The 55,407-nt window shown below is 71.6% G+C and carries 55 protein-coding genes and 1 pseudogene (1 of these 56 only partly in view); 32 read left to right on the top strand and 24 right to left on the bottom strand.

From position 1 onward, the window contains the following. The 4 genes in view from ACYF6T_RS33580 to ACYF6T_RS33565 are tightly spaced (at most 18 nt apart) and all read left to right on the top strand, a layout consistent with a single transcriptional unit that may run on beyond the window. On the top strand, positions 1–270 hold the 3' end of the coding sequence (locus tag ACYF6T_RS33580) for an ABC transporter permease (protein ID WP_461701250.1). 573 nt of this gene lie to the left of the window's left edge; the window shows 270 of its 843 coding nt (coding positions 574–843); its start codon lies off the left edge, out of view; the stop codon is at positions 268–270. Between the two features lie 18 nt (positions 271–288). Further along, the gene (locus tag ACYF6T_RS33575) at positions 289–1,125 is read left to right on the top strand and encodes an ABC transporter permease (protein ID WP_461701249.1); all 837 of its coding nucleotides are present in this window, start codon (positions 289–291) and stop codon (positions 1,123–1,125) included. Continuing rightward, a complete protein-coding gene (locus tag ACYF6T_RS33570; RefSeq protein ID WP_461701248.1) occupies positions 1,110–1,973 on the top strand; it encodes an ABC transporter ATP-binding protein in 864 nt (287 codons plus the stop codon). Before ACYF6T_RS33575 ends, ACYF6T_RS33570 begins: the two co-directional genes overlap by 16 nt. 3 nt (positions 1,974–1,976) lie before the next feature. Next, positions 1,977–2,381 carry a VOC family protein gene (locus ACYF6T_RS33565; protein ID WP_461701246.1) on the top strand — a complete coding sequence of 135 codons (405 nt, stop codon included), beginning with the start codon at positions 1,977–1,979 and terminating at the stop codon, positions 2,379–2,381. A gap of 68 nt (positions 2,382–2,449) precedes the next feature. Here ACYF6T_RS33565 and ACYF6T_RS33560 read toward each other — a convergent pair whose 3' ends face one another. Both ACYF6T_RS33560 and ACYF6T_RS33555 read right to left on the bottom strand, forming a co-directional pair. Continuing rightward, positions 2,450–3,229: an SDR family NAD(P)-dependent oxidoreductase gene (locus ACYF6T_RS33560; protein WP_461701245.1), complete on the bottom strand. Its 780-nt coding sequence runs from the start codon at positions 3,227–3,229 to the stop codon at positions 2,450–2,452. 49 nt (positions 3,230–3,278) lie between these two features. Then, positions 3,279–4,040, bottom strand: a complete 762-nt coding sequence (locus tag ACYF6T_RS33555) for an SDR family NAD(P)-dependent oxidoreductase (RefSeq protein WP_461701244.1) — start codon at positions 4,038–4,040, stop codon at positions 3,279–3,281. A gap of 124 nt (positions 4,041–4,164) precedes the next feature. On the opposite strand from ACYF6T_RS33555, the gene ACYF6T_RS33550 reads away from it, so the two are divergent. The 6 genes from ACYF6T_RS33550 to ACYF6T_RS33525 are packed head-to-tail and all read left to right on the top strand — an operon-like array spanning position 4,165 to position 9,917. Further along, positions 4,165–5,055, top strand: a complete 891-nt coding sequence (locus tag ACYF6T_RS33550; protein ID WP_461701243.1) for a fumarylacetoacetate hydrolase family protein — start codon at positions 4,165–4,167, stop codon at positions 5,053–5,055. Between the two features lie 4 nt (positions 5,056–5,059). Further along, entirely contained in the window at positions 5,060–5,893 is an 834-nt protein-coding gene (locus tag ACYF6T_RS33545; protein WP_461701242.1) for a fumarylacetoacetate hydrolase family protein, read from the top strand. Continuing rightward, the gene (locus tag ACYF6T_RS33540; RefSeq protein ID WP_461701241.1) at positions 5,890–7,113 is read left to right on the top strand and encodes an amidohydrolase family protein; all 1,224 of its coding nucleotides are present in this window, start codon (positions 5,890–5,892) and stop codon (positions 7,111–7,113) included. Before ACYF6T_RS33545 ends, ACYF6T_RS33540 begins: the two co-directional genes overlap by 4 nt. After that, positions 7,110–8,522 carry a carboxylesterase/lipase family protein gene (locus ACYF6T_RS33535; RefSeq protein WP_461701240.1) on the top strand — a complete coding sequence of 471 codons (1,413 nt, stop codon included), beginning with the start codon at positions 7,110–7,112 and terminating at the stop codon, positions 8,520–8,522. The genes ACYF6T_RS33540 and ACYF6T_RS33535 overlap by 4 nt, the downstream gene beginning before the upstream one ends. 34 nt (positions 8,523–8,556) lie before the next feature. Next, on the top strand, positions 8,557–9,108 hold the full coding sequence (locus tag ACYF6T_RS33530) for a carboxymuconolactone decarboxylase family protein (protein WP_461701239.1): 552 nt from the start codon (positions 8,557–8,559) through the stop codon (positions 9,106–9,108). Next, the gene (locus tag ACYF6T_RS33525; RefSeq protein ID WP_461701238.1) at positions 9,105–9,917 is read left to right on the top strand and encodes an SDR family NAD(P)-dependent oxidoreductase; all 813 of its coding nucleotides are present in this window, start codon (positions 9,105–9,107) and stop codon (positions 9,915–9,917) included. The genes ACYF6T_RS33530 and ACYF6T_RS33525 overlap by 4 nt, the downstream gene beginning before the upstream one ends. An 18-nt stretch (positions 9,918–9,935) precedes the next feature. Here ACYF6T_RS33525 and ACYF6T_RS33520 read toward each other — a convergent pair whose 3' ends face one another. Beyond that, entirely contained in the window at positions 9,936–10,676 is a 741-nt protein-coding gene (locus ACYF6T_RS33520) for a GntR family transcriptional regulator (protein ID WP_461701237.1), read from the bottom strand. 348 nt (positions 10,677–11,024) lie between these two features. Here ACYF6T_RS33520 and ACYF6T_RS33515 point away from each other — a divergent pair, with 348 nt between their 5' ends. After that, positions 11,025–11,834, top strand: a complete 810-nt coding sequence (locus tag ACYF6T_RS33515) for an alpha/beta fold hydrolase (RefSeq protein WP_461701235.1) — start codon at positions 11,025–11,027, stop codon at positions 11,832–11,834. An 80-nt stretch (positions 11,835–11,914) separates the two neighbouring features. Here ACYF6T_RS33515 and ACYF6T_RS33510 read toward each other — a convergent pair whose 3' ends face one another. Then, on the bottom strand, positions 11,915–13,939 hold the full coding sequence (locus tag ACYF6T_RS33510) for a hypothetical protein (RefSeq protein WP_461701234.1): 2,025 nt from the start codon (positions 13,937–13,939) through the stop codon (positions 11,915–11,917). A 494-nt stretch (positions 13,940–14,433) separates the two neighbouring features. Here ACYF6T_RS33510 and ACYF6T_RS33505 point away from each other — a divergent pair, with 494 nt between their 5' ends. Further along, a complete protein-coding gene (locus tag ACYF6T_RS33505) occupies positions 14,434–15,378 on the top strand; it encodes a L,D-transpeptidase (protein WP_461701276.1) in 945 nt (314 codons plus the stop codon). On the opposite strand, the gene ACYF6T_RS33500 is transcribed toward ACYF6T_RS33505, so the two are convergent. The 5 genes from ACYF6T_RS33500 to ACYF6T_RS33480 form a co-directional block, all read right to left on the bottom strand. Beyond that, positions 15,343–15,936 (bottom strand): P-loop NTPase family protein, encoded by a 594-nt coding sequence (locus ACYF6T_RS33500; RefSeq protein WP_461701233.1) that lies wholly within the window; start codon positions 15,934–15,936, stop codon positions 15,343–15,345. The genes ACYF6T_RS33505 and ACYF6T_RS33500 overlap by 36 nt on opposite strands. Before the next feature lie 55 nt (positions 15,937–15,991). Further along, positions 15,992–16,312, bottom strand: a complete 321-nt coding sequence (locus ACYF6T_RS33495; protein WP_461701231.1) for an STAS domain-containing protein — start codon at positions 16,310–16,312, stop codon at positions 15,992–15,994. Next, positions 16,312–17,598 (bottom strand): PP2C family protein-serine/threonine phosphatase, encoded by a 1,287-nt coding sequence (locus ACYF6T_RS33490; RefSeq protein ID WP_461701275.1) that lies wholly within the window; start codon positions 17,596–17,598, stop codon positions 16,312–16,314. The genes ACYF6T_RS33495 and ACYF6T_RS33490 overlap by 1 nt, the downstream gene beginning before the upstream one ends. Continuing rightward, positions 17,598–18,401: an alpha/beta fold hydrolase gene (locus ACYF6T_RS33485; protein ID WP_461701230.1), complete on the bottom strand. Its 804-nt coding sequence runs from the start codon at positions 18,399–18,401 to the stop codon at positions 17,598–17,600. The genes ACYF6T_RS33490 and ACYF6T_RS33485 overlap by 1 nt, the downstream gene beginning before the upstream one ends. Positions 18,402–18,548: 147 nt before the next feature. After that, entirely contained in the window at positions 18,549–19,127 is a 579-nt protein-coding gene (locus ACYF6T_RS33480) for a TetR/AcrR family transcriptional regulator (RefSeq protein ID WP_461701229.1), read from the bottom strand. An 87-nt stretch (positions 19,128–19,214) separates the two neighbouring features. Between ACYF6T_RS33480 and ACYF6T_RS33475 the strand changes: the two genes are divergently transcribed. Then, on the top strand, positions 19,215–20,096 hold the full coding sequence (locus ACYF6T_RS33475) for an SDR family oxidoreductase (RefSeq protein WP_461701228.1): 882 nt from the start codon (positions 19,215–19,217) through the stop codon (positions 20,094–20,096). A 127-nt stretch (positions 20,097–20,223) separates the two neighbouring features. Here ACYF6T_RS33475 and ACYF6T_RS33470 read toward each other — a convergent pair whose 3' ends face one another. Continuing rightward, complete coding sequence (locus tag ACYF6T_RS33470; RefSeq protein WP_461701227.1) at positions 20,224–20,844, bottom strand: TetR/AcrR family transcriptional regulator; 621 nt, start codon at positions 20,842–20,844, stop codon at positions 20,224–20,226. 138 nt (positions 20,845–20,982) lie between these two features. Here ACYF6T_RS33470 and ACYF6T_RS33465 point away from each other — a divergent pair, with 138 nt between their 5' ends. Continuing rightward, positions 20,983–21,915, top strand: coding sequence for an alpha/beta hydrolase family protein (locus ACYF6T_RS33465; RefSeq protein ID WP_461701226.1), 933 nt, complete (start codon positions 20,983–20,985; stop codon positions 21,913–21,915). 79 nt (positions 21,916–21,994) lie between these two features. On the opposite strand, the gene ACYF6T_RS33460 is transcribed toward ACYF6T_RS33465, so the two are convergent. Further along, positions 21,995–23,053 (bottom strand): YihY/virulence factor BrkB family protein, encoded by a 1,059-nt coding sequence (locus tag ACYF6T_RS33460; RefSeq protein WP_461701225.1) that lies wholly within the window; start codon positions 23,051–23,053, stop codon positions 21,995–21,997. A 93-nt stretch (positions 23,054–23,146) separates the two neighbouring features. On the opposite strand from ACYF6T_RS33460, the gene ACYF6T_RS33455 reads away from it, so the two are divergent. The 3 genes from ACYF6T_RS33455 to ACYF6T_RS33445 all read left to right on the top strand — a co-directional run bounded on the left by ACYF6T_RS33455 (position 23,147) and on the right by ACYF6T_RS33445 (position 25,240). Then, positions 23,147–23,416 carry a hypothetical protein gene (locus tag ACYF6T_RS33455; RefSeq protein WP_461701224.1) on the top strand — a complete coding sequence of 90 codons (270 nt, stop codon included), beginning with the start codon at positions 23,147–23,149 and terminating at the stop codon, positions 23,414–23,416. Between the two features lie 371 nt (positions 23,417–23,787). Next, complete coding sequence (locus ACYF6T_RS33450; protein ID WP_461701222.1) at positions 23,788–24,327, top strand: TetR/AcrR family transcriptional regulator; 540 nt, start codon at positions 23,788–23,790, stop codon at positions 24,325–24,327. Between the two features lie 55 nt (positions 24,328–24,382). Further along, complete coding sequence (locus tag ACYF6T_RS33445) at positions 24,383–25,240, top strand: NmrA family NAD(P)-binding protein (protein WP_461701221.1); 858 nt, start codon at positions 24,383–24,385, stop codon at positions 25,238–25,240. 71 nt (positions 25,241–25,311) lie between these two features. Here the strand turns inward: ACYF6T_RS33445 and ACYF6T_RS33440 are convergent, their stop codons facing one another. Next, positions 25,312–25,857, bottom strand: coding sequence for a DUF4760 domain-containing protein (locus tag ACYF6T_RS33440; RefSeq protein ID WP_461701220.1), 546 nt, complete (start codon positions 25,855–25,857; stop codon positions 25,312–25,314). A gap of 164 nt (positions 25,858–26,021) precedes the next feature. Here ACYF6T_RS33440 and ACYF6T_RS33435 point away from each other — a divergent pair, with 164 nt between their 5' ends. Then, positions 26,022–27,206 carry a hypothetical protein gene (locus ACYF6T_RS33435; protein WP_461701219.1) on the top strand — a complete coding sequence of 395 codons (1,185 nt, stop codon included), beginning with the start codon at positions 26,022–26,024 and terminating at the stop codon, positions 27,204–27,206. Between the two features lie 309 nt (positions 27,207–27,515). Here the strand turns inward: ACYF6T_RS33435 and ACYF6T_RS33430 are convergent, their stop codons facing one another. From ACYF6T_RS33430 to ACYF6T_RS33405, 6 genes are all read right to left on the bottom strand, one after another. Further along, on the bottom strand, positions 27,516–27,926 hold the full coding sequence (locus ACYF6T_RS33430) for an STAS domain-containing protein (protein ID WP_461701218.1): 411 nt from the start codon (positions 27,924–27,926) through the stop codon (positions 27,516–27,518). 218 nt (positions 27,927–28,144) lie between these two features. After that, positions 28,145–28,894 (bottom strand): GAF and ANTAR domain-containing protein, encoded by a 750-nt coding sequence (locus ACYF6T_RS33425; protein ID WP_461701217.1) that lies wholly within the window; start codon positions 28,892–28,894, stop codon positions 28,145–28,147. Positions 28,895–28,945: 51 nt separating this feature from the next. Then, positions 28,946–29,623, bottom strand: coding sequence for an ANTAR domain-containing protein (locus tag ACYF6T_RS33420; protein ID WP_461701215.1), 678 nt, complete (start codon positions 29,621–29,623; stop codon positions 28,946–28,948). Positions 29,624–29,787: 164 nt separating this feature from the next. Continuing rightward, on the bottom strand, positions 29,788–30,228 hold the full coding sequence (locus ACYF6T_RS33415; RefSeq protein ID WP_461701214.1) for a VOC family protein: 441 nt from the start codon (positions 30,226–30,228) through the stop codon (positions 29,788–29,790). Positions 30,229–30,536: 308 nt separating this feature from the next. Next, the gene (katG, locus tag ACYF6T_RS33410; protein WP_461701212.1) at positions 30,537–32,729 is read right to left on the bottom strand and encodes a catalase/peroxidase HPI; all 2,193 of its coding nucleotides are present in this window, start codon (positions 32,727–32,729) and stop codon (positions 30,537–30,539) included. Between the two features lie 247 nt (positions 32,730–32,976). After that, positions 32,977–33,357, bottom strand: coding sequence for a winged helix-turn-helix transcriptional regulator (locus ACYF6T_RS33405; RefSeq protein WP_461701211.1), 381 nt, complete (start codon positions 33,355–33,357; stop codon positions 32,977–32,979). Positions 33,358–33,431: 74 nt separating this feature from the next. Here ACYF6T_RS33405 and ACYF6T_RS33400 point away from each other — a divergent pair, with 74 nt between their 5' ends. Then, positions 33,432–34,208: an NADPH-dependent F420 reductase gene (locus tag ACYF6T_RS33400; RefSeq protein ID WP_461701209.1), complete on the top strand. Its 777-nt coding sequence runs from the start codon at positions 33,432–33,434 to the stop codon at positions 34,206–34,208. A gap of 108 nt (positions 34,209–34,316) precedes the next feature. Here the strand turns inward: ACYF6T_RS33400 and ACYF6T_RS33395 are convergent, their stop codons facing one another. Then, complete coding sequence (locus ACYF6T_RS33395; RefSeq protein ID WP_461701208.1) at positions 34,317–35,171, bottom strand: LysR family transcriptional regulator; 855 nt, start codon at positions 35,169–35,171, stop codon at positions 34,317–34,319. 329 nt (positions 35,172–35,500) lie between these two features. Between ACYF6T_RS33395 and ACYF6T_RS33390 the strand changes: the two genes are divergently transcribed. The 9 genes from ACYF6T_RS33390 to ACYF6T_RS33350 are packed head-to-tail and all read left to right on the top strand — an operon-like array spanning position 35,501 to position 44,272. Further along, the gene (locus tag ACYF6T_RS33390) at positions 35,501–36,202 is read left to right on the top strand and encodes an alpha/beta hydrolase (RefSeq protein WP_461701207.1); all 702 of its coding nucleotides are present in this window, start codon (positions 35,501–35,503) and stop codon (positions 36,200–36,202) included. A gap of 1 nt (position 36,203) precedes the next feature. Then, positions 36,204–37,046, top strand: coding sequence for a sulfurtransferase (locus tag ACYF6T_RS33385; RefSeq protein WP_461701205.1), 843 nt, complete (start codon positions 36,204–36,206; stop codon positions 37,044–37,046). An 18-nt stretch (positions 37,047–37,064) separates the two neighbouring features. Further along, positions 37,065–37,943, top strand: a complete 879-nt coding sequence (locus tag ACYF6T_RS33380) for an ABC transporter permease (RefSeq protein WP_461701203.1) — start codon at positions 37,065–37,067, stop codon at positions 37,941–37,943. 2 nt (positions 37,944–37,945) lie between these two features. After that, positions 37,946–38,662, top strand: a complete 717-nt coding sequence (locus ACYF6T_RS33375) for an ABC transporter ATP-binding protein (RefSeq protein ID WP_461701202.1) — start codon at positions 37,946–37,948, stop codon at positions 38,660–38,662. After that, complete coding sequence (locus tag ACYF6T_RS33370; protein WP_461701200.1) at positions 38,659–39,627, top strand: ABC transporter substrate-binding protein; 969 nt, start codon at positions 38,659–38,661, stop codon at positions 39,625–39,627. The genes ACYF6T_RS33375 and ACYF6T_RS33370 overlap by 4 nt, the downstream gene beginning before the upstream one ends. A gap of 10 nt (positions 39,628–39,637) precedes the next feature. Continuing rightward, entirely contained in the window at positions 39,638–40,738 is a 1,101-nt protein-coding gene (locus ACYF6T_RS33365; protein WP_461701199.1) for an LLM class flavin-dependent oxidoreductase, read from the top strand. A gap of 41 nt (positions 40,739–40,779) precedes the next feature. Next, positions 40,780–41,781: an ABC transporter substrate-binding protein gene (locus ACYF6T_RS33360; protein WP_461701197.1), complete on the top strand. Its 1,002-nt coding sequence runs from the start codon at positions 40,780–40,782 to the stop codon at positions 41,779–41,781. Next, positions 41,778–42,899, top strand: a complete 1,122-nt coding sequence (locus ACYF6T_RS33355) for an acyl-CoA dehydrogenase family protein (protein ID WP_461701195.1) — start codon at positions 41,778–41,780, stop codon at positions 42,897–42,899. The genes ACYF6T_RS33360 and ACYF6T_RS33355 overlap by 4 nt, the downstream gene beginning before the upstream one ends. 20 nt (positions 42,900–42,919) lie before the next feature. After that, on the top strand, positions 42,920–44,272 hold the full coding sequence (locus ACYF6T_RS33350) for an FAD-binding oxidoreductase (protein WP_461701193.1): 1,353 nt from the start codon (positions 42,920–42,922) through the stop codon (positions 44,270–44,272). Positions 44,273–44,361: 89 nt separating this feature from the next. Here the strand turns inward: ACYF6T_RS33350 and ACYF6T_RS33345 are convergent, their stop codons facing one another. Continuing rightward, positions 44,362–44,589: a hypothetical protein gene (locus ACYF6T_RS33345; RefSeq protein WP_461701192.1), complete on the bottom strand. Its 228-nt coding sequence runs from the start codon at positions 44,587–44,589 to the stop codon at positions 44,362–44,364. A gap of 175 nt (positions 44,590–44,764) precedes the next feature. Next, positions 44,765–45,478 (bottom strand): GAF and ANTAR domain-containing protein, encoded by a 714-nt coding sequence (locus ACYF6T_RS33340; protein ID WP_461701191.1) that lies wholly within the window; start codon positions 45,476–45,478, stop codon positions 44,765–44,767. Positions 45,479–45,699: 221 nt separating this feature from the next. On the opposite strand from ACYF6T_RS33340, the gene ACYF6T_RS33335 reads away from it, so the two are divergent. The 3 genes from ACYF6T_RS33335 (at position 45,700) to ACYF6T_RS33325 (ending at position 50,913) form a co-directional block, all read left to right on the top strand. Then, positions 45,700–46,929, top strand: coding sequence for a carboxylate-amine ligase (locus tag ACYF6T_RS33335; RefSeq protein ID WP_461701190.1), 1,230 nt, complete (start codon positions 45,700–45,702; stop codon positions 46,927–46,929). Between the two features lie 148 nt (positions 46,930–47,077). Then, positions 47,078–48,862 carry an N-acetylglutaminylglutamine amidotransferase gene (locus tag ACYF6T_RS33330; RefSeq protein ID WP_461701188.1) on the top strand — a complete coding sequence of 595 codons (1,785 nt, stop codon included), beginning with the start codon at positions 47,078–47,080 and terminating at the stop codon, positions 48,860–48,862. Beyond that, positions 48,835–50,913: a S9 family peptidase gene (locus tag ACYF6T_RS33325; protein ID WP_461701187.1), complete on the top strand. Its 2,079-nt coding sequence runs from the start codon at positions 48,835–48,837 to the stop codon at positions 50,911–50,913. The genes ACYF6T_RS33330 and ACYF6T_RS33325 overlap by 28 nt, the downstream gene beginning before the upstream one ends. Before the next feature lie 51 nt (positions 50,914–50,964). On the opposite strand, the gene ACYF6T_RS33320 is transcribed toward ACYF6T_RS33325, so the two are convergent. Together ACYF6T_RS33320 and ACYF6T_RS33315 are read right to left on the bottom strand one after the other, a co-directional pair. Then, on the bottom strand, positions 50,965–51,819 hold the full coding sequence (locus tag ACYF6T_RS33320; RefSeq protein ID WP_461701186.1) for an MBL fold metallo-hydrolase: 855 nt from the start codon (positions 51,817–51,819) through the stop codon (positions 50,965–50,967). Beyond that, positions 51,803–53,526 (bottom strand): annotated as a pseudogene (locus tag ACYF6T_RS33315) (RecQ family ATP-dependent DNA helicase). The gene ACYF6T_RS33320 and the pseudogene ACYF6T_RS33315 overlap by 17 nt, the downstream one beginning before the upstream one ends. Positions 53,527–53,823: 297 nt before the next feature. Between ACYF6T_RS33315 and ACYF6T_RS33310 the strand changes: the two are divergent. After that, the gene (locus tag ACYF6T_RS33310; RefSeq protein WP_461701185.1) at positions 53,824–54,756 is read left to right on the top strand and encodes a hypothetical protein; all 933 of its coding nucleotides are present in this window, start codon (positions 53,824–53,826) and stop codon (positions 54,754–54,756) included. A 64-nt stretch (positions 54,757–54,820) separates the two neighbouring features. Here ACYF6T_RS33310 and ACYF6T_RS33305 read toward each other — a convergent pair whose 3' ends face one another. Next, positions 54,821–55,333, bottom strand: coding sequence for a hypothetical protein (locus ACYF6T_RS33305; protein WP_461701184.1), 513 nt, complete (start codon positions 55,331–55,333; stop codon positions 54,821–54,823). Positions 55,334–55,407: the final 74 nt, after the last annotated feature.

Raw genomic sequence — 55,407 nt, 5'->3', positions numbered from 1 at the left:
AAGGTGATCCTGCCCAGCGCCACGCCGTCGATCATGACCGGGCTGAGGCTCGCGGCGACCACCTCCGTCCTTGTGGCGATCGGCGTCGAGGTGCTCACCACCCTGCCCGGCATCGGCCACGAAGTCGTCAACGCGCAGCAGGGCGGCGCCTCCGCGCAGGCCTACGCCTACATCCTCACGGCGGGCGCGATCGGCTACCTGATCAACCTGCTGTCCCAGTTCGCCGAAGACCGGCTGCTGCGCTGGCGCCCGCCGGCGCACACCGAATGAGGGGTGGGGAGAGACACCATGTCCCGTAGATCCCAGGGCGCCTTCTGGACGTCCGCGCTCAAGCAACTGTGGCTGCCGCTCCTGTGCGTCGCCGTCCTCCTCGTCGCCACCGCCGGCAGCACCAGCTTCTACTTCCCGCCCGCCACGGAGGTGCTCGCCACCCTGTGGCGGGAGCTCGCGCACGACGGGCTGGTGGACGACCTGCTGTTCTCCCTGCGCAACATCGCCGCCGGACTGGCCGTCGCCACCGCGGTAGGCATCGGCGCGGGACTCGTCATCGGCGAGAGCAGACTGCTGCGGCAGGCGACCGCCCCGCTGCTGGACTTCGCCCGCGCGACCCCCACCGTGGCGTTCGTCCCCGTCATCATCCTCACCCTCGGCATCGGCTCCGGCCCCAAGATCTTCCTGATCGCCCTGGGCTGTGTGTGGCCGATCCTGCTCAACACCATCAGCGGCGTCCACGGCATCAACCCGGCCGTGCACGAGACCGCGCACAGCTACCGCATCCCGCTGCGGCTGCGCCTGCTGAAGGTCGTCCTGCCCGGGGCCCTGCCGCAGATCTTCGCCGGCATCCGCGTCGCACTGTCGATCGCGGTGGTCCTCATGGTCGTCAGCGAGATCTACGGCTCCCCGGTCGGCCTGGGCAACTTCATCCTGCAAAGCGGCTCCAGCTTCGCCGTGCCCGAGACCTGGGCAGGCACCGTCCTCATCGGCATTCTCGGCTACGGCCTGAGCGTGCTGCTCCTCGCGGCCGAGTACCTGCTGCTCGGCTGGTACCACCAACGTCCGCCCCGCACCCGGCGGACCACGCCCCAGCCCCGGAACGAGGTCACGACATCATGCAGCGAGATCTGAAAGCAGGCGCGTCCAGCCTGATCGTGGAGGATGTCGGCAAGACGTTCGGCCACGGCGCGGACGAGCACCGCGTGATCCAGGGCCTGTCGCTGCGGGTCGATCCGGGCGAGTTCGTCTGCATCGTCGGACCGTCGGGCGCCGGCAAGACCACCCTGCTGCGCTGTCTGTCCGGTCTGACCAGGCCCACCTCGGGCACGGTGCGCTACGGCGACCAGCCCGTGGCGGGGCCGCTCGCCGACATCGCGGTGGTCTTCCAGGACTACCGCGGCTCACTGCTGCCGTGGATGCGGGTGCGGGACAACGTGGCCTTCCCGCTGGAGGGCATGGGCGTCAAGCGCGCCGCCCGTACCGAGCGCGCCGAGGAGTGCCTTGCCGCCGTCGGCCTCTCGGGCGTCGGCGACAAGTACCCCTGGCAGCTGTCGGGCGGCATGCAGCAGCGGGTGGCCATCGCGCGCGGCCTCGCCTACGAGGCGCCCGTGCTGCTGATGGACGAGCCGTTCGGATCGGTGGACGCCCAGTCCCGTTTCGACCTGGAGGACCTGACGCTGAAGCTGCGCGCGCAGCTCGGTATCACCGTCATCGTCGTCACGCACGACATCGACGAGGCCGTCTACCTCGGCGATCGTGTGGTCGTGCTCGGCGGGAAGCCCACCACCGTCGTGGACAACCTCACCGTCGGTCTCGGCGCTGACCGCGACCAGATCACCACCCGCGCCGACGCCCGCTTCACCCAACTGCGCACCCGCGTGCTGACTCGCATCCGCGAGGAGCGGGCGGCCACCGGATCCGAACAGGCAAAGGCCGAGCCCTCCGCCGACCGGGAGAAGACCAAAGGGGCGGTGCTCTGAGGGATGACACGTTTCGACCACGTGGGCATCTCGGTGCCCGACCTGGAGGCCGCCACCGCCTGGTACCGTGCGGCGCTCGACCTCACCGCGGCCCCGGTGTTCTCCGTCCCAGGCACCGACCTGCGCGGGGTGATGCTGCTGCACCCCAGCGGCTACCGCGTGGAACTGCTGCACCGGCCCTCCGCCCGCCCGGGCCCGGCGGCGGACAGCGCCCTGGAGGCGGCCGGCAGGCACGGCTTCGGGCACATGTGCCTGTGCGTCGACGACGTGGACGCCGCGTACGGCCGGCTCGTCGCGGCCGGGGCGGGGTCCAGCATGCCGCCGTGCCCGTCCCCGCGCCCCGGCTCCCGCATGGCCTTCGTGACCGACCCCTACGGCAACCTGATCGAACTGCTCGACCGCCGCTGACGCCCCGTGCGAAAGCCCCGGCTCCGGTACGCGCGTACCGGAGCCGGGGCTTTCACGGCGCACAGCAGTCAGGCGCCGATCATGTTGTAGCCGCCGTCGGCGATCAGGAACCCGCCGGTGATGTGGTGGGCGTCCTCGGTGGCCAGGAACAGTGCCGCCCCGGCGAGTTCCTCCGGACCCGGGATGCGGCCCATGGGGGTCATCCTGCGCAGCTGGTCGCCGCGCCCGCTCTTCCAGTCCTCGCGCCCGAGCGTCGCGGGCGTCTCGATGAACCCGGGGGCGAAGACGTTGACGCGCACGGCCGGGGCCAAGGCGTGTGCGTAGGACTTGGTCAGGCCGATGATGCCGTACTTGGCGGCGGCGTACTGCGGGGCCCGCGCGCTGCCCCGGGCCACCACCGTGGAGCCGATGTTGACGATGGAGCCGCCGCCCTCCTGCTCCAGCATCCGCGCGCCGAACTCGTGCGTGCACAGCAGGGTGCCCTTGACGTCGACCGCCAGCACGTGGTCGATGGACTCCTCCGTGACGTCCCGCCAGGACATCTGGTCGCGGGCCACGTCGCCGACGTTGTTGATCGCGACGTCGAGTCGGCCGAAGTGGCCCCAGACCTCGTCGGCCACGCGCTTGATCTGCTCGTGCTCGGCGATGTCGGCCCGCACGATGAGGGCCTTGCGGCCGAGCGCCGTGATCCGCTCGGCCGTCGCCTCGGCGCCCGCACGCGAGCTGCGGTAGTGGACCGCGACGTCGGCGCCCTCCTGGGCGGCGCGCACCGCTATCGCGGCACCGAAGCCGGTGCCGGCGCCGGTGACGAGCACGGTCTTGCCGGTGAAGCGCTGGGGGTTGGTCATGACGACTCCGTTCGAAGGAGAGCTTCGCGAGATGAGCAGGACGGGCGGGTCATACGAGGGTGCGGCCGCCGTCGGCGTAGAGCACCTGGCCGGTGACGAACCCCGCCTCGGCGGAGGCGAGGAAGAGGGCGGGGCCGAGCAAGTCGTCCGGGCGACCGAGGCGACCGGCCGGGACCAGCGCTTCCAGGGAAGCGCGCACGCCGGGCCGGGCGAGGTAGGCGCGGGTGAGGTCGGTCTCGGTGTAGCCGGGGGCCACCGCGTTGACGGTGACGCCGTGTTGTGCCCACTCGCGGGCCATCACGCGCATGAGCTGATTGATGCCGCCCTTGGTGGCGGCGTACGGCGCGTGGTCGCGGTGGGCGAGCAGGCCGGAGACGGAGGAGAGGTAGACGATGCGGCCGTAGCCGCTCGGCACCATGAGGGCGCCGACCGCCCGGCCCAGCCAGAAGCCGCTGCTGAGGTTGACGGCGATGATCCGTTCCCAGAGCTCGTCGGGTGTCTCCAGGACGGGTCTGCGGTCGTTGGTGCCGACGGCGTGCACGAACACGTCGAGCCCGCCGAGGTGTTGGGCGGATTCGGCGACGGCGTCGCGGCAGGCGTCGGCCGAGGTGAGGTCGGCGGTGATGCTGTCGATGGCGCCGGATGTCCCGGCGGCGCGGGGGCGGGAGAGCTGGGTCAGGTGCCCGGGGTCGCGGTCCAGGACGACCACGTGCGCCCCGGCGTCGGCCAGCGCCTGTGTCACGGCGGCTCCGATTCCTCCGGCGCCGGCGACGAGTGCGCGGGTGCCGGAGAAGTTCCACGTCGTGTTCATGCTCCGGACCGTAGTCGACGCTGGAACGAGGTGTCCACACTTCGCGACTCGTTGACGTGAATATCGGAATGATGCAGGCTGAGTGTCGACAGTTCGTGGGTTGAGTCTGATGCCGGAGGTCTTGATGAAACTGGTGACGTTCGACGAGGGGCTCGTGGGCCGCCTGGACGGGGACACGGTGGTCGAGCTCGACGTCCCGTCGACCCGGGCGTTCTTCGAGCGCGAGGGGCAGGTCGGCGAGACCGGACGCACGTTCGCGCTCGCGGACGTCCGGCTGCGCGCGCCGATCGTGCCCAAGAAGTTCTTCCACACGGCCGGCAACTTCCGCGAGCACCACGCGGACCTGGAGCGCGTCGACTGGTCCCACCCGGTCAACAAGGGCATCGTGTTCTTCCAGAACGTCGACGCGATCATCGGTCCCGAGGACGACATCGTCTACCCGGCCAACCTGACCCGGGAGCTGGACTACGAGCTCGAACTCGCCGTGATCATCGGCAAACCGGGCAAGTTCTTCGCCGCCGAGCAGGCGGCCGAGCACATCGCCGGCTACCTGGTCTTCAACGACATCACCGCGCGCGACATCCAGCGCAGGGAGATGGAGTCCGGCGTCTTCTCCTTCTCCAAGGCCATCGACACCTTCTGTCCCATCGGCCCCTACATCGTCACCGCCGACGAGATCGCCGACCCGCACGACCTGGACATGGAGCTGCGGGTCAACGGCGACATCCGGCAGAAATCGAACACCTCCCGCATGTCGGTGTCGATCCCGCAGCTGGTCGCCTACCACTCCCCGCAGGTCTACAGCGCCGGTGACATCATCACCACTGGCACGATCGCCGGCGTCGCGGCGAGCACCGAGGACCCGTTCGCCCACTACCTCAAACCCGGTGACGTCGTCGAGGCCGAGATCGAGGGGCTGGGTGTGCTGCGCAACCGGGTGGTCTCCTGGCAGGACGCCTACGGCACTCCCGAGCCGCCCGCCGGGTGGGAGTCCCCTCTCTGGGGGAGGGCGTGAGGGCATGCGCATCGTCAACCTCGCGGGCCGGCTGGCCCTGCTGACCGGCGGCGGCGCCGTGGGCGTGGCCACCGCGGGCTTCGACGCCGACCCGGCCGCGCTCTTCGCCCAGTGGGACGCGCTGCTGCGCTGGTCCGCCGACGTGGACCCGGCGACGGCCGTGCCGTACCGGGAGTCCGACCTGCGCGCCCCCGTCCCCGAGCCGCGCCAGGTCTTCGCCGTCGCTCTCAACTACCGCCCCCACACCGCCGAGGCGGGCTACGAGGAACCGGCCGAACCGCTGGTCTTCACCAAGTTCCCCAGCTGCCTCACCGGGCCGTACACCACCATCGACCTGCCCGAGGGCCACGTCGACTGGGAACTGGAGATGGTCGCGGTCATAGGCCGCGACGCCTACCGGGTCCCGGAGGCAAGCGGCTGGGAGCCGGTCGCCGCGCTGACCGTGGGACAGGACCTGTCCGAGCGGATCGTTCAACTCGCCGGCCGTCCGGCCCAGTTCTCGCTGGGCAAGTCCTTCCCCGGCTTCGGACCGCTGGGCCCCGCCCTCGTCAGCGTCGACGAGCCGGCCGACCGCGACGACCTGGAGCTGATCTGTGAGCTCAACGGGGAGGTCGTCCAGCACGACCGCACCTCGAACATGATCTTCCCGGTGCCCAGGCTCATCGCCCACCTCAGCGCGATCTGCCCGCTGCGTCCCGGCGACCTGATCTTCACGGGCACCCCCGCGGGCGTGGGCAACCGGCGCACCCCACAACGCTTCATAGGCCCCAGTGACACCCTGGTCAGCAGGATCGAGGGGCTGGGCGAGATGCGGCACACCTTCAGGAGCGCACCATGAGCGACACCACCGTCTTCACCGGCGTCCGGGTCTTCGACGGCACCGGCAGTGATCCCTTCGCCGCCGAGGTCCTCGTCGAGGGCCACCGCATCACCGCCGTCACCCCGCGGATCCCGGCCGCTCGGTGGGCCGGCGCCCGGGTCGTCGACGGCGGCGGCTGCACCCTCATCCCCGGCCTGGTCGACTCGCACACGCACCTCGGCTTCGGTTCCACCGTCGAGCACCGCTCGCGGCGCCGGGACGAGCCCGACGAGGAGAAAGCCCTGCTGGTGGCGCACGCGGGTCGGGTCCTGCTGGACCACGGCTTCACCAGCGCCTACTCGGGGGGCAACCGGCTGCCTCGCACCGAGATCGCCGCTCGCAAGGCGTTCGCCGAGGGCTGGATGCCGGGCCCGCGCCTCAAGGCCGCCTCCTGGGAGGGCACCGCGGGCATGGTCGAGCCGGGTGTCTACGACTTCCCGGGCGTCGACGGCCGCGCCTCCGACCCGGAGTCGGTCGCCCGGTTCGTCGGGGAGATGGCGAACCTGGGCGTCGACATCGTCAAGCTGTCGCTGTCGGGGGAGAGCGCGGTGGTCCAGGGCACTTCGAGGATCGTGCAGTTCACCGAGGAGGAGGTGGCCGCCGCCGCTGCCGTGGCCCGTGCGCGCGGTGTCTCGCTGACCGCCCACGCGCACGCCGCCGAGTCCATCAAGATGGCGGTGCGGCACGGCATACGTGCCGTCTACCACTGCACCTTCGCAGACGAGGAAGCCCTCGACCTGCTGGAGCAGGCCCGCGACCGGCTGTTCGTCGCGCCGACGCCCGGCATCATTTACGCCAACCTGCACGAGGCCGACAGCGAGCCCGAGCCCGGCATGGAGGTCGAGGCCACCGAGAAGTCGGTCCGGCAGGTCGTGCCCGAACTGGTCCGGCGCGGAATCCGTGTCGTGCCGGGCGGCGACTACGGCTTCGCCTGGAACCCGGTCGGCCGCAATGCCCGCGACCTGGAGCTGTTCGTCGACTGGTTCGGCTTCACCCCGGCCGAGGCGCTGCGCGCCGCCACGCAGTACGGAGGCCAGGTGATGGGCATGGGCGACGAACTCGGCCTGGTCCGGGAGGGCTTCCTCGCGGACCTGGTGCTCGTCGACGGCGATCCGCTGGACGACATCCGCATCCTGCAGGACCGCGACCGGCTGGTGGCCGTCATGAAGGACGGCCGGCTGTACAAGGCGCCGGCGTGAGCGCCTCCCCGAAGGGCGTCAACGGCTCCCGGATGCGGGTGCGCGGCGGCGGCGCGGACGCCCCGCGGGCACGTACCGCCGCCGGACGGCTGCTGGGGGAGTGGGACGGGAGTGTCGCCGTCTTCCGCGGCATCCCCTTCGCCGCACCCCCGGTCGGCGACCTGCGTTGGCGGCCCCCCCGGCCCGCCGCGTCCTGGGACGGCGAGCGGCGCGCGTACGATTTCGGACCCGCGCCCCTACAGCCGCAGCCGCCGGCCGACTCCGTCATGTACCGCACCAACTTCGCCGACCGGCGCTCCCTGGTCATGAGCGAGGACTGCCTCTACCTCAACGTGTGGACCCCCGACCCCGCGCCGGGCACCGGGCTGCCGGTCATGGTCTGGATCCACGGCGGCGGCAACCGCTACGGATACGGGCACCAGGACATCCACGACGGCCGCGCCCTGGCCGGCCGCGGCCTGGTCGTGGTCACCCTCAACCACCGGCTCGGCGCCCTCGGCTTCCTCGCCCACCCGGAGCTGGCCGCCGAGGACGAGCTGGGCGCATCGGGCAACTACGGACTGCTCGACCTTGTCGCCGCCCTGACCTGGGTACGTGAGAACATCGCGGCCTTCGGCGGCGATCCCGACCGGGTCACCCTCGCGGGCAACTCCGCCGGAGCCGTCCACATCTGCCACCTCATGGCCGCCGAGGCGAGCCGACCGCTCTTCCGCGCGGCCCTCGGGCAGAGTGCGTCCGGTGTGGGTCGGGCGGAGGGGCCGCTGCCCAGCCAGGAAGACGCCCGACAACAGGGTGTGGCGTACGCGGACGGATTCGGCGGCCGCGACATCGGAGCGCTGCGCTACGTCTCGGGCGTCGAGCTGATCGTGCGCGGCCACTTCGGGCCGGTCGTCGACGGCCGGGTTCTGACCGAGCCGACCGACGACGTCTTCGCCGCCGGCCGCCAGCACGCCGTCCCGCTGCTGGTCGGCACCAATGCGGACGAGGGGAGCGTCTACGCCCGCCCCGGCGAGGACGCCCGGGCCGTCGGCAACGCCCGGTTCGTGCGCCCCGTATGGCACTGGGCACGCACCCACCGCACCACCTCCGGCGCGCCCACCTGGATGTACCGCTTCACCCGTAGGCCCCCGCTGCCACCCGGTCTGCCCGATCTCGGCGTCTACCACACGGCCGAACTCCCCTACGTGCTGGACAACTTGGCGCAACGCCCCGACTGGCCCTGGCGGGACACCGACCACAGCCTGGCGACCGTCATGGCCGACACCTGGGCGCGCTTCGTCGCGACGGGGGACCCCGCCGGCGGCCCGCTGCCGCCGTGGCCGCAGTTCACCGGCCCCGGGGAGAGCCCCGCCCTCGTCTTCGGCGACTCGGTGCGCCCGCAGACCCTGCGGTGCCCCGCGAACCCGTGACGGCGCCTCGCCAACTCTCGGAAAGGAAACGCCCGTGGCACGACTCCCGGGTACTGACGGCAGCGGGGACGTCGCGGGCCGCATCCGCGCCAGGCGCGGGGGCGACCTGCGTCCCCTGGACCGGATGCTGTTGCACAGTCCGCAGCTCGCGGACGGCTGGAACAGCCTGCTGGGTGCCATCCGGCAGCGCATCTCCCTGCCCGCCGACATCCGCGAACTGGTGATCCTCAGGATCGCCGTGCTCAACCGGGCCGACTACGAATGGACCGCCCACGAGGCCGACGCCCGCGCCGCCGGCCTCAGCGAGGCGCAGCTGGCCGCACTGCGCGCCGAGGATGCCGGAGCTCGCGCCTGCCTGGACGAGCGGCAGTGCCGGGTCCTGGCCTACACCGATGCCATGACCCGGGACGTGCACGTCCCCGGCGAGGTCTTCGACGCGGTCCGCGCCCACTTCACGACACCCGAACTGGTCGAACTGACCGCCACGGTGGCCGCGTACAGCATGGTCTCCCGCTTCCTGGTCGCCCTGGACGTGGAGCTGCCGGTGCCCGGCACCCGACACACCGCTCTCAGGAGGACAACGTGACAGCCGAGACCCGCCTTGAGGCTCCCGACACGCACGGTACCGGCCGGCTCTCCGGCAAGGTCGCCCTCGTCACCGGCGCCGGCGCCGGCATCGGACAGGGCTGCGCTCTGCTGTTCGCCGAGCAGGGCGCGACGGTGGTCGGCTGCGACATCGATCCCGCCGCCGCCGAACGCACCCGCAAGCTCGCCGCCGACCGCGGGCTGGCCCTGGAGATGATCGCGCCGCTGGACATGACCGACCCCGGCGACGCCCGGCGGTTCGCCGACGAGGCGTACGCACGGCACGGCCGGATCGACGCGCTGGTCACCGCGGGGGCCATCGCCCCGCACATGGCCACGGCCGCCGAGATGGACCACGACACCCAGTGGACACCGACCATGCGGGGCGAGGTCGACGTCGTCTTCCTGCCGGTGCAGGCCGCCTGGCCGCACCTGGAGGCGTCCGGTGGCGGCTCGATCGTCAATTTCGCCTCCGTCAACGCCTTCCGGGGCAGCGGCACCTTCGGCATGGTCGCGCACTGCGCGGGCAAGGCCGCCGTGCTGGGACTGACCCGGCAGCTCGCGGTGGAAGGCGGCCCGGTCGGAATACGGGCCAACACCATCTCGCCCGGCATGGTGCGCACGCCGGCCACCGAGACGGCCGGCGCCCACGAGGGCGCGACACGCGAGGCGCTGCTGGCCCGCATCCCGCTGGGCCGGGTCGGCAGGCCGGAGGACATTGCGTGGTGCGCGGTGTACCTGGTGTCGGACGAGGCCGCGTGGGTGACGGGAGGGAACTTCCCCGTGGACGGCGGAGTCCTGGCCAAGTAGCGCCGTGGAGAAGGCTGTTCAGGCGGAGGCGCGGCGTTTGCGTGCGGGTTTGCGACTGCCGGCGGTGTCCTGCTCGATCTGTTCCTCCACCGCACGCAGTGCCCGTACGGTCGCTCCGGCGATCAGCGCGGAGGCGAGTTCCCCGTCGCGCTCCTCACAGGCCTGGATGAGCCGCTCCTGGTCGTCCACGCTGTAGGCGAGACGGCCGGGGCGGGTCAGGCTGAGATGGCGCAGCATGAGGGTGCGCAGGGCGAGGGAGTCCAGGATCTGCTTGAGGGTGGTGTTGCCGACGATCTCGGTCATCCGCTCCTGGAGCAGCACATGGCTCCAGAAGTAGGCGTCCACGTCGCCGGCGTCGGCGAGCTCCCGCATTGTCTCGACCCGACCGCGCAGTTCGGCAAGTTCGGTGTCGTCGGCCCGCTCGACCAGCAGCCCGGCGAGCATGGACAGCAGTTGCCGCCGTACCTGGTAGATGTCACGGATGTCCGCGAGTGAGGGTGCGGCGACGCGGGGGCGTCGCCGGGCCTTCATCTCCACCAGCCCCTCCTGTTCCAGGAGCATCAGCGCCTCGCGCACCGGGGTGCGGCTGGTGTCGAACCGGCGGGACAGCTCGACGCTGTTGAGGTCCTGCCCCGGCTCCAGCCGCCCTTCGATGATGCCCGCGCCGACCCATTCGGCGATCTGCGCGACCAACGGCTCCCGCCGGTCCCGCAGCCGCAGCAGGCGCTCCAGCACGAGATGTGTGTCCTGATCCGACATGTGTCGCGTCCCCCTGTGGTCCGGAACTCGATGGCGACAATCTCTGTCGACACTACCGCATAATTGCGTCGCCATCTGCCGCAATCGCGCCGGATCTGTCGACAGAAAGCGGGGGTGTCGTCAGACTTCACGGGGACGCCCAAGTGTAGGCCCCACTTCTACCGCATCTCCCCGCCCAGTTGTCCCCTCGTGTCCATGGAGGAGCGTGCAAGAAGGCGACCGGACGCCGCACACACCCAGCAGACGAGCCGTCGTCGGCGGCGCCGCCCTGGCCGCGTGGGCCACCGCGGCCGCGGCGGGCACCGCCGGGCGGCGTCCCGTGCGGACGCAGTCTGGGAGCCGGTGCCCGTGCCCGAGCAGGTGCCGGTCACGGAGTTCCTGATCCCCGTCGCCGGGGGCGGCAGCCTGTGGTGCCGGGACACCGGAGGCGCGGGTGAACCGCTGGTGCTGCTGCACCCCGGATCGGGCAGCGGCGAGAGCCGGCCGTACCAGCAGCCTGTCCTCGCCGCGGCGGGCTACCGCGTCATCGGCTACTCCCCGCGCGGCGCCTACCGCTCCGTGGCGGGCTCCGCGCCGCAGGCCGACACCGTCTCCGGCGACCTCGACACGCTCGCCGATCACCTCGGTCTCGGCGGCTTCCACCTGTCCGGCTCGGCGGCCGGCGGTCCCGTCGCGCTCGACTACGCCCTCGCGCACGAGCAGCGCCTGCTCAGCCTCACCGTCTCCGGCAGCGTCATGGGCGTGCAGGACACCGAGTACCTGAAGCTCACCGCCGCGCTCCAGCCCGCCCCGTTCGGCGATCTGCCGGTGGCCGTCAAGGAACTCGGCCCCTCCTACCGGGCCGGCGACCAGGACGGCACGGCCGCCTGGCCGGCGATCGACGCGCGGGCGAGAAGTGCGGACGCCTTCCCCCAGTCCCTGGCGCACACGATCACCTGGGCCGCCCTGGAGACGCTGACCCTGCCGGTCCAACTCGTCGCCGGCGACGCCGACCTCTACAGCCCGCCGTCGGTGATGCGCCTGCACGCGCGGCACCTGCGGGACGTGCGGACTCCCGTCGTGGCCGAGGCAGGCCACAACCCGCACTGGGAGCAGCCCGCCGTGTGGAGCCGGCTGCTGACCGCCTTCCTCCGGCGTCACGGAGCCCACCGGACGTAGCGCCCGCCGGTCGCGCGGACGGTGGACGTGAGGCGGCCCCCGGGCAGTGGTGGCTGCCGGGGGGCCGTGTCAGATGCGGATCACGCCACGGTCAGCGTGAGCGCACCGGTGTAGGTGGTGCCCGGCTTGATCTCGGTGGCCGTGCCGTCGACCGTCAGGGTCACCTTCTTGCCCCGGGGGGCCTTCACGGCGGCGTCGGCGGCCAGGGTCAGGGTGCTCAGATACGAGGTCGCGGTTACCGTCCACGTGGAGGCACTGCCCAAATTCACCACGACGCCGTTGTTGACGACCGCGCTCGGGGTGTTGGTGACCTCGCTGATCTCCCGGTACTCGTTGACGGTGATGGTCGAGACGCGGTGCTTGGCGGTGGTGGCCGAGATGACGCCCTGGACGGTCGACCGGGTGAAGTCCAGGACCAGGTTCTGGCCCTGGAGACCGGCGTTCCCGCCGCCTCGGACGGAGTTGTAGAAGTCGCCGCGCAGGTCGATGTCGGTGAAGGAGGCCTTGGCGTCGGTGGTCTGGGCGGAGGTGGTGACCCAGCTCGACGACTTGGCGGGGGAGCCGGTGGGCTCGGTGTAGGTGCCGATCATCTCGGTCTTCCACGGCTTGCCCGACACCGAGACGCTGCTGGGCCGGTCGGTGTCCATCAGCTGGAAGATGACACCGTTGCCCGGGTTCAGGCGGGCGCCCTGGGAGCCGTCGACGGTGAGCGAAGCGGCGACCGCCTTGCACATGAACGTGGTCTCGCCGGTGTTGACCTGCGTGCCGCCGTCGATGGTGACGGACCCGGCGGCGTACCACAGCACCATGAACCGGCCGGCGTCGATCGTCGTCGACTTCACCGGGAGGCTGCGCAACTCGGCCTTGGTGAGGCCGAGTTCGAGGGAGTCGTTGAGGGCGGCGACGGCCTCGCGGGTGCTGTCGCCGTAGTGTGCCGAGGCACCCCAGTGGATCAGGGCGTAGTCGCCGACGTCGTAGGTGCACCCGAGGAAGTGTTCCGTGACGTTGCCGATGGCGTAGGAACCGTAGCCCTGGCCCTTGGTGTTGGCGATGTGGCTGTTGATCGCGGTGAGCGTGCAGTTGCTGCCGCCGTCGACCGAGAGGGCGCCCCACTTCTCCGAGGAGATGGAGGAGTTGATGTACGACGCCCGGGTGCTCGCGCCCAGCAGGTTGGTGGCGCGGACGTTGCCCGAGATGCCAAGCATCCACGGCACGGTGATCATGTACCGGGTGTCGCCGGTTCCGGTGGCCGGGTATTCGGCGGGCACGTGGTCGCCGTCGGCGCAGTGGATCGTGGAGTTCTTGACGATGACGTTGGCCGTGGCGTCGGCGATGACCGCGGTGCGCACCACGCCCTCGTTCTTGATGACGGCACCGTCGAGGACGAGGGTGGTGCCCTTGCCGGTGCCGACGACCGAGGCGCCGTAGCCGATGAAGTCGCAGCGGCCGTTGCCGTCGAAGGCGATCCTCGGCCTGGTCAGGGTGTAGCTGGCGCCGCCGGTGACGTACACGCCGTTGAAGGACTCGCCGTTGGAGAGCAGGGTGATGTCGCTGGCGCCGGTGTCGGTGATCGTGCCGCCGCGGACGTCGGACGGCACGGACCTGCTCTCGTCGACGCCGTCGGCGTCGACGTAGATGGCCTGACGGAAGGGGAACGTCAGGTCGCTGAAGGCGACTTCGTTGGCCGCGGCGACGGTCAGGACGACCCTGCCCCGGTAGGTCCCCGCGGCGATGGCGGTGGCCGCCCCGCCGGAGCCGTCGGTGAGCGGGGTGAGCTTGCCGCCGGTCTCCACGCCGTTGACGGTGAGGGTGAGGCTGTAGCCGTCGGGGGCGGCGATGACACCGCCGTCGGCGATGGTGAGCTCGCTGACGGTGGTCGTCTCGGTGAGCTCCAGGGTCTGCCCGGACTCTACGACGAGGGTCCTGCCGCTCTGCGCGCCCTTCCGCGCGGACTGGGCCACGGCCGGGGTGGCCAGCGCCGGGGTCACCGCGAGACCGGCGACTGCCACCAGCAGTGCGCGATTGCGGGCCCGGTAGGTGACGTCCCGGTCCATCAGGGACGCGCCGCCCTGCCGGTCGCTGTCCCTGCTCTGTGTACGTACCACTGTGAACTCCCTTGTCTTCCAGTGCGTTTCGGGCATGGCCGACCGGCACCACGGGCCGGTCGGGGCGGTGAGTGACGACGGGTGAGCGCGCGCCGGCGCGATGAGGCACGCATGCAGGACCGTTCTCCTCGCGCGAGGTCCGACAGGGACAGTACTGTCGACACTTCTTGCGTCACAAGGGGTGTGACAGGGAAATTGGCCGCCAACTGACGACAGTAGGGGCCGTCTTGGAACGAGTGAAGCGAGGAGAGGGCGCCGGCCTCACGCCTGTCGGGCGATCACTGCATGCCGCCTCTTCAGAGCGGACCACGTCCTCCGGCTGCGCCGGGTCTCGACGAGTTTTGGGTCACGCTTTACGTGCCGTACGCAACTGGGACCCGTGTTGTCGCTGTCTGTCAGGAAGCCGGGCTCGTGGGAGACCGGGGTGCAGGAGAGCGAGGCAGAGCGTGGGACGGCGCACGGCAGGCATAGGGATCGCACTGGGCACGGCGGTGATGCTGGCGGGCGTGAGCGCCTGCGGCGCGGGCGGCAGTGACCGGGCGGGCGGCGACGACGCGAAGGCCAAGGGGTCGCCGACCGCGAGCGCCTCGCCCACGCCGACGAAGCCCGCCGGCCCACCGATGCTGCTGGAGACGATCACGCCGCAGACGGGGACGACGGTCGGTGTGGCCATGCCGATCTCGGTGATCTTCACCGACCCGGTGGCGGCGAAGGCGCGGGCCACGGTGGAGAAGCACATGAAGGTCAGCGCCTCGCAGCCGGTGGCCGGCGCCTGGCACTGGATGGGCGACAAGCGCGCCGACTGGCGGCCCAAGACGTACTGGCCCTCCGGCACCAAGGTGCGCGTCGACGCCGATCTGACAGGGGTGAGCAACGGCAACGGCCGCTACGGCGTGCACGGTTACACGCACACCTTCACCATCGGCGACGACGTGCGCGCGGACGTCTCGGTCACCGGCCACACCATGAAGGTGACGCGCAACGGCACGACCCTGCGTACCCTGTCGATCAACGCGGGCAGCGCCGAGTACCCGACGTGGAACGGCACGATGGCCGTGATCGACAAGCAGGAGAAGGTCCACATGACCTCCTGCAGCGTCGGCATCAGCTGCGACAAGTCCAGTGCCAACTACTACGACCTGACGCTTCCCTGGGACGTCCACCTGACCCAGTCCGGCACGTACGTGCACTACTCCACCGGCGACCCCTATCCGGGCAGCGGCAGCGCCCGTGGCTCGCACGGCTGCGTCCACCTGTCCATGGCGGACGCCAAGTGGTTCTACGGCCAGGTCAAACAGGGCGACCCCGTCACCATCACCGGCTCGCCGCGCGCCAAGGCGTCGGCCGACAACGGCTACGCCGACTTCAACCTGGACTGGCCGCAGTGGCTGGCGGGCAGCGCGTCAGGAGAGCAGACGACCGCGACCCTGAAGGCGTAGACGGCCTTCCGCGGGGTCGTGCCGGTCTCCCGCGGCAGGGGCGAGCGGCGTCAGGCCGGAGGCGCGCATGACCTGCTCGACGGTGTCGTCCAGCGAAGTGGTCGCGGGAATCACCGTCTCGACGCCGCCGGGAAGCAGGTCCAGCGGCCGGTACCACTCTCGGAGCTGTGCCTCGCCGACATCGAGGGCGATCGGCTTGGTCGCGTGCCGCTTCAACGTCTCTTCGAAGGGGACGTCGAGGTAGAAGCAGTGGGTGCGCTCCGGGTAGTCGGCGAGCAGTCCGGCGAGCATGTCGCCGTAGTGCGCGACGTACAGGATGCCTTCCAGCACCGTGTGGAAGCCGTGGTCCAGAGCGTGCCGCACGGTGAGGTCGATCAGACCGATGTTCACGCCGCCGGGGATGTCGCGCTCGCGCAGCACCACGCGGCGCAGATTGTCCTGGCCGACCAGGGCGATGCCGCGTCCGAAGCGTTCGCGCACGCCGGCGGCGACCGAGCTCTTGCCCGAGGCGCTGTTGCCGCGCAGCACCACGAGCTGTGATGCGGATGCCGTCGTCACCGGCGTCACGGTACACGGCCACCGGGCCCGCGCCGGTGCTCTGTGCCGCGGTCGGTCAGGTCTGCGCGCTGATGGTCAGGATCTGGTCGAGGCCGACCATGCGCAGCACGTGCATCGTGTGGGTGGGTACGGCGGTCAGGGCGATGTCCGCCTGGGCGGTCCGGGCGCGGCTGTGGGCGGCGATCAGTGCCGTGATGCCGCTGGAGTCGCAGAAGGTCACCCCGGCCAGATCCAGGACGAGGCGCTGGCCCGGCTGCAGGGCGAGCGTGGTGAGCCGCTCACGCAGGTCGGTGACGTGGGTGTAGTCGAGTTCGCCGGAGATTTCCAGGACGGGACCGGTCGCGGTGTCTCGGTGGCTGATCTTCAGCGGGCTCATCAGCTGTCTTTCGTGTGCGGGATGGTGGTGGGGATGCCCAGGGCGAGCAGGGCGGTGTCGTCGTCGAGGCCGTCGCCGAAGCTGTGCAGCAGGTCGGTGAGGGCCTTGATGACGGTGCGGGGCGGTTCGCCGGCGTGACGTGCGGCGAAGGCCAGGAGGGCCTCGTCCCCGTACAGGCTGGTGCGGGCCTCGCTGGTGCGGGCTTCGGTGAGGCCGTCGGTGTAGAGCAGGAGGGTGTCGCCGGGTCCGAGGTCGGTGCAGGCGGTGGTGAAGCCCGCGGCGGGAACGACGCCCACGAGGAGGCCGCCGGGAGTGGGCAGGAAGGCGGCCGTGCCCTGGCTTCGCAGGACCAGAGCCGGCGGGTGGCCGCCCGACGCGAGGTGGACGGTGATCCGGCCGCTCACGGGGTCGGGTTCGAGCGTGCCGAAGACGGCGGTGCAGTAGCGAGGGTCTCCGCCGGCGGCGTAGCGCTCGTGGAGTACCTCGTTCAGCGTGGTCAGAGCCGCAACCGGGTCGGCATCGTGCATGGCGGCGGCGCGGAGGGTGTAGCGGGTCAGTGAGGTGAGGGTGGCCGCCTGGGGGCCCTTGCCGCAGACGTCGCCGATGAAGAACCCGAAGCGCCGGCCGCCGAGGGGGAAGACGTCGTAGAAGTCGCCGCCCAGGCGCTCGGGGGAGGCGGTGTGATAGTAGGCGGCTGCCTCCATGCCGGGGATCGGCGGCAGGGAATCGGGCAGCAGCGACTGCTGGAGGACGACGAGGGCCTCCTGTAGCCGGGCGCGGTCCGCTTCCGCCTGCCGGCGGGCTTCCTCGGCCTCTCTGCGGCCGCGTAGGAGTTCCTCCTCGTAGGCGCGCCGGTCCCGCGCGTCGAAGACGGTGGTGCGGATCAGCAGGGGCTCGCCGGTGCTGCCGTGCTTGACCACCGAGGAGACCAGGACCGCCAGCCGGCCGCCGCCGGCCTGCTTGATCTCCATGGCGATGCCGCTGATCTCGCCCTGCATCCGCAGCAGCGGCGCGAAGTGCGTTTCGTGGTACAGCTTGCCGCCCACGGTCAGCAGGTCGGTGAACCGCATCCGGCCCACCACGCTCTCCCGGGTCAGGCCCAACCAGTCCAGCAGCGTCGCGTTGATCTTGGCGATCGTGCCGTCCATCAGCGTCGACAGGTAGCCGCAGGGGGCATGGTCGTACAGTTCCTCGGCGCTGTCCTCCAGCAGTGCCGCGAACGAGGCGGTGTCGGCCCCGTTCCGGTCGTCGTCCTGTGGGTCGGGTTGCTCGCCGGCGGCGCACATCATCGCAGGCCTGCGAGGAAGGCCGTGATCGCCGCGTTGGTCGCCTCCGGCGCGGACAGGTGCGGGCAGTGCCCGGTGGCGTCCAGGGTGACCAGGGTGGAGCCGGCGATCGCGGCGTGCACGTGGGCGCCGACCTCGCGGGGTGCGATGACGTCCTCGGTGCACTCCAGCACCAAGGTGGGCACCCGCACGCTCTTCAGGGCGTCCCGGGAATCCGACAGGAACGTGGTCCGGGCGAAGACGCGGGCCATGTCCGGGTCGGTGGCGCAGAAGCTGTTCCTGAGTTCCTCGCCCAGTTCCGGCCGGTCCGCATTGCCCATGATCACCGGCGCCATCGCCGCTGACCAGCCGAGGTAGTTGGACTCGAGGGACGTCAGCAGCTCCTCTATGTCCTCGGCGGCGAACCCGCCCCGATAGCCGACGTCGTCGATGTACCGGGGAGAAGGGGCCACCATCACCAGACCCCCGATCCGCTGCGGGGCCATGTCGGCGGCCAGCACGCCGATCATCGCACTGACGGAATGTCCCACGAACACCGCCTCGCGCAGATCCAGCGCCTCGCACACCTCCACCGCGTCGCGTGCGTACCCTTCCAGCGACGAGTACCGCTCTTCGGAGAACGCGGACAGCTCCGAGCGGCCCGAGCCGACGTAGTCGAACAGGACCACCCGGTACTCGGCGGCCAGGGCGGGAACCGTCAGCCGCCACATGTTCTGGTCACAGCCGAAGCCGTGTGCCAGCACCACGACGGGCCCGTGCGGGTTCCCGGTCACGGCGACGTTGTTCCTGCGGACTACATCCATACCCTCAGTCTCTCAGCCCGCCTCTCGCATCCTCGACTCACCGCCACTCCGCCGCGCGTTGCACCGTCTGCGCTTCTTCTTCGAGGCCGGCGTCGACACCCCGCTCTGGCTCGATCGACTGGGATGACCCACCGAGACCTGAGCCGGTCAGCCCAGCGACGCGCTCGCCTTACGCAACTCGTCCAGGGCGGCCAGGGTGTACTCGGCGAAGTCGTCCTTGCCGTCCCGGTCGCCCTCGGCCCATTCCGCGTATCCGCGCTTGAAGGCGAGCACGCCCAGTTCGCCCGCGAGAGCCGCTATCGGATCGGGTATGCCGCGGTCGGCCAGCGCGGTCGTCATCGCGGCGGCGAGGCTCACGCTCTTGAGGGCGTCACGCTCTTGCAGCTCGGTGCTCGCGGCGATGGCCGCCTTCAGACGAGGGGCGAACTCACGGCTTTCGGGGACCATCATGCCCGCGGCGCGCACCAGTCCCGCGGCGACCGCCTCAAGCGGGGTGGCGTCGGCGGGAGCGTCGGCGATCCCCTCCGCCAGCAGTCGGCTCAGCGTCTCCTGCCCGGCCACCAGCAGCTCGCGTTTGTCGGGGAAGTGCCGGAAGAAGGTGCTCTTGGTGACTCCGGCGCGCTCGGCGATCTGCGCGACCGTCGTGGCGTCGTAGCCCTGCTCGGTGAACAGGTCGACAGCCGCTACGACGAGGCGTTCACGTGCGCCGGGTTCCCATCTGGCCATGGTCACCATCATAAGTGATGGGACTCTTGTCCCATCACTGAGGTAGAGTGACGGGACAAGAGTCCCATCACTCTGAAGGGGTCCCCCATGCGCGTCTTCGTCACCGGCGGTACCGGCCTGATCGGGTCCGCCGTCGTCGCCGACCTCCTCGGCAACGGCCACACCGTGCTCGCCCTCGCCCGTTCCGAAGCCTCCGCGCGGGCCGCCGAGGCGGCCGGCGCCGAGCCACTCCGGGGCGGCCTCGCCGACCTCGACAGGCTGCGCGCCGGCGTCGCCCGGACCGACGGGGTGATCCACCTGGCGTTCAGCAACGACTTCAGCAGCCCCGACGCCCTCGCCAAGGGGATCGCGGAGGAGGGTGCCGCCCTCGCGGCCATGGGTGAGGCACTCGTCGGCAGCGACCGCCCCCTCGTGGCCGTCTCGGGCACGCCCGCCGTGCCGGGCCGCGTCTCCGTCGAGACGGACCCCGTGCCGACCGACGGGCCGGTCGGGGGTCGCGGTCGCGCGATCATGGCGGTCCTGGGGCTGGCTTCGCGCGGGGTGCGGAGCGCGACTGTACGCCTGCCGCGCACCGTGCACAACCAGGGAAAGGGCGGGTTCGCCGGCCAGCTGACCAACATCGCACGGGGGACCGGCGTGTCCGGCTTCCCGGGCGAGGGCACCCAGCGCTGGCCGGCGGTGCACGCCCTCGACGCGGCGGTGCTCTTCCGGCTGGCCCTGGAGAAGGCGGAAGCCGGTTCGTCCTGGCACGCCGTGGCCGACGAGGGGGACGAGGTGCGTGACATCGCTGCCGTCATCGGTCGACGGCTGGGGCTGCCCGTCAAGTCGGTGCCGACGGAGACGTACGGCCCCCTGGGCCCGATCTTCGCCCTCGACCAGCCCGCATCCAGCACCCACACCCGGCAGGCGCTCGGCTGGGAGCCCAAGCAGCCCAGCCTTCTGGAGGACCTGGAGAACATCCAGCCCTGACCGGCGCGGGAAGATCCGAGACGCCCGCCGCCGGCTGCACGCACCGGCAGGCGGGAGAGGGGGGCGAGGCGGCAGCACCCGCGCTGGCGCCATGACCCCCGCTGCGGTCGATCGCTGAGAGCCGCGGTTACGGCTCATCACCCGCGATCGACTCCGGGGCGCGGCGCACGAGCCCCGCGAGGAGTACGTCGACCATGTGGCGGGCGCGGTAGTCGGGGAAGGTTTCGGCTCCGATGCACAGGTTGCCGATGGCGATCATCAGGTCCAGGGGCCGGACGTCCGTGCGGGTCTGGCCGGCCTCGGCGGATGCCCGCAGCAGCCGGTCGAGCACGGGTACGAGGCGGTCGACGAACTCGGCGTGCAGGCTCTCGAACCCGGCCTGGTCCGAGTGCAGTGCGCCGGCCAGGCCGTGCTTGGTCACCAGGAAGTCGGTGAACCGGGCCACCCAGGACCGGAGTGCGTCGTAGGGCGTCTCGGATGTGCCGTCGGAGCCGGAGGCGGGGGCCGCGGCGAGCGCGTCGAGCTGGTGGCGGAAGACCGCGACCACCAGGTCGGGCCGGGTGGGGAAGTGCCGGTAGACGGTGCCCATGCCGACGCCCGCCTCGGCGGCGATGTCCCGTACCGGAGCGTCGACCCCCGAGCGTGCGAAGACGGCCGCGGCGGCGTCGAGGACGGTCTGTGCGTTGCGGTGCGCGTCGGACCGCTTGCGCCGGCCTGCGCCAACCTGCCGCTTGTCCGCCGATGGCATCGGGCGGCACCTCCCACCTTGCTAAGCGGAGCGCTGCTCCGTATATTCGAAACGGAGCAGCGCTCCGCATCTCATCCTGCCAGATCACCGCCTGCCGCGGTCATCACGGCTGCCCTCAGCAAGCAAGGACTCCCTTTCATGAGTGACATGGCATCCGCCGCCCCCGGCGAGACCCCGACCGCGCCGGTCGTCTCGGTCGCGCCGATCACGCTGGCGGCTCCCGGCCGCGGCCAGGACCTGCAGGTACGGGTCTCCGCGCCGACGACCGGCCGCGATCTGCCGGTCGTCGTCCTTTCCCATGGCATGACCCTGACCATGGACGACTATGCGCCGCTGGCCGCCTTCTGGGCCTCACACGGCTTCGTCGTCGTCCAGCCCACCCACCTCGACTCCCTCGGCCTCGCCCCCGACGACCCGCGCACCCCGCGCATCTGGCGCATACGGACCGACGACCTCACGCGCGTCCTCGACCGGCTCGACGCCGTGGAGGCCGCCGTGCCCGGGCTGGTGGGGCGCGTCGACCGCGAGCGCGTCGCGGTCGCCGGGCACTCCTGGGGCGCGCAGACGGCGAGCACCCTCGCGGGAGCCCGGGTCCTCGACGCCGACGGCACGCCCGGCGAGAGCATGGCGGACCCGCGTGTGAAGGCCGCGGTGCTGATGTGCCTGCCCGGAACCGGAGGCGCGGATCTGAGCCCGCTCGCCGCCGAGTACTTCCCGTTCATGAGCCCCGACTTCACGGTGATGAAGACGCCGAGCCTCGTCGTCGCCGGGGACCGCGACCAGTCCCCGCTGACGGTCCGCGGCCCGGACTGGTTCACCGACGGCTACCACCTGAGCCCGGGCGCCACCGACCTCTTGACCCTCTTCGGCGCGGAACACGGACTCGGCGGCATCCAGGGCCGGCACGACACGCGTACCACCGACGAGAACCCGGCACGGGTCGCCCTGGTGCAGCAGGCCACACTCGCCTACCTGCGCACCGCGCTCGGCCTCGACGACGACGCGTGGGCCGCCGCCCGCGACGCCCTGGCCACCGCCGACGAGCCGCTGGGGGCGGTGCGGTCGAAGTGACCGGTACGCACGCGCCGGCCCACCACCTCGGCTCCCGGGCCGGGACCGTGCCGTCCCCGGTGGGCGGCCGGCCGCCGGGTCAGCCGAGGCGGCGGTGATCCTCCTCGTCCCACTTGCGGGTGTCCCTGGGCTGCACGTAGGGCTCTTCGTCGGGCGGGTGGCCGCCGGCGACGATGCGCTGGCGGTGCATCTCCGCGTCGAATTCCAGGCCGAGAAGCATCGCCAGGTTCGTGATCCACAGCCACACCAGGAAGATGATCACTCCGGCGAACGTGCCGTAGGTCTTGTTGTACGAGGCGAAGTTGGCCACGTACAGGGCGAACCCGGCCGAGGCGATCATCCAGATCAGCAGCGCGAGGAAGCTGCCCGGAGTGATCCAGCGAAAGCCGCGCACCTTCACGTTCGGCGTCGCCCAGTACAGGATCGCGATCATGACGGTGACCAGGAGGATCAGGACCGGCCACTTGGCGATCGACCACACCGTCAAGAACGTGTCCCCGACACCGAGCGCGGTGCCGACCTGGCGGGCCAGGCCGCCGGTGAACACCACGATGACCGCGCTTATGACGGCGAGGACCATCAGCACCACGGTGACGCCGACCCGGACGGGCAATACCTTCCACACGGGGCGGCCCTCCGGGACGTCGTACACGGCGTTGGCGCTGCGGATGAACGCCGCGACATAGCCGGACGCCGACCACACCGCGAGCACCAGACCCACGATGGCCATGACCGAACCGAGCCCGGCGTTGCCCTGCATCTGCTTGACCGCGTTGGTGAGGACGTCCCGCGCGGCCCCCGGGGCGAGTTTCTGGATGTTGTCCAGGACCTGCTGCGTCGCCGACTGTCCGGCGATCCCCAGCAGTGAGATCAGTGCCAGCAGCGCCGGGAACAGCGCCAGGATCCCGTAGTAGGTCAGGGCGGCCGCCCGGTCGGTCAGCTCGTCCTTCTTGAACTCCTTCAAGGTGCCCTTCAGCACTGCTCCCCAGGAGCGCCTGGGCAGATCCGTCGGAGTGTCCGGCGCCTGCCGCTCAACCTGTTCGTCCGGCCCGGCACTCGCCCCCCGCGCGGTCTCGACCTCCTGGTCGACCGCCGCGTGCCCGCCGTGTCTGCCATGTCGCCTCAAAGTCCGAACCATTGCGTACGGGTGACCCGGGACGCTTAGCCGACACTTACATTTCCGGCATTACCAACATTTCAGGCCCTTCCCTTTAAGGGTGTCGCGGCGGTCATGCTAGGCGGCGCCGTGCCGGCGGAGGCGTTGACGGCCGCGGTGCAGCGGGTGGGCCCGAGCGCGGTGGTCCTGCGGGCCCAGTCCGGCGTGAGGGCGAGCCCGGTGCTGGCGCATCGTGTCGCGTCGACGCGCTGGGGCATCCGCGGCGCGCGTACGCACAGCCGCGTGCTGCTCGCGGGCCCGGGCTGGGGGCGGCGCCTCCAGCGTCCTGGCCTGCTGCGTCCCCGTGGCCTGCGGGAGGCCCTGACCATGCTCTGCGAGCGGTGAAGCGGCGCTGCGCGAGCACGCAGGAAGGCGGCCTTCGCGGGGTTCGCCGTACGAGGGCCGCCAACCGGCTGGATCGCTCGCGCCCTCACTCCTCGCGCGGCGCGTGCGTCGCGGCGAGCGCGGGCCACTCGGGTGAGCCAGAGCCAGGGCCTGCATGGCCACTGACTCTGCGGCCGCCCTCGACTCGCGCTTTGGAAGCCGGCTCTGTCGGCCATCCGAGTTGCCGACCACCGGAATCCGGGATACTTTCGATACGCAACCGTAGCGTATCGAAAGTAGGTCGGGGTGTGACCAGCGCAGCGAGCGACTCACCAGGGGCTGGCATGGCTCGTCCGCCCGTCATGGGGCGGCCGCGGGACACCCGCCGTAACGTGGCCATCCTTGATGCGACGCTGGCGCTGCTGACCGAGGTGGGTTACGAGCAGCTGTCCATGGAGTCGGTCGCGAGTCGTTCCGGGGCGGCGAAGACGACGATCTACCGTCGCTATCGCGATAAGGCGGCGCTGGTCGCGGCCGCAGTCCAGCACCGCTCGCACGCGGAGCCGCCCGAGCCTGCCGCAGATGATCTCCGAGGAGATCTCCTCGGGCTCGTCACCTGGCTGGGCCGACAGATCGCCGAGCAGGAGATCGGCCTGCTTGGGGCGCTGTTCGCCGGTATGCGCAGCGACGCGCGGCTCGCGGAGGAGATGCGGCGCATTCTGCGACGGGACGAAGCCGCGATGACCGATGAGCCGCTGCGCAAGGCGATCCGACGGGGAGAACAACTGACGCCCCAGGCTGCCGAGCTCTTCGCGGAGGTCGCTCCGGCCGTGATCGTCCACCGCATCGTGATCGCGGGTGAGCCGTGCGATGAACCGTTCGTCGAGCACCTCGTCGACGACATCCTCCTGCCGCTCCTGCGCGGCCGGTGACCCACAACCAGCCCGCGTGCGCCCCACGCACCGCGGAAACGAAGGGAACACCCTCATGATCGTCGTCACCGGAGCGACCGGTGCTCTCAACGGCGCGACCGTCGAGCATCTTCTCAAGCGCGTGCCGGCCGAGCAGATCGGTGTCAGCGTGCGCGATGTCGCGAAGGCACGGCACTTCGCCGACCGGGGCGTGCGAGTCCGCCAGGGCTCCTACGAAGACCCGGCCGCGCTGCAGCACTCCTTCGAGGGCGCCGAGCAGGTCCTGCTCGTCTCCTCCAACGATCCGCACGCCGATGCGGTCGCCCTGCACCGTGTCGGCGTCGAGGCCGCCGTCGCGGCCGGAGCCGGGCGCGTCCTCTACACCAGCCATCAGGGCGCCGGCGCTGACAGCCCCTTCCACCCGGCCCGCGACCACGCCGCCACCGAACAGCTCCTGGCCGACTCGGGCATCGCCTGGACCGCGCTGCGCAACGGCTTCTACGCCCACAGCCTCGCCTGGCTGCTGGGCCCCTGGCAGCAGACCGGCGCCATCACCGCCCCGGCCGACGGGCCGGTCTCCTGGACCGACCGCGCCGATGCCGCCGAAGCGGCAGCGGTGATCCTGGCGGGCGACCGCTCTTTCGACGGCCCGGTCACGCTGACCGCAAGCCAGGCCGTGACGTTCGACGACCTCGCTGCCATGGCGTCGAAGTCATCCGGCCGCAAGGTCACGCGCGTGACGATGGACGACGAGGCATGGATCGCGGACAAGGTCGCTGCCGGCACGCCGGAGGCGATGGCACGGATGATGCTCACCACCTTCCAAGCCGCCCGCGAGGGCCGGTTCGCGGGTGTCGATCCGTTGCTCGCCGAGCTGTTGGGCCGGGAACCCCGCAGCGTCGACGACCAACTCGCGGCCGCGAACGCCGCCTGAACATCCTGTCAGGGGCTCGTCGTGATGGCGGCGACCGCGTGCTCCCGGCACCCCGACCGTGACAGGTTGCTTCAGTGGAGCACCCCGGAGCGTGGTGGGCGTCGTCGGGTGCGGGTCATCCTGTCGAAGACGTGCTCCGGCGGCAGTTGCGCCGCCAGCCGCGCCAGCTCCTCGAAGATCGACATGTAGGAGCTTCCGCCCGCCTCGCTGCGCAACTCCCGCTCCCGTTCCACGAACGGCTGCACAGCCTGCCAGACCGAGACGATCCGGGTCCGCAGAACCGTGACCATGAGGGTTTCGTCGAGCAGCCCGAACACGGCGAGGTTGGCGAAGGACTGGTAGTAGTACACGACGCTGTAGAAGGCCGACTTGGCCTCGGCGGGCAACCCCCGTACTCCGCCCGTCGGATCGTGCTCCGCGGCCAAGCGCGTGCAGAGGTAGTCGTGCTGCTCGTGGAAGTCCGCCGAACGGAACTCCTGGAGCAGATCGACCATGACCGATATGTGGTTGGCGTGCTGCGCGATGCGGGCCTGTCGTGCGCTGAAGACGATGGAGGTCACCACGGCGACGACGGCGATGCCGGTGGTGACGACATTGAAGATCACGGAACTGTCCACCCGGTCACCGTACGGAGGCATCTCTCGTGGCGCATAGGGCGTACCAGGCCGGGCCGTGCAACCCTCCGAGCCCGGCGGGAGTCTAGGCAGCGACGGACTGGGCGACGGACTGTTCGCCTGGAAGTCACCGTTGGTTCACCCGCGCCCCGACAGAGGATCTCGCCATGCCCGTACCCCCGCACAGACGCCGCGCCTTCCGTACCGCGGTCGTCACCCTCGGCGCTGCCGGCCTGACGACGCTGGCCGCGGCACCCGCCGCCATCGCCGATGACCCCGCGCCCGGACTGGTCGTCGGCGGCATCACGCCGATCGACGGGTTGAAACCGGGCAGTGGCTTCGATGTGCCGGTGACCGTGGCCAACAAGGGGAGCGCGGCCGTCGAGAAGGTGTGGGTCTCCTACGACGTCACCCGGGGACTGGACTATACGGAGGTCCCCTCCAACTGCCTTGTCCAACACGTCCGGCCGTACGACGAGATGCCCGAGCGGTGGACGGCGGCGTGCGAGTTCGACCAGGTGGTGGAGCCGGGCGTCGTCTACACGCCCGAGACGCTTCTGCACGTGGAGGCACTCGACCACGCGCTCAACGAGCAACTCCGCGTGCGGGTCCTGGACGGTCCCCCCGGCTTCGAGGACAACGGCACCGATCCGGTGCCGGGGACCGCACCGGCGGTGAAACTGGTCGAGGCGCAGTCCGGTGACGCGGGATCGGCGCAGGTCGTCACGGTGCCCGTCACCGTCGTCAACACGGCCGACTACCAGGTGACGGGCGATGCGTTGAAGGGCCGGGTCGGTGAGACGGTGACGATGAACGCGACGTTCACCAACGCCGGACCCGCCTGGGTCTGGCCCAGGGAAGGCGACCGACCCGTCAGCGTCATCATCACGCTTCCCGCCGGAACGTCGGTCGTCAAGCGCGGCCAGTTCTGCCAGGCCAAGCAGGGGACGTATGTCTGCGGCATGCGGTCGCTCAACGAGGGCAGCCAGGAGACGTACACCTTCAAGCTGAAGATCGACAAGCGGGTGGCGGGTGCCAAGGGCTCGGTGGCGCTGAGCACCGAACCGCGGCCGTTCGACCCCAACAAGGACAACGACAAGGCCGACATCACGCTGGACGTCACGGGCGGGGGGCCGACTGAGCCGACGAGTGGCCCGACGGGGACGGGCGGCGCGACCGCGGGCTCGGCCGGCGGGTCGTCGTCGGCCACCGGCGGGACGACGACCGGGGGCAATCTGGCGGACACGGGCTCCTCGGCACTGCCCCTCGCGGGCGCGGCCGCGGCGGCACTGGCCCTGGGTACCGGCACACTCGTCGTCGCACGCCGCCGCCGCGCCCAGCACACGGACTGACGCCCGCCCGACAAGGGCAGTGCCGGTGTGTGTTGCCGGCGCCGGGCACGCCGTTGGAGCTGACGGACGCGATGCCCTGTGAGAACGGGCCGGTGGAACCTAAAGCTGCCGGCCGAACGCCGCCTGGGCCACGGTGCGTTCCCCGACGCGCAATCAAGTCGGCCGCCCTTTGGCCTGCGGCCGTATCGATGCCGACGGGCTGCGGCACGCGGGGGCGGTGCTGTCGCAGCCCAGGGCGGCCGACTTGATGGTGGGCGGCCGGCAGGAGCCTCGCGAAGACCCGTCTGTGCGGGACGCGCCGGCGCGCGACTACCCGTCCTCCAGGGCGTCCCGCAGGGTGGCGACCGGCGCGAAGACCGCTCTCAGCCCGGTGGCTTTGAGGATCCGCAGGTGCCAGGGCCGGACACAGACCACTGCCAGACGGCCGCCGCGTTCCAGTACTCTGCGCCGTGTCCGGCAGAGCAGGCCGAGGGTGGAGCAGTCGAGGAACTCCACCCGCCGCAGGTCCACGACCACCCGGGCGCCGTGCCGGTCGGTGGCGGCGTCGGTATGCGCCTGAAGTTCGGGGATGGTGCTCAGGTCGATGATGCCGCACAGCTCGACCACGATGATCCCGCCCACACGGCGACTGCGCGCGTGCCGGCCCGGGAGCGGCAGTTTGTCCGGCATCGGCTGATCCGGGCGCTGTCCCGGGGCCGCCTGCGTGTCCTGGATGCCCATGGCGGTTCCTGCCGTGAGGCCCCCTGCGGAAGACGGGAGGCCGTGGTCGTCGGACCGTTGCCGGGGGCCGGGGCAACGCCGAACCAGCATAGGAACCGCAGAAAACGCATAACCGTTCACCCACCCCGAGGTTCACCCATACAGGCGAAAGCTATGCCGCGGCCTTGACGGGCTGATCCGTTCCGGCCCGATGTCTTCGCGGGGCAGGGCGGACTGCTCTACTCGGGGTCTGCCTTGCCAGTTCGAGGCTGGGTGGGGGCGGGGGCGGGGGTGAGTCCGTTCTCGATGACGTCCAGGGCGACCTGGTTGAGAAGGATGCGGTGGTGGCGGGCGTAGTGGCGGATGGCGGCGAACGCCTGGTTGAGGGTGATGCTGCTGCGGACCGCGAGGACGCCTTTCGCCTGTTCGACGAGGATGCGGCTCTGCAGCGCGGTGTGGAGTTGTTCGTTGAGGGTGTTCTGCTGGCTGACGGAGCGGGCGTGGAGCAGGCCGATGGTGGCGGCGTCGGCGATCGCCTGGGCGAGGGCGAGATCGTCGGCGGTCAGGGGCCGGTCGGCGGTGCGCAGCAGGAGGAGGCTGCCGATCGTGTCCTGGCGCAGACGCATCGGCAGGGCGGTGGCGCGGGTGTAGCCGGCCTGCCGCAGCTGTGCGGTGAACCGCGGCCAGCGTGCGGCCGCGTCGGCCGGGCTCAGCTCGGTGACCGGCTGGGCGCTGCTGTGGGCGTCCACGGCCGGGCCCTGCGCGCAGGCGGCGTCCAGGACATGGCGCAGGCTGGGGCCGGGGTCGCAGGGCGCCGGGCTGTGCAGACGGGTGCCGGGGTGGTCCAGGAAGACCGCGGCATCGGTGACGTCGAGGAGTTCCTGGCAGCGGACGGTCATCTGGTGCAGGAAGTCGACGAGGTCGAAGTCCTTCACCAGGGTGTCGGCCAGCTCCAGGAACGTGCGCACGATGTGCTGTTCCCTGCTCATGGATGTACTCCTTGACTGCCGCGCAGAGTGCGGCCGGTACGGCCGGCCGGGTCAGGGGGTGTCACCGGGCAACTCCTCCCGGATGACGGTGCGGGCGGTGTCCTGAAGGGTCTGACCGGAGGCGTAGGCCCGGGCGCGCAGCCGGTCCAGGGCCTCGGCCAGCGGCACACCGAGCCGCTCGCTGAGGACGCCGGTGGCCTGGTGCACTTCCGCCCGGTGCAGCTCCACCATCCCCGCACGGCCGGTGCCGCTGCCACCGCCGCCCGACCAGTGATTCAGTACGTGCTGGGCGAGTGCGTCGGCGACCAGTTGGCCCTGCGCCGACTGCTGCGGGTCCAGCGGCCCGGCCGTGCGCCGGTAACCCGTCATCGTCCCCACCTGGACGGCTCCCATGCGCACGGGCCAGACGAACAGGGCAGCGATCCCCAGCTCCTGCGCCTCGGTGGTGAACTGCGGCCACTGCTGGGCCAGCAGCCGCTCCAGATCGGGCACCTCACGCACCGGTGTCTCCTGGCCGAAGGACAGACCAGGGCCCTGCCCGAGGACGAACTGCAGGTCTGCCAGGCGCGCACTGGTGTCGTCGCTGAACCACACCAGTTCCTGGTCCAGGGCGATGGCCAGCCCGCCCAGTCCCAGAGCCTGCGCGCAGGTGACCGCCCACACCCGGCGCTTCTCCTCGCTCGCCGCCACCGGCAGGATGTCCAGAAGTTCACCGACCGTGAACCCCATGACCTCACCCCCACGCCTTCGCCGGAACGTTCCGTGCGGCCTACCGGGCGCCGGCCGCACCTACCCAGCGTAGTCGTCCCGGCACCGCGTGACAGCTCGTCAGTGATACCGACAGGTCATGCCGCGGCGCCCGCCCCGAGACCACGCACGCGGTCCGGGGCTCCTCAGCCCAGTTGCTGGGCCAGTCCGATGATGATGCCCTCCGGGCCGCGGAGGTAGCACAGCAGGTAGCTGTCCTCGAACCGGGCGATCTCGCCGACGAGTTCGCCGCCGTGCGGGCGCAGGCGGGCAACGGTGTCCTTGATGTCGTCGACGGCGTACATGACGCGGTGCGTGCCCAGAACGTTGTGCGGCCGGTTGCGCGGCCCGTCGCTGATCACCGCGGGGCTGCGGTACTTGGCCAGCTCCAGCCGGCTGTGGCCGTCCGGGGTGCGGAGCATGGCGATGTCGCAGCGCACGCCGTCGAGTCCGGTGCACTGGTCGGCGAAGGAGCCCTCCACCGTGCCCCTGCCCTCCAACTCCATGCCGAGTTCCACGAAGAACGCGACGGCGGCGTCCATGTCCTCGACGACGATGCCGACGTTGTCCATCCGCTGAATGGCCATGCTGGCTTCTCCCTCTTTGTCGGGCTTGCCCGGGTTCCTTCTCGGGCCTTCTCATACGGCCGGTGGTGGCCGCTGATGTCCCTGGGACGGAGCCGGTGGCACGTTCTCGACATCCGCGGACCACCGATTTCCCGGAACCTCTGCATCGTGCCCGAGCACCGCCGCGGCAGACCCGTGAACCCGGCGCCCTCGCCGGGGCAGACGGACGATGCGTGACACGTCGACCGAACGCCCGGCGAGGTCCTTCGTCCGCGACAGCCGGGATGCGCGTGCATGACGGCGCGGTACGGCTCGTCGCGGCGACGGGCTCAGGCGAGGTCGAACCGGTCGAGGTTCATCACCTTGTTCCACGCTGCCACGAAGTCGCGTACGAACTTCTCCCGCGCGCTGTGGGGCGCGTACACCTCGGAGATGGCGCGGAGCTGCGAGTGCGCACCGAAGACCAGGTCGACCGCGGTCGCGGTCCACTTGACCTCACCTGTGGCGCGGTCGCGGCCTTCGAACACGTTCTCGTCGGTGGCCGACGCCTGCCATTCCGTGCCCATGTCGAGCAGATTGCGGAAGAAGTCGTTGGTGAGGCTTCCCGGCCGGTCGGTCAGGACTCCGTGGCGGGATCCCTTGAAGCCGGTGTCCAGGGCTCGCATGCCGCCGATCAGTACCGTCATCTCGGGGGCGGTCAGTGTCAGCAGGTTGGCCCGGTCCAGCATCAGGGTCTCCGGTGACAGCTTCTGGCCCGCCGGAAGGTAGTTGCGGAAGGCGTCCGCCTTGGGTTCCAGCACGGCGAAGGACGCCGCGTCGGTCTGCTCCTGTGAGGCGTCCGTACGCCCCGGTGCGAAGGGGACCGTGACGTCGTGCCCGGCGTTCCGTGCGGCCTGCTCGACGGCCGCGCAGCCGCCGAGGACGATCAGGTCGGCGAGGGAGACGCGCGTCGCGCCGGTCTGGGAGCGGTTGAAGTCCTGCTGGATCTGTTCGAGCGTGCGCAGTACCCCGGTCACCTCGGGGAGGTTGTTGAGCTCCCAGTCCTTCTGCGGTGCGAGCCGGATGCGCGCGCCGTTCGCCCCGCCGCGCTTGTCGGTGCCGCGGAAGCTCGACGCCGACGCCCAGGCGGTGGTGACCAGGTGGGAGGGAGAAAGGCCGGAGGCGAGGATCCGGTCCTTCAGGGCGGCGACGTCGTCGTCCCCGACCAGGTCGTGCTCGACGTCCGGGACGGGGTCCTGCCACAGCTGCGGCTCGGGGATCCACGGGCCGAGGTAACGCGAGAGGGGACCCATGTCGCGGTGCAGCAGTTTGTACCAGGCCTTGGCGAAGGCCACCGCGAGTTCGTCCGGGTTCTCGTGGAACCTCTTCGTGATCGGGCCGTAGACCGGGTCCACCTTCAGCGCCAGGTCCGTCGTCAGCATCATGGGGGCGTGCCGCTTCGACGGATCGTGGGCGTCTGGCACGGTGTCCCTGGCCGCGGGGTCCGAGGGGGTCCACTGGTGGGCGCCGGCGGGGCTGGTGGTCAGCTCCCACTCGTAGCCGTAGAGATTGTCCAGGTACCCGTTGTCCCACCGGGTGGGCTCGGTGGTCCAGGCGCCCTCCAGACCGCTGGTGAGCGCGTGGGGGCCGGTGCCGGTGCCGTAGGTGTTCCGCCAGCCCAGGCCCTGCTGCTCGATGGGGGCGGCCTCGGGTTCCGGGCCGAGATAACTGGGTTCGACGGCGCCGTGGCACTTGCCGAAGGTGTGGCCGCCGACGATGAGCGCGACCGTCTCCTCGTCGTTCATGGCCATGCGCCCGAAGGTCTCCCGGATGTCCCGGGCGGCGGCCATCGGGTCCGGATTTCCGTTGGGCCCCTCCGGATTGACGTAGATCAGTCCCATCTGTACGGCGCCCAGAGGACCGCTGAGTTCCCGGTCACCGCTGTAGCGCTCGTCTCCCAGCCAGGTGTCCTCGGGCCCCCAGAAGATCTCCTCGGGTTCCCAGATGTCCTCTCGCCCGAAACCGAACCCGAACGTCTTGAACCCCATGGATTCCATGGCGCAGTTTCCCGCGAAGACCAGAAGATCGGCCCAGGAGATCTTCTGCCCGTATTTCAATTTCACCGGCCACAGCAGTCGGCGTGCCTTGTCCAGGCTCGCGTTGTCCGGCCAGCTGTTGAGCGGGGCGAAGCGCTGTGCGCCGCTGCCGCCCCCGCCTCGGCCGTCCGCGATGCGGTACGTGCCCGCGGCGTGCCAGCTCATCCGGATGAACAGCGGCCCGTAGTGACCGTAGTCGGCCGGCCACCAGTCCTGGGACTTCGTCATCACTTCGAAGACGTCACGCTTCAGCGCTTCGACATCGAGGGTCGCGAACTCGGCCGCGTAGTCGAAGTCCTCGTCCATCGGGTTGGCTCGGGGCGAGTGCTGGTGGAGAACCTGGAGGTCCAGCTGATTCGGCCACCAGTCCCGATTCGTCCTGGGCCGCCGAGTTGGCGTGGGCGTCGGGGAAGGGATCGCCGGGTTCTCGCTTTCACTGCCGGACATGCCCGTCCTTCTTCCTGTCTCGGTGATTTCTTCGGCCGGCTGGCGTTTTCCGTACGCCAAGGAGCAGACCGGCTGAATATGCGCTGCGGCGCGTCCATATGGTCGCGCACCGGGGGCCGCACCTCCATGAAACACGCACGGCATCCCGCGGGACAGACAGGGGAGAAGAGGGGATCTTTCTGTTTCTGTGCCGTGGGGATTTTCCCTTGTCGCAGCGAACACCATGACGTGGCGGGGCCGGATCGGCTCAGCGGGTTGGGGGAGAGGACTGCGAGGCGGAGGCACAGGCTGCTTCCTGCGCGGCCATCACCTCGTCGCCGTGTTCAAAAGCCCACGCGCCGACGGCGTCGATGGGCGCCAGCAAGGTCTGACCCAAAGGGGTGAGCCGGTACTCGACCCGTGAGGGGGCGTCGGGGTGTGCCTGCCGCTCGACCAGTCCGTTGAACCGCAGCCGGCGCAGGGTCTCGGTGAGGACCTTGGAGCTGATGCCCCCGATCCGCTGCCGCAGTTCGACCGGGCGCCGGGGGCCGTCGCGCAGTGCCCACAGCACCACGGCGTTCCAGGTGTTGGAGAGCAGGTCGAAGGCGAGGCGGGCGCGGCAGTCGGCGAGGAAGGCGTCGGTCGTCACGTACCACATGGTGCCCGAACGGCCTTCTAGCGTCGGTGTGAACGCTCGAAGCAGGCACGGAGAGGGACCGCGTGATGAGGATCGGTGTACTGGGCACGGGCAACATGGCCGACGCGCTCGCCACCCACTGGGTGCGGGCCGGGCACGAGGTGGTCATCGGAGGGCGGGACGCGCACAAGGCCCGGCGGCTCGCGAGGCGCATCGGGGGCGGCGCGCGGCCCGCCGGCCTGCGGGCGGCGGCCGAGGCCGGTCAGGTGGTGCTGGCCGCGCTGCCCTTCGGGGCGGGAGCGGAGGTGGTGCGGGATCTGCGCGCGGTGCTGGAGGACAAGGTGTTGCTGGACTGCTCCAACCCGGTCGGACCGGGCTTTCGGCTGCTGACGGAAGGCGGCCCCTCAGCCGCGCAGCGACTTGCCGCGGCGGCACCGGGGGCCCATGTGGTGAAGGCTTTCAACCTCTGCCACGAGGACGTGTGGCGCATGCGGCCGCCCGTCTTCGATGGACGAGCGCTGGCCGTTCCGGTCTGCGGGGACGACGAGACGGCTCTCGTTCGGGTACGCGCGTTGGTGCGTGACGTCGGCTGCGAGCCCGTGGCCGGCGGCGGTCTGGATCGCGCGGGACTCCTGGAAGCGACGGCCGCGCTGTTCATCGCGTTGTGGGTCGGAGAGGGAGCGGACGTACAGGCGATCGCGCCTCCGCTGGCATACGCGTCCGGACCGGGCCACCAGCAGACGGAAGACGGCGCGGGGGCTGTCCGTGAGGGGTTCTCAGGCCGGCTGCCCCACTCCGCCACTCAGCCACCGGCAGGAAGTCCTCCGCCTTCCCGACCAGGTGGTCAACCGGGCCGGCGGTGACTGCCGCGCCGAGGGCGGCGAATCACCCACCCCACCTGCTGATCAACGTCGGCCTCACTCGCCTAGCGCCGGCGCCGAGCGCAGGACGAGGGGTGCGACGGATCCGGCCTAGCCCTCGCGCAGCAGGTCCCGTACGGCCGCGAAGGCGGCCTCCGCCGTCGCCGGGTCCGCGCCCGGGCGGGCCAGGGCGCTCATGGGGATGGGCGTGACCGACGGCAGGCCCTCGTAGGGGGTCAGGCCGTCGGGGGCGGGGCCGACCGAGGCGAGCAGGGCGACGCCCTGGCCGGTGCGGGCGATGTCGAGGACGCCCGCGAGATAGCCGGCGTCGCCGACGACCGTGGCGGGCACGCCGTGCGCGGCGAGGGTGGCGATCGCGCGGCGGCGGATGGCACACGGGTCCTCGATGGCCACCAGCGGGACCGGCGCGGGTGCGGCCGGCGGCTCCCAGCCGGGCACGGCGTGCCAGGTGAGCGGGAGGCCGCCGACCCGGGTGCCCTCGGTGGCGGCGGCCTCGGTGACGTAGACCGCGACGTCCACGCTGCCCCGCTCGACGGCCTCCACCAGGCGCGCGGAGCGGTCGATGCGGAAGCGGACCCGGCAGCCGGGGCGCACCTGCTGGACGGCGGCGGTCAGCCGGGGCAGGAACTGGTCGGCGGCGTGCTCGGTGGTGCCGACGGTGACGGTGTCGCCGTCCGCGTCGAGCAGGGTGCGTACGGCCTCGTCGTGCACGGCGAGGATGCGGCGGGCCTGCTCCAGCAGCAGCCGGCCTTCGGCCGTGAACCGGGTGCCCCGGCCCTCTCGTTCGACGACCGGATGTCCCAGTGCCTTCTCCAGCTTGCGGACATGCTGGCTGACGGCCGACTGGCTGAGGGAGAGCACCTGCGCGGCGCGATGGAAGCCGCCGCAGTCGGCTATCGCGGTCAGGCTGCGCAGGGCCACGATGTCGAGGACGGGTCGGGACATGCCGCGACAATAGCCGCTGACGTCGACCGATTGCGATTGCTGATCGGTTTCGATGCGGAATCATCGTTGGACGCGGTCGACGGCAGCCGGTCATGATGGGCGCATGCTGCACGCGACCGCTTCCGCTGCCCTGCTGACGCAGCGCCGAGTCATCGACTTCGGCGTGGCGTGCAGCGCGCGTTGTCGCTGACCTCTCCGCGGCCTGTCTCCGCTCCCTGAGCTGATTGCGTCCGTCGTCGCTCCGCACTGACACGTGACAGCCGGTCTCGTCTGCCCTTTTCGCACCCTGTCCCGTATGTCCCCTGCCCTGAAACGGGAGTTGCCCCCTCATGTCCGCATCCTTCTCCTGGGACGAACCCGAAGGCCTCGCCGCGCGCGGCACGCTGATCGTGCTGGCGGGGCGTGGTGAACACGGCGGCGTGTACGAGCGGTTCGGCCGCCGGCTCGCCTTCGACGCCTACCGGGTACGTGCCCTCGGTGACGCCTCCACCGACCCGTCCGTACTGGACGAGGCCGCCAAGCTGCTGGCCGACGAGTCGCTGTCCGGCCCGAAGGTGCTGGTCGGCTCGGACACCGGCGCCCGGTATGCCGTCCACCTCGCCGCCGAGCAGACCCCGGGCGTGGACGCGCTGATCCTGGCCGGCCTGCCCATCGCCCCCTGGACATCCGGGGGCTGGGAGGACGAGGTGGAGGCCCGCACCGCCTGCCCCACCCACCAGGGCCGCCTCACCCACGACCCGCAGTTCCGGCGAGGAGCCCTGGACGTCACTCCGCCCCTGCCCGAACTGCGGCTCGCGGAGGTGCGCGTGCCGGTGCTGGCCCTGCACGGCAAGGACGACGCGGTCAGCCCGGTCGAGGACGCCCTCGGTGCGTACGAGGGCCACCCGACCGTCCGCACCGTGACCTTCAACGCCGGTCGGCACGACGTCCTCAACGACGCCCTGCACCGCACCGCCGCCGCCACGGTCGTGCTGTTCCTGGAGCGGCTGCGCCTGTCGGCCGAGCTGCCCGCGATCGCCGAGGGGATCTGACGTGAGCGTCACCGTCACCGTCTCCGAACTGCGTGAGCGGCTCGCCTCCGGCATTCCTCCGCTCGTGCTCGACGTCCGCTGGGCCCTGGGCGACCCGCACGGCCGCGACCACTTCGCCGACGGCCACATTCCAGGCGCGGTCTACGTCGACCTCGACCGCGAGCTGGCCGCGCCGCCGACCCCGCGGGGCGGGCGGCATCCCCTTCCCGACCTCGCCGACTTCCAGGCGGCGGCGAGAAGGTGGGGCCTGCGTGAGGGGCGGCCGGTGGTCGTGTACGACGACGCGGGCAACACGGCCGCCGCCCGGGCCTGGTGGCTGCTGCGGTACGCCGGCGTCGCGGACGTCCGGCTGCTCGACGGTGCGTTGGGGGCCTGGCGCTCGGCGGGCCTGCCGTTGGAGACCGGTGTCCCCGCCGAACCCCAGCCCGGCGACGTCGTCCTGCGCGCGGGCGGCCTGCCCGTCACCGATGCCGACGGTGCTGCCGAACTCGCCGCCGGCGGACTGCTGTTGGACGCGAGGGCGGCCGAGCGCTACCGGGGCGACGTGGAGCCCGTGGACCCCCGGGCCGGGCACATCCCGGGCGCGGTGTCCGCGCCCACGGGGGAGAACCTCGCAGGCGACGGCACCTTCCTGCCCGCCGACGAACTGCGCAAGCGGTTCGAGGAGTCGGGCGCGACCGAATCCACGCGCATCGGCGTCTACTGCGGTTCGGGCGTCACCGCCGCCCACCAGATCGCCGCGCTGGAGATCGCCGGTTTCGAGGCGGTCCTCTTCCCCGGCTCCTGGTCCGCCTGGTCCGCCGACCCCGCCCGACCGGCCGCGACCGGTCCGTCGCCCTCCTGACCCGCTGAAGGGACCCGTATGACGACGAAACCGCTCGCCCAGGCGGTGCTGCCGCAACCGGACCTCCCCGAGGTCCCCGAGCAGTCCGCCCGCGTCACCCTCCGCGGCACCCGAAGGACCGGCCGCCGCCTCACCCTCCCCCGTTCCGTCCGCCGGTCGGCCGGACCGGTCGGCCTGGTGCTGTTGTGGTTCCTGGCTTCGGCCACCGGGCTGCTGCCCGAGTCCGTGCTGGCCTCCCCGGTGGACGTCGTACGCCAGGCGGTCGAGCTGACGAAGGACGGTGAACTGCCCCACGCCATCGCCGCGTCGGGCCGCCGGGCCGCCATCGGCTTCGCGATCGGTGCGACCGTCGCGCTGAGCCTGTCTCTCCTCGCCGGCCTGTTCCGGCTCGGCGAGGACGTCATCGACTCCTCGATGGGCATGTTCCGGGCGATCCCGTGGGTGGGCCTGATCCCGCTCTTCATCGTCTGGTTCGGCATCGAGGAGACCCCGAAGATCGCGCTGGTCGCGCTCGGCGTGACCTACCCGCTGTACTTCAACATCTACGGCGGCATCCGCTCCACCGACGCTCAACTCGTCGAGGCGGCACGGATGATGGGCCTGGGCCGGTTCGGTCTGATCAAGTACGTGATCCTGCCGAGTGCCCTGCCCGGCGCCCTCGTGGGACTCCGGTACGCGCTGTCGACGGCGTGGCTGGCGCTGGTCTTCGCCGAGCAGATCAACGCCGATCAGGGCCTGGGTTATCTGATGAGCAACGCCCAGCAGTACTTCCGCACGGACGTCATCGTGCTGTGCCTCGTCGTGTACGCGCTGCTGGGCCTGGCCTGCGACTTCGCCGTGCGGCTCCTGTCGCGGCGCCTGCTGACCTGGCGGGCCAACTTCGAGGGTGAGGCGTAGAGATGCCCAACAGCGTGGAGATCAGGGGCCTTTCGCGGGCCTTCGACGGCAACACCGTCCTGCACGACCTCGATCTCGACATCCGCGAGGGCGAGTTCGTGGCCCTGCTCGGGCACAGCGGCTGTGGGAAGTCGACGCTGCTGCGGATCCTCGCCGGCCTGGACGACGAGATCGGCGGCGAAGTGACCGTGCCCGCGCGGCGCAGTGCCGCCTTCCAGTCGCCGCGGTTGCTGCCCTGGCTGAAGGTGTGGCGCAATGTCGTCCTCGGCCTGCCCGGGCGCCCCGACAAGGCACTCGCGGTCAAGGCGCTCGACGAGGTCGGCATCGGTGAACGCGCCGCCGTCTGGCCCAAGACCCTCTCCGGCGGCCAGGCACAGCGTGTCTCCCTCGCCCGCGCCCTGGTGCGCGAACCCGAACTGCTGCTCCTGGACGAGCCGTTCGGGGCCCTGGACGCACTGACCCGCGGCAGGGTGCAGCAGCTCGTCGCCGAGCTGTGGCGTCTGCACGGCTGCGCGATCCTCCTGGTCACCCATGACGTGGAGGAGGCGCTGCTGCTCGCCGACCGTGTCCTGGTGATGGACCAGGGCCGCATCGCGCACGAGCTCACCGTTGAACTGCCGCGCCCCCGTGACCTGACCGCCCCCGAGTTCGTGACCCTGCGCGCCCGCCTCCTGAGCTGGCTGGGCGTGACCCACACGCTGGAAGGAACCCCCTCGTGACCCGCACCATCGCCGCCGCCACGCTGAGCCTCTCCGCCCTGGTGGCGTTGACCGCCTGCGGCGCGGACACCTCGGCGGACGCCTCCTCCTCGAAGCAGGTCACCCTCACCATCGGCGACCAGGCCAAGACGCTCCAGACGATCGTCACCGCCTCCGACGCGCTCAAGGACGCCCCGTACAAGGTCAAGTGGGCAGAGTTCGAAGGCGCGGCCCCGCTCTACCAGGCCGTGCAGGCGGGCGCCGCCGACACCGGGTTCTCGGCCGACCTGCCGGCGCTGCAGGCGCTCAGCGGCGGGGTGAAGGTCAAGAACATCGCCGCGCTGAAGAACGACGGCACCCATGTCGGCATCGTCGTCCGCAAGGACTCCGGCATCGACAGCGTCAAGGACCTCAAGGGCCAGAAGGTCGTGGTGTCCTCGGCCAAGGGCAGCGTCTCGGAGTACCTGCTGGCCAACGTCCTCAAGCAGAACGGCCTCAGCTACCACGACGTCAAGGTCCAGTACCTGCTGCCGACCGACGCGCAGGCCGCCTTCTCCTCCGGGAAGATCAAGATATGGGCGACCTTCGGCGTCTACCAGGCCGTGGGCCTGGAGCAGGGCGGCAGGCTCCTGATCGACGGCGGTGACGGCCGGGTCAGCGGCATCGGATACGTCAACGCCTCCGGCAAGGCCCTCGCCGACGCGTCGAAGAAGGCGGCCCTGGCCGACTTCCTCAAGCGCCTCGGTACGGCCCTCGAGTGGACCAGCACCCACAAGGACGCCTACGCCAAGGCCATCGAGGAACACAACGGCGCCGACGCCACCGTCGCCAAGACCCTCGCCTCGGCCGCGTACGGCCAAGTCCTGCCGATCACCCCGCAGGTGAACAAGACCGTGCAGGGCGTGGCCGACCTGATGCACAGCATCGGCGTACTCGACCCGAACGTCGACGTGGCCAAGTCCTCCGACACGTCCCTTCTCAAGTAGGAGCCTCTTCATGCCTGTCGAGTTCATCAGCGCCGTCCACACCGACGCCGGAGCCTCGGGCCCGGCCGCCTCCAGCCGGACCGGCCTCGACGTCGACCATCTGCGCAGGTACGCCCGGGCCCTCGACGACGGCGGCTTCGACCACACCCTGGTCGCCTACCACTCCGCCTCGCCGGACGCCTTCCAGGTCGCGCAGTTCGTCGCCACGCACACCGAGCGGATCCGCCCGATCCTCGCCCACCGCCCCGGCGTGATCTTCCCGACCCATGCGGCCCGCGCCCTGGCCACCCTCGACCGGATCAGCGACGGCCGGCTCACCCTGCACATCATCTCCGGCGGCAGCGACGAGGAGCAGCGCCGCGAGGGCGACTATCTCAACAAGGCACAGCGCTACGAGCGTTCGGACGAGTACATCCAGATCCTGAGGAAGGTGTGGCAGGCCGACGGACCCGTCTCGCACGAGGGCACGTACTTCAGGTTCGAGGGCTACTACTCCGATGTGAAACCGGTCAACGGGCTGGTGCCGATCTCGGTGGGCGGCTCCTCTCAGGACGCCTACCGGGTCGGCGGGCAGCAGGGCGACATCTTCGGGCTGTGGGGCGAACCGCTGAAGGAGACGGCCGAGCAGATCGCCGCGGTGAACGCCGTCGCGGATGCCGCCGGGCGCCCTCACCCCGGTATCTGGGTGTCGTTCCGCCCGATCATCGCGCCCACCGACGAACTGGCCTGGGAAAAGGCCCACCGCACGCTCGGCGCTCTCAAGGACCAGGCGAGGAACACCGAGTTGCTGCGCCACTACCGCACCACCGGCCGTCCCGCCAACGTCGGCTCCCAGCGCCTCCTCGACATCGCCGAGCGGGGCGAGGTCCACGACCGCTGCCTGTGGACCGCGCCCGCGGCCGCCACCAACGCCGCGGGCGCGTCGACCGCCCTGGTCGGCTCCCCGGAGACGGTCGCCAAGGCGCTGCTGGACTACGTCGACATCGGCTGCGACCTGCTCTCCATCCGCGGCTACGACCCGCTCAACGACGCCATCGACTACGCCCGTCACGTCCTGCCACTGGTCCGCCAGGAACTCGCCCACCGAGCGACGACCTCCCAGGCTGCCTGACCCGCCCCACGCCTGATGGCGAACACCCTGATGGAGACTCCGTGTTGTTCCGCCGTACCCTGCGCACGTCCGCCGCCGCCCTCGCCCTGCTGCTGCCGTTCGCGGCCGCCTGCGCAGGCAACGCCAAGGCCGACTCCTCGCCCGAATCCGTCACCCTCACCGTCGGCGCCACCGGCTGGAAGACCGAAGAGGCGGTCCTGAAGTTCGCCCGCCTCGACGACACCCCGTACAAGGTGAAGTGGAGCCTGTTCCAGGGCGGCGACCAGCAGCTTCAGGCCATCCGCGCCGGAGCGCTCGACGTCGCCTCCTCCAGCGAGATCCCACCGGTCTTCGCGGCGGCCGACGGCAAGCCGAACTTCAAGGTCGTCGTCGTCCAGCGCGGCTCGACCCTCAACCAGGAGGTCGTCGTCGCCAAGGGCTCCAAGGTGACCGACATCGCCGGCCTGAAGGGCAAGAAGGTCGGCTACGTCCAGAACACCACCGCCCACTACTTCCTCTACGAATTGCTCAAGCGGGCGGGCCTGAAGTGGTCCGACGTCGACGCCAAACCGCTCCTGCCCAACGACGGCCTCGCCGCCCTCAACGGCGGCGGCATCGACGCCTTCGCCTCCTACGGCACCTCGATCATCACCGCCCACCAGCAGGGCGCCCGCACCGTCGGCTCGGGCGCGGACATCCTGTCGGGCAACTTCCTGTGGTCGGCGCGGGACAGCGTGCTGAAGAGCCCCGCGCGGAAGGCGGCGATCGCCGACCTGATCGCGCGGATCACCAAGGCGTACGCCTACGTCCGTGACGGGCATGAGGCCGCCTTCGCCAAGGTGATCTCGGCGAACACGCACCAGCCGGTCGCGCAGGCGCACAGCGACCTGGTGGCCCAGCAGAAGCAGCGGCCCACCCGGGCGCGTGTGGTGGGCGACGACGCGATCGCCTCCCAGCAGCAGGTCGCCGACGCCTTCACCGAACTCGGCGCCCTCAAGGAACACCTTCAGGTGAGGTCGTTCTGGACCACCGCACTCAACGCCGACCTGAAGAAGGCCCTGTGAACGACCGGACCGTCATCGCCCGCATCGCCGAACTGGCCCCCGAACACGACCGGTCCGGCACCTTCCCCGCCGAGTCCCTGCGGATCGCGCACGAGGCCGGGCTGCTCACCGCCACGCTCGGCAAGCAGTACGGCGGCCCGGGTGCCGGCGTCGAGGACAGCGCCCGCATCCTGCACACGCTGGGACAGGGCGACCCGTCGGTGGCGCTGATCGCGGCGATGACGCTGAACACGCACGCCCGGCAGGCCGTGCGGCCGCACTGGCCCGAGGAACTGTACGCGCGTGTGGCCAAGGAGTCGCTGGCGCGGCCCGTTCTCGTCAACCACGCCCGCGTGGAGCCCGAGTTGGGCTCTCCCGCCCGTGGCGGGCTGCCCGCGACGCGGGCCCGGCGGACCGCCGGCGGATGGGCGATCAGCGGCACCAAGCGGTTCGTGACGGGCGCCGACGGGCTGGACTGGTTCCTGGTGTGGGCGAGCACCGACGAGGCGGAGCCGCGCGTGGGCACCTTCCTGGTGCCCGGCGACTCACCGGGCATCGAAGTCACCGGTCGCTGGGACCAGTTGGGACTGCGCGCCAGCGGCAGCCACGACGTGACGTTTCGCGCGGTCGAGGTGCCCTACGAGCACGTCATCGGGATCGGGCCGTACGGACCGGCCGCCGAGCAGGACAACCGATCGGGCGCCGCCCTCCATTTGCCTCTCGCCGCCCTCTACTTGGGCGTTGCCCGGGCCGCACAGACCTTCCTCCACACCTTCGCCCACGCACGCGTCCCCACCAACCTCGGTCACGCGGTCGCCCGTACGGAACGCTTCCGGCGGACCGCCGGGGAGATCGAAGTACTGCTGGCCGCCGCCGAGCAGCTGGTGTTCGACGGGGCGGCGAAGCTGGACGCCGGCGACACCTCGTACACCCCCGAACAGGCCCTGGGCGCCCGTGTCGTGGCGGACCGGCACGGTGTGCGGGCGGTCGAGCTGGCCCTGCGGCTGCTCGGCAATCCGGGGCTGGCCCGGGGCAACCCCCTGGAGCGGCACTTCCGCGACATCCAGTGCGCGCCCGTGCACGCGCCCCAAGAGGACACATCCCTGCTCGCGATCGGAACGAGGGCCCTGAACCCGTGACAGCAGCACCGGAAACGACCGTGTCAGCGCAGTTCCTGGGCCTGCTGGCCCGCGACCTGCCGCCCGACCGGCTGATCACCGACCCGGCCGCGCTGGCCGCGCACGCCACCGACCGCTCGGGCACCCCGTCGAGCGGCGAGCCCCTCGCGCTCGTGCGCGCCGGACGCACCGAGGACGTGACCGTCACCCTGCGGCACGCGCACGCCTTGGGCGTGCCGGTGGTCCCTCGCGGCGCGGGCACCGGGCTGTCGGGCGGGGCGACGGCGGGCGACGGCATGCTCGTGCTGGACCTGTCCCAGATGAACCGCATCCTCGAACTGTCGGCGGAGGATCAGCTCGCCGTCGTCGAACCAGGAGTGATCACAGCCGAGTTGGACCGGGCGGCCGGCGCGCATGGCCTGCGGTACGCGCCCGACCCCGCGAGCGCGGCCCTGTCCACGATCGGGGGGAACATCGCGACCAACGCGGGCGGCCTGCGGTGCGCCAAGTACGGGGTGACGCGGGACAGCGTGCTGGGCCTGGAGGCCGTCCTCGCCGACGGCACGGTCATCGCCACCGGCCGGCGTACCGTCAAGGGCGTCACCGGCTACGACCTCACCGCGCTGCTCACCGGCTCCGAGGGAACCCTCGCCGTGATCACCTCGGCGACGGTGCGGCTGCGGCCGGTCCCGGTGGCGACGGCGACGCTCGCGGCCTGGTTCGACTCGTTCGAGACCGCAGCCGAGGCCTCGTACGCCATCGCCCGGGCCGGGGTCGTACCCGCGCTGGCCGAGCTGGTGGACGGGCCGGTGCTGCAAGCCGTCGATCCGGCCCTGCGGGAGCGCGGCGCGGCCTTGCTGGTCGTGCAGTGCGACGGTGCGGGTGCGGCGGCCGAGGCGGCGGCGATCGCGCGGGTGCTGGCACCGCTGGCCTCGCGGGTGGAGAGCACCGAGGACCCGGAGGAGGCCGAGACGCTGCTGGCCGCACGCCGCCTCGCACTGCCCGCGCTGGAGCGACTGGGCCGTCCGCTGATCGAGGACATCGCGGTGCCGCGCTCCCGGCTGGCGGAGGCCGTGCGGGAGATCCGGGCCGTCTCCGCGCGCCACGGTGTGCCTGTCTTCACCATCGCGCACGCGGCGGACGGCAACCTGCACCCGATCATTGTGGTCGACCCCTCCCTGGACCGACTGCCCGACGCCGCCTGGGAGGCGGCCGGCGAGATCTTCGCACTCGCACTCCGGCTCGGCGGGACACTCACCGGCGAGCACGGAGTGGGACTGCTGAAGCGGCAGTGGCTGGCCGACGAACTGGGCCCCACCGCTCACGCGTTGCAGCGACGCCTCAAGAACACCTTCGACCCCCGGGGCATCCTGAATCCCGGTAAGAGCCTGTGATGCGGTGCGTCGACTTGCGCGGTTCGCCGACCGCCGGCCGGGTCGGACGCACTGCGACTGGCGTACGGCGCGCTGGTGGTCCCGCGTCGTCAGGGACCGGACCAGCCGGCTTCCCACTCCTTGCTGTGCTGTTGTTCCGCGTCCACGTCCACGTCCGCGTCCTCGCTCTCGTCCTCCTCCGGCGCCGGGCGGCCGTCTTCCGCCTGCGTTGGTTCGGTTCCAGCGGGGTCGCCGCCTCCGGGCGTCTCCACCTCGTCGTCCGCCGTGCTGCGCCGGTCCCGCTCGTCCTGGGGACCGGGTTCGGACCGCTCGGTCATGACAGACCCTTTCGCCGAGAGTGATGTCGGGTGACGGGCGAGGAGCAGCAGCCGAGACGAGGAGCAGCGACAGGCCGAGGCTCGCACGCTCCGGCTCGTGTACCCCTTCCACGCCCCACCCCACACGCGGCCGGCCAGGAGGAGCCGAGGCGCGCGGTGTGGAGGAGGCCGGACCTCAGTCCGCCTGAGGCCGTTGACCGAGGATGCTCGCGGTGATCTCGGCCAGCGTCTGGCCGGAGCGGAACGCCTCGGCGCGCAGGAGAGCCAGGGCGTCCTCGGGGGCCACCTGCCGGGCCGCGGCGACGACGTCGACGGCCCGGTGGATGTCGAACCAGTGCGCGCGGACCGTCGCCTCCGGTTCCCACACCGGCGCCTCCCGGCCGGGGAACCACCGGGTGCGGGCCGGCATCAGGGCGGCCGCCAGGGCGTCGACCACCTGCGGCGCCCGCTCCACCGTGTCCGGCCCGAGCGCGCCGGGCCGCACCGCGAGCAGGTCCACCGATCCCAGGACGTAGTCGCCGAAGTACAGCGGGAAGGCGTGTACGGCCGTCACCTGCGGCAGTTGCTCCCGCATGGTCGCGACGAACAGCGGCCAGGCTCCGGCGACGTCGCCCAGGTCGTCGACGATCACCGGCTCTCCGCTCGTCGCGGCGCTGATGCACGGCCCCTCCAGCACGGTGAACTGGATCTCCTCCAGCCGCAGCGCGGTGGCGTCGGAAGCGCTGAGCAGCTGGCGGGCGGGCGTGTCGGTGAGCAGCGACAGTGTGGCCCCGTCCGCTCCCAGCGCCGTCACGAGCGCGGTGCACAGGCGCTGCGGCAGTGCCGCGGGGGGAGCGTCCGCGGCGGCCTGCGTCACAAGGCGTGTCGCCTGGGTCTCGTCAGCCGTCATGGCACGTCCCTCGGGGTATCGGTGCGGCAACCATGCACACGGGTGTTCCCGCCTGCCGTCGTCTGCAACGTCCGACCTTGCGCGTCGACCCTGATGCTTGGCCGCTCATCTGTGACGTCTCCGTATCAGACGCGCGCGGGGTGGCGCTTAGTCATCGCCGCTTTGGGCACTTGGAGATCGTCAGTACAGCTGCCGCGCCGCCCGCCGAGGGCGCCCTGTCCATGACGCGCGGAGTCCGGGCAAGACCTTCAAGGAGTGTCGTGAACGTATGCATCGGGGTGGAGGAGGAGTTCCACATCCTGGAGGTGGAGAGCGGACTACTGGTACCGCGCGCCGACCAGGTGCTGCGCAGGCTTCCCCAGCGGGGCTTCACCGCGGAACTCCACCAGTCCACCGTGGAGTCCAACAGCGGGGTGCACGCCTCGCTGGACAGCCTGTACACCGACCTCTCCCGGACCAGACGGCGGCTGGACGCGGCCGTCTCCTCGCTGGGACTGGCGGTCGTCGCCGCGGGCACCGCACCCCTGGCGCCCGCCTTCTCCGGCCACCCCACCGCCGACGCGCGCTACCGCCACATGGTCGAGGAGTACCGTCAGGTGGCCGACGAGCAGCTCATCTGCGGCGCCCAGATCCACGTGGACGTACCCGACCGCGACACGGCCGTGGGCGTGATGTGCGCGATCTCGCCCTGGCTGCCCGTGCTGCTGGCGCTGAGCGCGAGTTCCCCGTTCTGGCAGGGCTCCGACACCGGCTACGCCAGCTGGCGCACGCTGGTGTGGCAGCGCTGGCCCACCGCGGGCCCGGTGGGCTGCTACGCCGGCGCGGCCGAGTACGACGCCGCCGTCGACGAACTCGTCCGGGCCGGCATCATCAGCGACGCGGGGATGATCTACCACGACGTACGGCCGTCCGCCCACCTGCCCACGCTGGAACTGCGCATCTGCGACGCCTGCCCCCGCGTCGAGACCGTCGTGCTCCTCGCCGGACTGTTCCGTGCCCTGGTGACCGACGCCCGTGAGCGTCGCGCGGCCGGTGCGGTGGTGTGCGACGGCCACCACGAATGGCTGCGCGGGGCCTCCTGGCGCGCCGCGCGATCCGGCCTGGAGGGCACGCTGGTGGACCCCGAGACCAGGCAGGAGGCACCCGCGGCACGCGTCGTGCGCACGCTGCTGTCCCGGCTGCGTCCCGCGCTCGAAGCACACGGCGACTGGTCGACCGTCAACGCGCTGACCAGGCAGGCCCTGGCAGAAGGCAGCGCCGCCCGGCGTATGCGGCGCACGGCCCGGGAAGAGGACCTGCTGGCCTGTGCCGACATGCTGATCGCCGAGACCCGCGGCGAGCGCTGGAACCGCCGGCCGCTGCCGCACGGCCGCGGGAAGTCCCCGTCCTCCGCGACGGGTCCGGCGGGCACTTCGACCACCTCCGGAGCCCCGGAGGCCCTCGCGGGCTGACCCGCGCCACTGCGTTCGACCCTTTTCCGACATCCCAGGGAGGATTCCCCATGCCCAGCGATACCGTCCGGGCCGCGACCGGCAGGCGCGGCCCGGAGATCCCGTACCGGCTCACGGCCGACGAGACCCGGGAGGGAGGTGGCGTGCTGTGTGCGGCCTGAGCGGGGAGATCCGCTTCGACGGCCGGCGGCCCGATCTCGCGGCCGTCGAGCGCATGAGCGACCGGCTCGCCGCCCGCGGACCCGACGGGCACGGGATCTGGAGCCGGGACGCGGTGGCGCTGGGCCACCGGCGACTGAAGATCATCGATCTGTCGGACCTCGGAGCGCAGCCGATGACCGACACCGGCGGCGAGGTCACCGGCGTCTTCAACGGCTGTGTCTACAACTACCGGCAGCTGCGCGACGAGCTGCGCGGCCTCGGCCACCGTTTCGTCTCGACGTCCGACACCGAGGTGGTGCTCAAGGCCTACCGGCAGTGGGGCACCGCGTGTGTCGAACACTTCCACGGCATGTTCGCCTTCGCCCTCGTCGAGCACCGCACCGGTCGCCTCGTACTGGCCCGCGACCGCCTCGGCATCAAGCCCCTGTATCTGGCGCCCGCGCCGGGCCGGCTGCGGTTCGCCTCCTCACTGCCCGCCCTGCTCGCCGCCGGCGACGTCGACACCACCCTCGATCCGGTGGCCGTCCACCAGTACCTGACCTGGCACGCCACGGTCGCGGCGCCGCGCACCGTCCTCAACGGTGTGCGCAAGCTGCCGCCGGCCACCGTGCGGACCGTCGAACCGGACGGCACCCATCACGACCACCGGTACTGGCAGCCGTCGTACACGCGCCGGGCCGAGTACGCGGACATGGGCCCCGACGAGTGGCGGGACGCGGTGCTGGAGGCCCTGCGCACGGCCGTGCGCCGCCGGATGGTCTCCGACGTGCCCGTCGGCGTCCTGCTCTCCGGCGGCCTGGACTCCAGCCTGATCGTGGCGTTGCTGGCCGAGGAGGGGCAGCGGGACCTGAAGACGTTCAGCGTCGGCTTCGAGTCCGAGGGCGGGGAGAAGGGCGACGAGTTCCGGTACTCGGACCTGGTGGCCCGCGAGTTCGGCACCGACCACCGCCGGATGATGGTTCCCTCGCAGCGGGTGTCGACAGCCCTGGACGACACCGTCGCCGCGATGAGCGAACCGATGATCAGCCATGACGTCGTCGCCTTCCACCTGCTGTCCGAGCAGGTCTCCCGCGAGGTGAAGGTGGTGCAGAGCGGGCAGGGCGCGGACGAGGTGTTCGCCGGCTACCACTGGTACCCGCAGCTCGCCGAGGTGGCGCGGGAGGAGGAACCCGACCGGTACGCCGAGGTCTACTTCGACCGCCCGCACGCCGACCTCGCCCGCGTCCTGCAGCCCGGCATGCTGCCCGCGGACGACGTCTCGGGCCGTTTCGTCCGGGAGCACATGGCGGTCCCCGGGGCGCAGACCGCCCTGGACGCCGCGCTGCGGCTGGACACGCACGTAATGCTCGTCGACGACCCGGTGAAGCGGGTCGACAACATGACCATGGCCTGGGGCCTGGAGGCACGCGTGCCCTTCCTCGACCACGAGCTGGTGGAGCTGGCCGCGGCCTGCCCCCCGGAACTGAAACTCGCCGACGACGGCAAGGGCGTACTGAAGGAGGCGGGCCGCAAGCTGCTGCCCAGGGACGTCGTCGACCGGCCCAAGGGGTACTTCCCCGTCCCGGCCATCAGGCAGATGGCGGGCCCCGTCCTGGAGCGGGTGCGCGAGGCGCTTGAGGCGCCCGAGGCCAAGAAGCGCGGGCTGTTCCAGGAGTCGTACGTGGCCGAGCTGCTGGCGGCGCCGGACGAGCACCGGACCAGGCGTGGAGCCAACGCCCTGTGGCAGGTGGCTCTGCTGGAGATATGGCTGCAGACGCACGGAATCCAGTGACCGGCGGGCCGTCCGCACCCACCGCGCCGGGGGCGCCGGGTGTCCCCGGCGCCGCCCCGGTCCAGGTGCAGCTGCCCGAGGCGGCAGGGCCCCGCGACGCCGTCACCCGGCTGCACGCCCACGGCTGCTGGTACCCCTCCGCCGATCCCGACGGCGCCCAGGCGGCCTTCATCTGCGACCGGGGCGGCGTTCCGCAGCTGTGGGCCGGTCCCGTGGACGGCGAGGAAGTCCGGCTGCTGGACGCCTCCCCGGACCCGGTGACCGAGGTGTCCTGGTCACCGGACGGCCGCTGGATCGCCTACACCACGGCACCCGGCGGCGGCGAGCACACCCGGGTGCTGTGCGTACGGCCCGACGGCACCGGCCGGCACATTCTGGCCGGCGCCGACCCGGACACCTCCGCCCACCTCGGCAGCTGGGCGCACGACGGATCGGGCGTCGCGGTCACCCTCGCGGCACCAGCCGCCCGCGGCAACGGCGGCCCGCCCCACGCGGCGCTCCTGGGCGCGGCCACGGACGGCGTCGGGTCCGTGACGGCCGGGCACGGCACATCGGCCGGCCCCCTCGCTTCACCCACCGCCCGGGCCGGTGGCGGACTGTCGGCCTACCTGGTCGATCCCGACGGCCTGATGTCCCCCGTGCTGCTGGCCACGGAGACGAACGCCGCCACCTTGCGTGTGTGCGACCTCAGCCCCGACGGCTCCCTGGCACTGCTGCTGCGTGGACCGCGCGGACGCAGGGAGGCGGTCGTCCGGCGCCTGGACGACGCGACGACGACCGCCACCGTGCCGGTCGCCGACGGTGATCCGTGGATCGGCCGGTTCTCTCCCGACGGGCGCACGCTGTGGCTGCGCAGCGACGCCGACCGCGAGCACGCGGCGCTGTTCGCCCTCGTCCTCGACGCCGACGGCACGCCCTGCGGGCGGGCCGTGGTGGCCGAACGCGACGGCAGCGATCTGGAACTGCTGTCCCTGGCCCACGACGGCCGCACGGCCGTGCTGACGTGGAACGTCCAAGGCGTCAGCGAACTCGAAACGGTCGAGACCTTCTCCGCGCGCCCCGTCCCGGACACCACCGGGCCGGCACGGCCCGTCCCCCTGCCGCACGAGGTCGTCACCCGGGTCGCCGCCGCGGGACCGGGGCGACTGCTGCTCGCGCTGTCCGGCTCCCTGCGCCGCCCCGGAGTGTGGTGGGCCCACGAGGGGATCTCCCTGCTGCGCACGCCGTGGACCGCCCGTGACGAGGACACCGTCCCGCCCGGCCGCCCAGCCGTGCGCCCCGTCCTCCTGCGGCCGGTGGCGCGCGACGGTCTGCGCCTGAGCGGCTGGTACCACCGGGCGCCGGGACGCGCCCCGGGCGAACCGGCACCGTGTGTCATCCACCTGCACGGCGGTCCCGAGGAGCAGGAACGCCCCGTGTTCAACCCGCTCTACCACGAGCTGCTCGGCCGCGGCCTGGACGTCTTCGCCCCCGACGTCCGCGGTTCCTCGGGGCACGGCAGGTCGTACGTCGACGCCGACCTGGGCGAGGGCCGCTTCGCCGCCCTCGACGACGTCGCGGACTGCGCGGGCCACCTCGTCACGGCCGGCCTGGCCGACCCCACCCGGCTGGCGGTCATGGGACGCTCCTACGGCGGCTATCTGACCTTCGCCTCGCTCGTGTGGCACCCGGACCTGTTCCGCACCGGCGTCGCCGTCTGCGGCATGTCCGACTTCCTGACCTTCTTCGCGGGCACGGAGCCCTGGATCGCGGAGTCGGCCGCCCACAAGTACGGCCATCCCGAGCGCGACCGCGCCCTGCTGCGCGCCCTGTCGCCGATGAGCCGCGTCGACGCCCTGCGGGTGCCGCTGCTGGCCGTCCACGGCGAACACGACACCAACGTCCCGCCGGGGGAGTCCGAACAGTTCGTGCGGGCCGCGCGGGAACGTGGCATCCCCGCCGAGCTCCTCGTCCTGCGCGACGAGGGCCACGAGTTCCTGCGCGCGGACAACCGGCGACTGTTCCGCCGGGCCGCGGGGGACTGGCTGCAACGGCATCTCGGGGAGACGTGAACCACCGAGCGGTCACAGCCGGTCCCCGGTGACCAGTGCCGGAAGCAGCCGTTACCGCACCTCCGGTACGGCCCGTACGGCCCCCGCGGTCGCGGTGATCCGCGCGCGCTGCCCGTGGCGGCAGTGCACGAGACGTTCGGTGAGCCCGGCCGACTCCACCTCGGCGAGGAACGCGTCCAGTGGGGACCGCAGCACCGTGTAGTCGTGGTAGTGCACGGGAAGGATCAGCCGCGGATCGAGGCGCCGGGCCAGCTCTGCCCCCTGCGCGCCGTCCATGGTGACCACGAACCCGCCGGGCAGACGGGTGCCGCCCAGGTGCAGTACGGCCAGGTCGGCGGCCGGGAAACGGCGGGCGATCTCGTCCAGGCCGTCGTACACCAGGGTGTCGCCGGAGACGTACAGCCGCAGCCGGGGCGGGCGGCCCACGGGGCCGAACTCCAGCATGCTGCCCATCACCGGGGGCAGCAGACCGCGCAGTACGCGGTGTCCGGCGTGCCGTCCCGGCAGCGCGGTCACCCGGACCTGCGCGTCGCCGTGCCGGAGGGTGAGCCCCCGCCAGGTCCGCAGGCCCGCCGTACACCGGAAACCCTGCAGGACCCGCAGCCGGCGCGCGGCGTGCGGCGTGGTCAGCACCGGCACCGTGTGGTCCAGGTGCCTGCGGGCGTGGCGGTCCCAGTGGTCGCCGTGCAGATGCGACAGGACGACGCCGTCCAGGCGGGGCAGGTCGCGGACGTCCAGGGCCGGTTCCGTCAGACGGCGGCTGAGAAGTCCGTATCCGAGGTGGGCGTACTGCCCCCGGTGCAGGAAGTTGGGATCGGTGAGCAGGGTCAGGTCGCCGTAGCGCAGCAGTACGGTCGCGTTGCCGATGAAGTGCAGATCTACGGCGTCGTCAGCGGGATCGTCCATGCTCTCCTCCGGAGCCGCGTGCCGTGAGCAGTTCCTGGTCGGCGATCGCGGCCAGGGACAGCGTTCTGTATCCCATGGAGTCGAACAGCACGGTGATGCGGTCGCCCTCCTCGCTCATCACCGTTCCGTCGCCCCACTCCCTGTGCCGGACCTGGGCGCCCGCCGGATAGGACGCGGCCGCCGGGTGCGCCGACGGGGTCTCCTCCGCGTCCCCCACCCCGTCGACGACCGTGTCCTCGGCGGACGTGGCGGGTCCGCACCCGTCGCCGTTGCCGCACGGCGCCTCGTACGGCTCACCGAAGTAACCGAGCAGGAAACGCCGGCGGCAGCCCGTCGCCTCGGCGTACCCCAGCACCATCTCCAGCCTGGACTGCTCCAGCCGGCCGCGTGCGCGGGCCTCCTCCGCCGCGCGGGCGGTGGCGTCCTGGGCCGTGACGCCGCAAACGGGGTGTACCCGTCCGCCGGAGTCGGTGCGCACGGCTGCCGCCAGTTCCAGGAGGTTGACCGCCGCCGTCACCCTTCGGTGCGTCAGCTCCGTCCGCTCGGCGAGGTCCTCCAGCGAGAGGGGGCCCTCGTGCGCGTGGATGCGTTCCGCGACCCGGCCGAGGGTCGCCTCGTCGGGGGTGCGCGTGGCGAACAGGTGCTGCACGCCTTGTCCTCGGGCCGGTAGTGCAGGACGGCGACCGCGGGCGCGCCGTCACGGCCGGCCCGCCCGATCTCCTGGTAGTAGGCGTCCAGCGAGCCGGGTACGGACGCGTGGAGCACGAACCGTACGTCCTCCTTGTCGATGCCCATGCCGAAGGCGGAGGTGGCGACCACGACGTCGGTCTCGCCGGCCAGGAAGGCGTCGTGCACCCGGGACCGCTCACCGGCCGCCAGACCGGCGTGGTAGGCGGTGGCCGCCAGGCCCAGCTCGGCGAGGTCGGCCGCGTAGTCCTCGGCGTCCCGGCGGGTGGCGGTGTAGACGATGCCCGGCTTGGCCTCCGCGGCGGCCCGCTCCACCACGGCCCGGCGCTTGTCCGCGTCCTGCTGGAAGCGCCGCACCTCCAAGGCGATGTTCGGCCGGTCGAACCCGGCCACGACCACAGCCGGACCGTCCATGCCCAGCCGCTGCACGATCTCCTCGCGCACGGGTGGCGCGGCCGTGGCCGTCAGGGCGAGGACCGCGGGCCTGCCCAGCCGCCCGATCACCTGGGCCAGGCGCAGGTAGTCCGGACGGAAGTCGTGGCCCCAGGCGGAGACGCACTGGGCCTCGTCGACGACGAATAGGGACGGCTCGGTCGAGGTCAGCCGCTCGACCACCTCGTCCTTCGTCAGCTGCTCGGGCGAGAGGAACAGGAACTCGGCGTCCCCGTGCCGCACCGCCTCCCAGGCGGCCTTCGTCTCTCCGGCCGACTGGGCGGAATTGACGGCGACGGCGTCCGGGGCGCGCCGGTGGCCGAGCAGGCCGGCGATCTGGTCCCGCTGGAGCGCGATGAGCGGGGAGACCACGACGGTGGGCCCGGGCAGCAGCAGCCCGGCCACCTGGTACACGGCCGACTTCCCGGCCCCGGTCGGCATGACCGCCAGGGCGTCACGCCCGCGCACGACCGCCTCCATGGCGGTGAGCTGGCCCGGCCGCAGCTCGGGCCAGCCGAACACCTCGGCAGCCGTCCGCCGCAGCCGGTCCGGCACGCCGGGCTCTCTTCCGTCGGGTCCGTCGGGCATGCCCACCTCTTGTCCTCGACACCGCTGCCTCCGCGGGAGCGCGGAGGGGGTGGTGCCCGACTACCCGGTAGGGCCGATCTCAAGGACGCGGGTTCCCGCGCTGCCACCGTGGGCGGGCGTCACCGGCCAGAGGCGGCACACTTCGCGTGTCGGTCGGGATGCGGGGCGGTGAGGTGGGCGTGAGGCTGATGTCATGTCGAAGCGCCGAGTTGTCGCCCGCCGGTGATTCGGGGCGGGTCGCCGCAACAGCGTGCCTCGACGATCGGGCGTCCGGCACGGCCTGCACAGGACGGAGGTGTGGAGACGCTGAGCGCGCGCAAAGGCCGCCAGGACGGCGCGGGGGACGATGTGGAAGCCGTCCTCGACGAGCTGTACACCACGCCGCCGTCCGACTTCGTCGCCCGGCGCGAGACGCTCGCTGCTGCCGCGAGGACAGCCGGGCGCCCGGACGATGCCCGCACGATCCACGCCGCGCGTCGCCCCACCCTCGCGGCCTGGGCGGCGAACCTGCTGCTGCGCTCCCAGCCCGAGGAGAGCCGGCAGTTCCTGCACCTGGGACGGGCGCTGCGCGAGGCCTATCAGACCTTGGACGCCGAGGGACTCAAGGAACTGTCCGCGCAGCGGCGCCGTGTCGTAGCGGCCCTGTCGCAGCAGGGCGCCCAGCTCGCCGGTGAGGCCGGGCACCGGCTGTCGCCGCCGGTGCGGCAGGACCTCGAAGCGACCCTGCGCGCCGTGCTCACCGATGAGGACGCGGCCCGGCAGTGGGAGGGCGGGCGCCTGGTCGACGCCCTCACCCCGCCGACGGACTTTTCCCCCGCTACCGCACCGGCGGTCGAAGGGCCGGGCACCCGGGGCCGCCGGGCGCCGGCGAAGGCGGTGCGGGCCGAGGACGAACTCGCCGAGCGGCGTCGCGCCCGTCAGGAGCAACTGGCCCGGGCGCGGGATGCGGCCGAGGCGGCCGAACAGCGCCTGGGTGAAGAGCGGGCACGGCGGGCGGAGGCCGATGCCGCACTGCACGGGGCACGCGAGCGCACGGAGCAGGCACGCCGGCGGGTGTCCGCCGTAGAGGAGCAACTGGCGCAGGCCCGCGCGGAGTGCCGGCAGGCCGAGAGCGACCAGCACCAAGCCGAGGAGCACAGCCGGTCCGCAGCCGACGCCGTGTCCCGGGCCGAGCGGGAGGCACGCGAGAAGACCCAGCAGCTGCGCCGCGTGAGCAGGGGCACGACATAGCCGCCAGGGGCTCAACGCCCCGCAGGATCAACAGACCTGACCAGGCACTACGCCACCGCCCGCGTCAGCTGATGGGCTCGCTGTCGTGGCTGCCGGCCGGGCACCACCACACCGCCTGTCCCGAGACGAGTTTCGGATGGGTGCCTGTGCGATGGTCCGGGCAGAGGGGCCAGACCGTGCGGTGGCGGTCGGCGAGGTGGGTCTGGATGGCCTCGGCGACATCGACGTAGACCTTCGGCGGCTCGGCGGCCCAGATGGGCGAGCCCGCGAAGGACGCCAGGCCGACCGGGAACTCGTCCGAGGGTTCCTCGATCTCGAAGTGGAGTGGGATCTCGATGCCCGTGCGGGCGTGGGCCGTGGCGGCGACGCGCGCGAAGGCCTCCTTGATGTCCTGCACGCGGTGGGCGAACGCCAGTTGGGCGAAGGCGTCCGCCGGAAGGCCGCCGTTCGTTTCGAAGATCTGCCGCACCCATGCGGGCGGGTCGGCGGGGTCGGGGAAGTCCAGCGCGTCGTACAGGTGGTGCAGCCAGTCGTGGAAGGACTGGTCGTATCGGTCCTCGGCGGAGTGTGCGTTCACAGGTGGCGGTGTCCTCGTCGTGACGGCCGTGACGGCCGTGACGGTCGTATGGCGGGGGGTGGTGCGGACAGGCG

The sequence above is a fragment of the Streptomyces sp. 7R007 genome, assembly GCF_054850255.1.
This window is presented reverse-complemented; position numbering and strand designations above follow the sequence as displayed.

What these genes read in the sequence shown, in the direction of transcription:
- ACYF6T_RS33420 (WP_461701215.1), bottom strand. Translation starts at nt 29,623, where the DNA reads ATGGGGTTCACGGTCGGTGAACTTCTGGACATCCTGCCGGTGGCGGCG.
- ACYF6T_RS33340 (WP_461701191.1), bottom strand. Translation starts at nt 45,478, where the DNA reads ATGACGGCTGACGAGACCCAGGCGACACGCCTTGTGACGCAGGCCGCC.
- ACYF6T_RS33480 (WP_461701229.1), bottom strand. Translation starts at nt 19,127, where the DNA reads ATGGCCAGATGGGAACCCGGCGCACGTGAACGCCTCGTCGTAGCGGCT.
- ACYF6T_RS33445 (WP_461701221.1), top strand. Translation starts at nt 24,383, where the DNA reads ATGATCGTCGTCACCGGAGCGACCGGTGCTCTCAACGGCGCGACCGTC.
- ACYF6T_RS33545 (WP_461701242.1), top strand. Translation starts at nt 5,060, where the DNA reads ATGCGCATCGTCAACCTCGCGGGCCGGCTGGCCCTGCTGACCGGCGGC.
- ACYF6T_RS33320 (WP_461701186.1), bottom strand. Translation starts at nt 51,819, where the DNA reads ATGGACGATCCCGCTGACGACGCCGTAGATCTGCACTTCATCGGCAAC.
- katG (WP_461701212.1), bottom strand. Translation starts at nt 32,729, where the DNA reads ATGTCCGGCAGTGAAAGCGAGAACCCGGCGATCCCTTCCCCGACGCCC.
- ACYF6T_RS33435 (WP_461701219.1), top strand. Translation starts at nt 26,022, where the DNA reads ATGCCCGTACCCCCGCACAGACGCCGCGCCTTCCGTACCGCGGTCGTC.
- ACYF6T_RS33415 (WP_461701214.1), bottom strand. Translation starts at nt 30,228, where the DNA reads ATGGCCATTCAGCGGATGGACAACGTCGGCATCGTCGTCGAGGACATG.
- ACYF6T_RS33425 (WP_461701217.1), bottom strand. Translation starts at nt 28,894, where the DNA reads ATGAGCAGGGAACAGCACATCGTGCGCACGTTCCTGGAGCTGGCCGAC.
- ACYF6T_RS33400 (WP_461701209.1), top strand. Translation starts at nt 33,432, where the DNA reads ATGAGGATCGGTGTACTGGGCACGGGCAACATGGCCGACGCGCTCGCC.
- ACYF6T_RS33345 (WP_461701192.1), bottom strand. Translation starts at nt 44,589, where the DNA reads ATGACCGAGCGGTCCGAACCCGGTCCCCAGGACGAGCGGGACCGGCGC.
- ACYF6T_RS33475 (WP_461701228.1), top strand. Translation starts at nt 19,215, where the DNA reads ATGCGCGTCTTCGTCACCGGCGGTACCGGCCTGATCGGGTCCGCCGTC.
- ACYF6T_RS33335 (WP_461701190.1), top strand. Translation starts at nt 45,700, where the DNA reads ATGACGCGCGGAGTCCGGGCAAGACCTTCAAGGAGTGTCGTGAACGTA.
- ACYF6T_RS33455 (WP_461701224.1), top strand. Translation starts at nt 23,147, where the DNA reads ATGCTAGGCGGCGCCGTGCCGGCGGAGGCGTTGACGGCCGCGGTGCAG.
- ACYF6T_RS33390 (WP_461701207.1), top strand. Translation starts at nt 35,501, where the DNA reads ATGTCCGCATCCTTCTCCTGGGACGAACCCGAAGGCCTCGCCGCGCGC.
- ACYF6T_RS33365 (WP_461701199.1), top strand. Translation starts at nt 39,638, where the DNA reads ATGCCTGTCGAGTTCATCAGCGCCGTCCACACCGACGCCGGAGCCTCG.
- ACYF6T_RS33570 (WP_461701248.1), top strand. Translation starts at nt 1,110, where the DNA reads ATGCAGCGAGATCTGAAAGCAGGCGCGTCCAGCCTGATCGTGGAGGAT.
- ACYF6T_RS33380 (WP_461701203.1), top strand. Translation starts at nt 37,065, where the DNA reads ATGACGACGAAACCGCTCGCCCAGGCGGTGCTGCCGCAACCGGACCTC.
- ACYF6T_RS33395 (WP_461701208.1), bottom strand. Translation starts at nt 35,171, where the DNA reads ATGTCCCGACCCGTCCTCGACATCGTGGCCCTGCGCAGCCTGACCGCG.
- ACYF6T_RS33520 (WP_461701237.1), bottom strand. Translation starts at nt 10,676, where the DNA reads ATGTCGGATCAGGACACACATCTCGTGCTGGAGCGCCTGCTGCGGCTG.
- ACYF6T_RS33555 (WP_461701244.1), bottom strand. Translation starts at nt 4,040, where the DNA reads ATGAACACGACGTGGAACTTCTCCGGCACCCGCGCACTCGTCGCCGGC.
- ACYF6T_RS33560 (WP_461701245.1), bottom strand. Translation starts at nt 3,229, where the DNA reads ATGACCAACCCCCAGCGCTTCACCGGCAAGACCGTGCTCGTCACCGGC.
- ACYF6T_RS33550 (WP_461701243.1), top strand. Translation starts at nt 4,165, where the DNA reads ATGAAACTGGTGACGTTCGACGAGGGGCTCGTGGGCCGCCTGGACGGG.
- ACYF6T_RS33325 (WP_461701187.1), top strand. Translation starts at nt 48,835, where the DNA reads ATGGCTGCAGACGCACGGAATCCAGTGACCGGCGGGCCGTCCGCACCC.
- ACYF6T_RS33375 (WP_461701202.1), top strand. Translation starts at nt 37,946, where the DNA reads ATGCCCAACAGCGTGGAGATCAGGGGCCTTTCGCGGGCCTTCGACGGC.
- ACYF6T_RS33490 (WP_461701275.1), bottom strand. Translation starts at nt 17,598, where the DNA reads ATGTGCGCCGCCGGCGAGCAACCCGACCCACAGGACGACGACCGGAAC.
- ACYF6T_RS33430 (WP_461701218.1), bottom strand. Translation starts at nt 27,926, where the DNA reads ATGGGCATCCAGGACACGCAGGCGGCCCCGGGACAGCGCCCGGATCAG.
- ACYF6T_RS33485 (WP_461701230.1), bottom strand. Translation starts at nt 18,401, where the DNA reads ATGGATGTAGTCCGCAGGAACAACGTCGCCGTGACCGGGAACCCGCAC.
- ACYF6T_RS33470 (WP_461701227.1), bottom strand. Translation starts at nt 20,844, where the DNA reads ATGCCATCGGCGGACAAGCGGCAGGTTGGCGCAGGCCGGCGCAAGCGG.
- ACYF6T_RS33575 (WP_461701249.1), top strand. Translation starts at nt 289, where the DNA reads ATGTCCCGTAGATCCCAGGGCGCCTTCTGGACGTCCGCGCTCAAGCAA.
- ACYF6T_RS33465 (WP_461701226.1), top strand. Translation starts at nt 20,983, where the DNA reads ATGAGTGACATGGCATCCGCCGCCCCCGGCGAGACCCCGACCGCGCCG.
- ACYF6T_RS33540 (WP_461701241.1), top strand. Translation starts at nt 5,890, where the DNA reads ATGAGCGACACCACCGTCTTCACCGGCGTCCGGGTCTTCGACGGCACC.
- ACYF6T_RS33565 (WP_461701246.1), top strand. Translation starts at nt 1,977, where the DNA reads ATGACACGTTTCGACCACGTGGGCATCTCGGTGCCCGACCTGGAGGCC.
- ACYF6T_RS33495 (WP_461701231.1), bottom strand. Translation starts at nt 16,312, where the DNA reads ATGAGCCCGCTGAAGATCAGCCACCGAGACACCGCGACCGGTCCCGTC.
- ACYF6T_RS33505 (WP_461701276.1), top strand. Translation starts at nt 14,434, where the DNA reads ATGCTGGCGGGCGTGAGCGCCTGCGGCGCGGGCGGCAGTGACCGGGCG.
- ACYF6T_RS33460 (WP_461701225.1), bottom strand. Translation starts at nt 23,053, where the DNA reads ATGGTTCGGACTTTGAGGCGACATGGCAGACACGGCGGGCACGCGGCG.